General features: G+C 41.6%; 37 protein-coding genes (1 of these 37 running past the window's edge). 20 read left to right on the top strand and 17 right to left on the bottom strand.

What is annotated here, in order from left to right; translation table 11 throughout:
• Positions 1-195: 195 nt before the first annotated feature.
• Entirely contained in the window at positions 196-2,268 is a 2,073-nt protein-coding gene (locus F0475_RS07930; protein ID WP_155716215.1) for a TonB-dependent receptor, read from the bottom strand.
• 221 nt (positions 2,269-2,489) lie between these two features.
• On the opposite strand from F0475_RS07930, the gene xpt reads away from it, so the two are divergent.
• From xpt to F0475_RS07905, 5 genes are all read left to right on the top strand, one after another.
• Complete coding sequence (gene xpt, locus F0475_RS07925) at positions 2,490-3,062, top strand: xanthine phosphoribosyltransferase (protein ID WP_155716214.1); 573 nt, start codon at positions 2,490-2,492, stop codon at positions 3,060-3,062.
• Between the two features lie 127 nt (positions 3,063-3,189).
• Complete coding sequence (locus F0475_RS07920; protein ID WP_155716213.1) at positions 3,190-4,533, top strand: nucleobase:cation symporter-2 family protein; 1,344 nt, start codon at positions 3,190-3,192, stop codon at positions 4,531-4,533.
• Positions 4,534-4,663: 130 nt separating this feature from the next.
• Positions 4,664-5,122 carry a hypothetical protein gene (locus F0475_RS07915; protein ID WP_155716212.1) on the top strand — a complete coding sequence of 153 codons (459 nt, stop codon included), beginning with the start codon at positions 4,664-4,666 and terminating at the stop codon, positions 5,120-5,122.
• Positions 5,123-5,164: 42 nt separating this feature from the next.
• On the top strand, positions 5,165-5,728 hold the full coding sequence (locus F0475_RS07910; RefSeq protein ID WP_155716211.1) for a DUF4251 domain-containing protein: 564 nt from the start codon (positions 5,165-5,167) through the stop codon (positions 5,726-5,728).
• Between the two features lie 419 nt (positions 5,729-6,147).
• Positions 6,148-6,657, top strand: coding sequence for a toxin-antitoxin system YwqK family antitoxin (locus F0475_RS07905; RefSeq protein WP_155716210.1), 510 nt, complete (start codon positions 6,148-6,150; stop codon positions 6,655-6,657).
• A 21-nt stretch (positions 6,658-6,678) separates the two neighbouring features.
• Here the strand turns inward: F0475_RS07905 and F0475_RS07900 are convergent, their stop codons facing one another.
• The 11 genes from F0475_RS07900 to F0475_RS07850 all read right to left on the bottom strand — a co-directional run bounded on the left by F0475_RS07900 (position 6,679) and on the right by F0475_RS07850 (position 18,329).
• Positions 6,679-7,377 carry a hypothetical protein gene (locus tag F0475_RS07900; protein WP_234422976.1) on the bottom strand — a complete coding sequence of 233 codons (699 nt, stop codon included), beginning with the start codon at positions 7,375-7,377 and terminating at the stop codon, positions 6,679-6,681.
• Position 7,378: 1 nt separating this feature from the next.
• Positions 7,379-8,860, bottom strand: coding sequence for an MBOAT family O-acyltransferase (locus F0475_RS07895; protein ID WP_155716209.1), 1,482 nt, complete (start codon positions 8,858-8,860; stop codon positions 7,379-7,381).
• A 37-nt stretch (positions 8,861-8,897) separates the two neighbouring features.
• Positions 8,898-9,650, bottom strand: coding sequence for an SGNH/GDSL hydrolase family protein (locus tag F0475_RS07890; protein WP_155716208.1), 753 nt, complete (start codon positions 9,648-9,650; stop codon positions 8,898-8,900).
• Between the two features lie 10 nt (positions 9,651-9,660).
• Complete coding sequence (locus tag F0475_RS07885) at positions 9,661-10,410, bottom strand: exodeoxyribonuclease III (protein ID WP_155716207.1); 750 nt, start codon at positions 10,408-10,410, stop codon at positions 9,661-9,663.
• 32 nt (positions 10,411-10,442) lie between these two features.
• The gene (locus F0475_RS07880) at positions 10,443-11,045 is read right to left on the bottom strand and encodes a DUF4840 domain-containing protein (protein WP_155716206.1); all 603 of its coding nucleotides are present in this window, start codon (positions 11,043-11,045) and stop codon (positions 10,443-10,445) included.
• 30 nt (positions 11,046-11,075) lie between these two features.
• Positions 11,076-11,669, bottom strand: coding sequence for a GTP cyclohydrolase I FolE (gene folE, locus F0475_RS07875; RefSeq protein ID WP_155716205.1), 594 nt, complete (start codon positions 11,667-11,669; stop codon positions 11,076-11,078).
• A gap of 171 nt (positions 11,670-11,840) precedes the next feature.
• Positions 11,841-12,530 carry an SPOR domain-containing protein gene (locus tag F0475_RS07870; protein ID WP_155716204.1) on the bottom strand — a complete coding sequence of 230 codons (690 nt, stop codon included), beginning with the start codon at positions 12,528-12,530 and terminating at the stop codon, positions 11,841-11,843.
• A gap of 75 nt (positions 12,531-12,605) precedes the next feature.
• Entirely contained in the window at positions 12,606-14,726 is a 2,121-nt protein-coding gene (locus F0475_RS07865; RefSeq protein ID WP_155716203.1) for a BT_3928 family protein, read from the bottom strand.
• Positions 14,719-15,267 carry a DUF1599 domain-containing protein gene (locus F0475_RS07860; protein WP_155716202.1) on the bottom strand — a complete coding sequence of 183 codons (549 nt, stop codon included), beginning with the start codon at positions 15,265-15,267 and terminating at the stop codon, positions 14,719-14,721. The genes F0475_RS07865 and F0475_RS07860 overlap by 8 nt, the downstream gene beginning before the upstream one ends.
• 758 nt (positions 15,268-16,025) lie before the next feature.
• On the bottom strand, positions 16,026-18,119 hold the full coding sequence (locus tag F0475_RS07855) for a hypothetical protein (RefSeq protein WP_155716201.1): 2,094 nt from the start codon (positions 18,117-18,119) through the stop codon (positions 16,026-16,028).
• A 45-nt stretch (positions 18,120-18,164) separates the two neighbouring features.
• Positions 18,165-18,329 (bottom strand): single-stranded DNA-binding protein, encoded by a 165-nt coding sequence (locus tag F0475_RS07850; RefSeq protein ID WP_155716200.1) that lies wholly within the window; start codon positions 18,327-18,329, stop codon positions 18,165-18,167.
• A 592-nt stretch (positions 18,330-18,921) separates the two neighbouring features.
• Between F0475_RS07850 and F0475_RS07845 the strand changes: the two genes are divergently transcribed.
• From F0475_RS07845 to lpxA, 5 genes are all read left to right on the top strand, one after another.
• Entirely contained in the window at positions 18,922-20,346 is a 1,425-nt protein-coding gene (locus tag F0475_RS07845; protein WP_155716199.1) for a CCA tRNA nucleotidyltransferase, read from the top strand.
• A gap of 277 nt (positions 20,347-20,623) precedes the next feature.
• On the top strand, positions 20,624-21,955 hold the full coding sequence (locus tag F0475_RS07840) for an efflux RND transporter periplasmic adaptor subunit (protein ID WP_155716198.1): 1,332 nt from the start codon (positions 20,624-20,626) through the stop codon (positions 21,953-21,955).
• A gap of 114 nt (positions 21,956-22,069) precedes the next feature.
• Complete coding sequence (locus F0475_RS07835; protein ID WP_155716197.1) at positions 22,070-25,333, top strand: efflux RND transporter permease subunit; 3,264 nt, start codon at positions 22,070-22,072, stop codon at positions 25,331-25,333.
• Between the two features lie 21 nt (positions 25,334-25,354).
• The gene (locus F0475_RS07830) at positions 25,355-26,734 is read left to right on the top strand and encodes an efflux transporter outer membrane subunit (protein WP_155716196.1); all 1,380 of its coding nucleotides are present in this window, start codon (positions 25,355-25,357) and stop codon (positions 26,732-26,734) included.
• Positions 26,735-26,765: 31 nt separating this feature from the next.
• A complete protein-coding gene (gene lpxA / locus F0475_RS07825) occupies positions 26,766-27,548 on the top strand; it encodes an acyl-ACP--UDP-N-acetylglucosamine O-acyltransferase (RefSeq protein WP_155716195.1) in 783 nt (260 codons plus the stop codon).
• A gap of 204 nt (positions 27,549-27,752) precedes the next feature.
• On the opposite strand, the gene F0475_RS07820 is transcribed toward lpxA, so the two are convergent.
• Positions 27,753-28,535: a radical SAM protein gene (locus tag F0475_RS07820; RefSeq protein WP_155716194.1), complete on the bottom strand. Its 783-nt coding sequence runs from the start codon at positions 28,533-28,535 to the stop codon at positions 27,753-27,755.
• Between the two features lie 184 nt (positions 28,536-28,719).
• On the opposite strand from F0475_RS07820, the gene F0475_RS07815 reads away from it, so the two are divergent.
• The 7 genes from F0475_RS07815 (at position 28,720) to F0475_RS07785 (ending at position 35,628) form a co-directional block, all read left to right on the top strand.
• Positions 28,720-29,598 (top strand): cell division protein FtsX, encoded by an 879-nt coding sequence (locus F0475_RS07815; protein WP_155716193.1) that lies wholly within the window; start codon positions 28,720-28,722, stop codon positions 29,596-29,598.
• Between the two features lie 37 nt (positions 29,599-29,635).
• The gene (locus F0475_RS07810) at positions 29,636-29,878 is read left to right on the top strand and encodes a DUF3098 domain-containing protein (protein WP_009434304.1); all 243 of its coding nucleotides are present in this window, start codon (positions 29,636-29,638) and stop codon (positions 29,876-29,878) included.
• The gene (locus F0475_RS07805; RefSeq protein ID WP_155716192.1) at positions 29,878-30,738 is read left to right on the top strand and encodes an undecaprenyl-diphosphate phosphatase; all 861 of its coding nucleotides are present in this window, start codon (positions 29,878-29,880) and stop codon (positions 30,736-30,738) included. Before F0475_RS07810 ends, F0475_RS07805 begins: the two co-directional genes overlap by 1 nt.
• A 26-nt stretch (positions 30,739-30,764) precedes the next feature.
• Positions 30,765-31,463: a tRNA pseudouridine(55) synthase TruB gene (gene truB, locus F0475_RS07800; RefSeq protein WP_155716191.1), complete on the top strand. Its 699-nt coding sequence runs from the start codon at positions 30,765-30,767 to the stop codon at positions 31,461-31,463.
• 20 nt (positions 31,464-31,483) lie between these two features.
• Positions 31,484-32,668, top strand: a complete 1,185-nt coding sequence (locus F0475_RS07795; RefSeq protein WP_155716190.1) for an S-adenosylmethionine:tRNA ribosyltransferase-isomerase — start codon at positions 31,484-31,486, stop codon at positions 32,666-32,668.
• 1 nt (position 32,669) lies between these two features.
• Positions 32,670-33,080, top strand: coding sequence for a 2-amino-4-hydroxy-6-hydroxymethyldihydropteridine diphosphokinase (folK, locus tag F0475_RS07790; protein ID WP_155716189.1), 411 nt, complete (start codon positions 32,670-32,672; stop codon positions 33,078-33,080).
• A gap of 112 nt (positions 33,081-33,192) precedes the next feature.
• A complete protein-coding gene (locus F0475_RS07785) occupies positions 33,193-35,628 on the top strand; it encodes a C10 family peptidase (RefSeq protein WP_155716188.1) in 2,436 nt (811 codons plus the stop codon).
• Between the two features lie 75 nt (positions 35,629-35,703).
• Here the strand turns inward: F0475_RS07785 and rpsO are convergent, their stop codons facing one another.
• Positions 35,704-35,979 (bottom strand): 30S ribosomal protein S15, encoded by a 276-nt coding sequence (rpsO, locus tag F0475_RS07780; RefSeq protein WP_155716187.1) that lies wholly within the window; start codon positions 35,977-35,979, stop codon positions 35,704-35,706.
• Between the two features lie 202 nt (positions 35,980-36,181).
• Between rpsO and typA the strand changes: the two genes are divergently transcribed.
• From typA to F0475_RS07765, 3 genes are all read left to right on the top strand, one after another.
• Entirely contained in the window at positions 36,182-37,984 is a 1,803-nt protein-coding gene (gene typA, locus F0475_RS07775; protein ID WP_155716186.1) for a translational GTPase TypA, read from the top strand.
• Between the two features lie 768 nt (positions 37,985-38,752).
• Complete coding sequence (locus F0475_RS07770) at positions 38,753-39,967, top strand: DUF1810 family protein (protein ID WP_155716185.1); 1,215 nt, start codon at positions 38,753-38,755, stop codon at positions 39,965-39,967.
• 105 nt (positions 39,968-40,072) lie between these two features.
• Positions 40,073-40,756, top strand: coding sequence for a porin family protein (locus F0475_RS07765; RefSeq protein ID WP_155716184.1), 684 nt, complete (start codon positions 40,073-40,075; stop codon positions 40,754-40,756).
• A gap of 204 nt (positions 40,757-40,960) precedes the next feature.
• On the opposite strand, the gene F0475_RS07760 is transcribed toward F0475_RS07765, so the two are convergent.
• From F0475_RS07760 to F0475_RS07750, 3 genes are all read right to left on the bottom strand, one after another.
• Positions 40,961-42,313: an MATE family efflux transporter gene (locus F0475_RS07760; protein ID WP_155716183.1), complete on the bottom strand. Its 1,353-nt coding sequence runs from the start codon at positions 42,311-42,313 to the stop codon at positions 40,961-40,963.
• Positions 42,314-42,433: 120 nt separating this feature from the next.
• Positions 42,434-42,919: an S-ribosylhomocysteine lyase gene (locus tag F0475_RS07755; protein WP_155716182.1), complete on the bottom strand. Its 486-nt coding sequence runs from the start codon at positions 42,917-42,919 to the stop codon at positions 42,434-42,436.
• A gap of 50 nt (positions 42,920-42,969) precedes the next feature.
• On the bottom strand, positions 42,970-43,593 hold the 3' portion of the coding sequence (locus tag F0475_RS07750) for a 5'-methylthioadenosine/adenosylhomocysteine nucleosidase (protein ID WP_155716181.1). Its footprint extends 75 nt past the window's final position; 624 of the gene's 699 nt are visible here — the last part of the coding sequence; the start codon falls outside the window, past its right edge — the gene reads right to left on this strand; it ends in the stop codon at positions 42,970-42,972.

Genomic DNA, 43,593 nt, shown 5'->3' with positions numbered 1-43,593 from the left:
GTGCCACGGGAGCATTTAAATAGATTGATTCAGGGTATCAATCGTTCTGTAATAAGACAACTCGATTATATTAATTGTGAAATTAATGTCTTTCAAAACTAGTGTATTAATTTGGTTCTCTCGCTCCCTGTGGTACGGCCTCACCCCCAGCCCCTCTCCTACAGAGAGGGGGGCGCCTAACGGGGTGAGGCTTTTTTATAGGTTGATACGGATGCCACCGATAACCCATGTGCTGGGTTGAGGGACATTTCCATAATCAAGGTAATGCGTTCCGAAGAGGTTGTTAGCCTCCAGATAGGCTGTCCAACTCTTATCATTCCAACTTAATCTAGCGTCCATTACGCCGTAACTTCTGTATTTGTGACGTTGATTATTTATGTCCAAATAGCTGCCCATACGGTGTTGGAAGCGATAGTTAAGACCGAGGTCAAGATTGCGCCAGAGGTTCATTTGGAGGTTACTTACTACCTTATTCTTTAAGTATTCGAGGGCATATTTGCTCACGATACCTGCTTGCTCAGTCTTATCCTGGTTGATGTAACTATAAGCAACACCGAACTTCTTAAAGAAACGTTGCGATGGGATGAGCTGCAGAAGATTAAAGTCAAGTGCCATCTCTGCCCCGAAATCGTTGATAGTTCCAAAGTTAACACTCTTCCAAAGCGGTGCTCCGTTGGCATCTAAAGTCCCATCATTGATCCAGTCGATGAGGTTCTTATGATGATTCCAATATAGACTCGCCTTGGCAGTAACACCCTTGGTTTCATATTTAACGCCAGTCTCTAATGCTGAAAGTTCCTCTGGTTTGAGGTGCTTATCAGCCTTATGTCCACCTACAGAATAGAACAACTCCGTTACAGAAGGCATACGAAGAGATGTGTTGTAAGAGGCATATAACTTCCATGCTTGTCCAATGCGATAACTTGCGTCGATGCCTGGGTAAACACGCATGTGCATATCAGCTTGTGTGTTCTTAACGGCTATTAAACCCGCAGATAACGTGAATCGGTCAAGGATGAGATTGTGTTCAAAGACGAACTGGATATTCGTTCTGTTTAGACCAACGGTGTAGTCTCTGTCCGTACCATGTATGTGCTTAGGCTTAGCAAGCGGTTCGCCAAGGTTACCACTGACGAGATCTTCATTGCGAATCTCGGCTCCTACGGCTGTTCGTCCTAGCTTCCAATCAAAGTAAGTATTGAGGTTTACACCATAGACATCTGTGCGGTGATAATTGAAAGGATACTTGTTTGCAGCGTTTCGGAACAGTTCGAAGCGATCCATGCTGCGGTTCCAATAGATGGCAGGACGGATGTGGAAACGCCCTTGAAGATTCTCTGCTTGTATGGCAGTAAAGGTTTTGAATGTGTGTTCGAACTGGTCATCATACTTCGTTGAGTAGAATGTGTTAGAGCCAAAGTCCTTGATACTCATACCTGCGTGCCACTGAACTCTAACGTCGTTATCCGTGTAATTACCTTGATAGAAAGCCTTACCTGTGCGATAATCAGCATTCAGTTTGCCTGCTTTGTTACGAAGATAACCATCACTGCGGGTATATGAACCAGATAGCTGATTGTTCCATTTCCCCTTTGATAAGTTCGCTCGCATACCAGCACTAAGATAGCCATAAGAGCCGCCTTCGACGTGTGCGGAGAGACTTGATAGTGGTGGAGTTTGGGTTACAATGTTTATAGCACCTAATAAAGAAGACGTACCATAAACTCGTGCAGCAGGTCCTTCAAGAATTTCTATGCGCTCGATTTCACTAATATCAACTGGGAAATCGAAGGCGTTATGACCTGTTTGTGCATCACAGATATTGATGCCGTTGAGAAGAATTGTGACTTGTTCGGAGTTGCCCCCACGTATGCTTACGTCTGTCAAAGCCCCTAGAGGACCCTTTTGTCGTACATCGACACCGACGGCATACTTCAATAAGTCATTCACACTCTGTACTGGCGCCGCTTGGATCTCCTCACGACTTAGTACAGTTACCATTCTCGCTTGCTGACTAACAGTCAGTGGTGCGCGTGTTCCTGTGACGCTTACTTCATCCATCATCACGCCTCGGTTGGTTACAACTGAGTCCATTTCAGCCTTTTCAGCATTAACGCTAATGCCTTTGGCAGTAGCATGCTGTAAGGTAGCAACACTCAGTACACCAATCAAAACCTCCTTACCAAGAACAGCAAAGAGCGAGTAGCCGTGATTAGAGAAGTGCTTAAACTTCAGGACACTGCGCTTTTCAAAAGTTGGTTTGTACATAATATAATTAATAAAAAACGCCAGTTGTAAGTTTGTTAACAGACTGGCAAACGGGTGCAAAAGTACTAAATCTTTTTGTAACGGCAATGTTTAATCGATGTGAATGTACTTTTCTGCAATAAAGAGAGATAAAAGTAAGGTTGTTATAGTGCTTATATTCCATCTTTTTAGTACTTTTGTAGGCAATTAATTCTCAGCACCGACAAACTATTAATTGCACAATGAAAGCATTACGTGATCGTATTTTAAAGGATGGTAAGTGTTATCCTGGAGGCATCCTAAAGGTAGACAAGTTTATTAATCATCAAATGGATCCTAATTTGATGAAGCGTATCTGTGTGGAATTCATACGTAGATACGCCTCAACGGAGATTAATAAAATCATCACAATAGAGGCTAGTGGCATTGCACCAGCTATCATGATGGGGTTCTTACTAGACCTTCCTGTTGTCTTCGCAAAGAAGAAGAAGCCTTCAACAATGACCGATATGCTGTCGACGACAGTGTTTTCTTTCACGAAGCAACGTGAGTATCATGTAGTAATATCCAAAGAATACCTAGGAGAAGGCGATAAGGTGTTGTTCGTAGATGACTTCCTTGCCTACGGAAATGCGGCTAAAGGTATCATAGACTTGTGTAAACAAGCAGGCGCGGAACTAGTTGGTATGGGTTTTATTATCGAGAAAGCATTCCAACATGGACGTGATGCAATAGAGCAAGCAGGCGTTCGCTGTGAGAGCTTAGCAATCATTGAATCGCTTGAGAATTGTGAGATTAAGATGAAAGAAGATTAAAAAAGGTGGGCATTATGTGTCCACCTTTCTTATTTATAATCTATTTCATCTATACAAAGATTCAATTAAGTGTGTTCTAAAGGACATATAACTCCACCTTATTATATTATAGTTTAAAAGTAAAAGAATGGAAAAGTCGAAAGAACTTATCTATGGTTTGAATGACAAACCACCCCTTCGTGAAACCTTATTTGCGGCTTTGCAGCATTTATTAGCCATCTTTGTGGCTATTATCACGCCTCCCCTCATTATCAGTTCGGCGTTGAAATTTGACTTAGAGACCACTGGCTTCCTTGTATCTATGTCTCTTTTTGTATCAGGATTAGCCACCTTTATCCAGTGTAAACGCTTTGGCGCATTGGGAGCAGGACTTCTTTGTATTCAAGGAACATCCTTCTCTTTCATCAGTCCGATAATTGGTGCAGGAATGTTAGGTATGGTTGGCGGAAAGATGAACGTTGAAATGGGTTTGAGTTACATCTTTGGAGCATGCCTTGTAGCGGCTTTTGTGGAGATGATAGTGAGTCGTTTACTCCCTTATACACGTAAGATCATCACACCATTAGTGTCTGGTATTGTTGTTTCCCTCATTGGTATGTGCCTCATTAAGGCTGGTATCAATTCGTGCGGAGGTGGTCAGTCGGCTATAGATGCTGGTACTTTCGGTTCCATGCAGAATCTAGGTTTAGCCTTCTTAGTACTTGTCAGCATTATATTCTTTAATCGTTCAAGCAACAGATTCCTACGAATGGCATCCATCGTGTTGGGCTTGTTGGTTGGATGTATTGCTGCTTACGCCCTTAACATGATTGACTTTTCACGCATAAGTGGTGCTGGAACGCTGAATATACCAACCCCCTTCAAGTATGGACTGCACTTTGATTTAGGTTCCATCATCGGTCTTGGACTTATCTACTTGGTTACTGCTGTTGAAGCCTTCGGCGATATTACAGCCAACTCATTGATATCTGGCGAGCCAGTTGAGGGTCCTGTATTCTTGAAGAGAGCACAGGGTGGAATCTTAGCAGATGGTTTTAATTCTTTCCTAGCCGCTGTCTTCAATAGTTTCCCTAACTCCATCTTTGCTCAAAACAATGGTATGATACAATTAACGGGCGTTGCCAGTCGTTATGTAGGGTATTTCATTGCAGCTGCCTTGGTGTTATTAGGACTCTTCCCAGTGGTTGGTCAGCTCTTTTCCCTTATCCCTGATGCCGTCTTAGGAGGTGCCACTCTCCTCATGTTCGGTACTGTTGCAGCAGCAGGAATCCGTATCATCGCTTCAACGAAGATAACTCGTAAGGCAGTGTTGGTTATGGCAATCAGCTTCGCAATGGGCTTGAGTGTAGAGTTAGTGCCCGGTATTCTCGATAAGATGCCAGACCTCATTAAGAGCATCTTCGCGAGTGGTATCACCACAGGAGGGCTTACAGCCATCCTCGCCAATGCGTTTATTCGTATTAAAGAGTAGGCATTTATTATTTTTTATCATCGTTTCGGTGCGTTTTCCTTATAAATGTTTATCTTTGCAGATAGAGTGTAGGAGAATGCAACGATAGCGTTTTCTTTCATAAAGAAAATAATATATTAAAGCTAAGCCAATGCAGAATAAGAAGCGTAAATTTACTAAGTCGCTCACGTTTAAGGTACTATGTGGACTGGTAGTTATCGTTCTTTTGGGGATAGGATATAATCTGATAGTCGATGACAAAGATAGTCCTTTAAGCGAAGAAGAGCAAGAGGAGGAACAGCAACGCACTGCCGATAAGGACACGATAGACATTGTCGGCGATTATCTGTGGCCTCATGCGAAGTCTTCAAAGGATGATTTAACAGCCAAGGACGACAAGGACAAGGATGCAGATGAGGCTAAGGACAAGACTGACAAGGCTGATAAAGCTAAGTCAAAGGAAAGCACATCCCATCAAGAAAGCAATGAGGCACCAATGGCTGCACCAGCTTCTCCTGCCCCAACAACGCCAGATCCAGAACCTTCCAGTAAGTCTTCTACACCTACGATAGAGAAGATGAACGCACCAAAGATCGAACGCATAGACTAAAGCAAAGGCTTGTTTTCATCAGAGAGAAAGAGAGGTACTATTATGAAACGATTATTTTTATGTTTATTTACAGCACTCCTTATGGTGGGATGTGCAACGACTTATTATGATTCTGATGGCAAGCCTGTATCTAAGGAGACGATGGCCCAACTGAAAGCTGCTGCTGTCAAGGCTCATTTAGGCGAGCATCGTTACCGCATCTTCATGGATAGAATGGAGCCAATGAGGGGTCCTTCAATCTATTTACAAGATGATTGGGGCATTGAAGTAAGCGGTGATTCGGTTGGTTTATTCCTCCCTTATGTGGGTAGGGTGTACCAGATTCCATACGGTCGGGGCGGTGGCTTGTCCCTTGTTTCGCCTCTTTCGAGTTACAAGGAAGAACCTATTAAGGGTGGTAGACGTATTTTTATGACCACTCGCAATGATTACGAAAGTTACCAGATAGTCTTGGAAGTGTTCGACAATGCGACAGCCTCCTTGCTTGTCAACCCTAGTGGGAAGGATGCAATACGCTTTACCGGTGTGATGGAACTCAATGACAGTTTTACAGTCAAGAATGGTAAGCCTGTGAAGAAACGCCAAGTATCATTCATGAACTTATAATATTTGGTGGAAAGAATATCCTCCTGTCTCTGCTCATTTACTATTTTGGTAAGGTGCAGATGACAGGATTTTTTTGTTTTAAAGATGTCTCTCTTTATGGGAAGAAGTTATCTTCTATGATTTTTCCTGTCAAATTGTAATACGCATAGAGGATAACTTATCATGTTGGATTGATATATATCAACTAAATGACAATATGCTAATTGTTGTGCATGAAACCCTTAATAATAGTATAGTTCGCTTTCTTTTCAAAGCTATTTAACGCTTATTTCTTCTCTTTTTGTTATTCTTTTTGCTCTTTACTAACAACTAAGAAGGCGGAAAAAATAAGTTGAAAATACCCTTTATAATATTTGGTTGTATCATAGTTTACTATTAATTTTGCTCATAGAAAACGAATAATTAAAGACCTAACAACAATGAAAAAGTTCTTTTTTGCAGCTTTTGTCTGCCTGATTTCAGCAACATCTTTCGCTCGTGAAGGTGTGACAACAACAGTAGTATCACGTGATACAATCTTCTACAATCAAGCATTACGATCAGTGAAAAGCTCTGAGAACGTTGCTTACTATCGTCTTCTTGCAAAAGAAAGCTATAAGGGTGTAGAGCGAGACATCTTCCAGGACTTCTATCCAGATGGTCAGAAGCGTTTAGAGGGTGGCTATTCTTTCCTCGACTTAGGCAATGATGCCAACACAGTTCTTGATGGTCATGTAACCGCTTATTACCCTAATGGCATGGAGAAGTGGCATTGCAATTACAAAGATGGTAAGCGTGAAGGCTATCTAACGCTGCATTTGCGTGATGGAAGTATCGGTGTTGTGGCTTATAGAGAAGGTAAGAGTCGTTTCGACTACATGACAATTACGCACCCTGATGGTCGAATGGAAAAGGTTGGATTGAAGCACTATTCAAGCCTTATCCAGTAAGAGTTATCAGTGAAGGTACAGCTACTTAAGACCTCCCCAAGCCCCTCCAAAGGAGGGGATGTGGGTTATTAAGATGTAATGGAGGTATGAAAAGAATGAGTAGCGAATTATAATTAGATTTAACAAGAGGCTCTCTTTGATGTAAAGAGAGCCTCTTGTCAACTGCAAAAGGGCGTCTCTTCGATATGAAGGAACGCCCTCTTCAAATGGAGTATCTTTTATCCTTCTGCATAGCCACTTGTTTGTTGCTAACGAGACGTGGTCTCTTTCTCTGTCTTTATACATAAAGTCATAAATTATTTCAGTCACTCTTTCCTTGCCTTCATGTGTAAGATCAGGAAGAGTGAAGAGCCTTCCTTTCGTTGTATAAATTATCTGAACGATGAACGGAACGAAGTGGTAATTATAATCGTTGACGCCTTCTATCTCATCAGCTGTTACTTCGATGTACTTACAACGGAGGCAATCATAAAAGCAGATGTGGTCTCCTTTGATGGAAAGATAGTCTTTCTTCCATAATTTCTGACATGTAATAAAGAGCTTGAAAAGCCAATATGAGATGGCAAGACCAGTCATCCACAATGCAAGAATAAGCATTAGAGGATGAGATGCATCTGTTCCTTTGTGTCCAAAGAAGAACCATATAAAAAACAAAACAGGGATGGGCGCAAGCAACGTGTCGATGAATAGCAATGGACTATACTTGTATTTGATAATCATATCAGAACTGCGTGTAAATGAAAGGTTGTATGCTATGTTGGCTAAAGTTGATGACTAATTGCAGAACAAAGGCGAAGATAGCGAGCTTCACCAGCCATGGTGAACGGATGAACTTCGTTTGTAACCATTCATAATCGGCCTCTTTAATGCTGTGAAGTTCCAAACTAATGAGTACAACTGCCGTCCAGAGCGGGTATTCTAATAGGAAAGTGTAAGCATCACTCAGCCTAGTTGTTTGAATGATATTCGTTATCAATGTCAGAGCTGAGTCCATATTAGGGGCACGAAAGAATATCCATGCGAGTGAAATATAGCCAAAGGTGATGCTCCAACAAGCAACTTTTATAGGCTTGGAATTGGGTATCTGCTTCAGACCATTGTTGTTGCAAAACTTATGAACGACAAGTCCTATACCGTGCATAACGCCCCATACGATGAACATCCACGATGCCCCATGCCATAAACCAGCAATAATCATGACAGAGAAGCTATTGAGGTAAGTGCGAACAGTACCCTTTCTGTTACCTCCAAGAGGGATATATAGGTAATCGCGAACCCATGTTGAAAGTGCAATATGCCATCTATGCCAGAACTCAGTGAGGTTAAGACTTTGGTAAGGGAAGTTGAAATTGTCCTTTAACTCATATCCCATCAGGGCAGCAACACCAATAGCTAGGTCGCTGTAACCCGAGAAGTCGCAGTAAATCTGCACCGAGAAACCCAACACACCCATAAGATCTCCAAAGCCATTCTGCACTGCTGGCGCATCAAACACTATGTTGTTATATTGCGCAAGATAGTCTGCTATGAGTGCTTTCTTTATCAATCCGCAGACAACCAACCACAATCCTTTATAGACAAGGGCACTCTTGATATTCCTTTTAGGGGTTTGAATCTGTGGTAATAATACTTCGGCGCGGGTGATAGGACCAGCAATGAGGAGAGGAAAGAACGTCAGATAGAATGTATAATCAAGTAGTTTCGCAGTCTTTGGATACCGCCCTTTATAAACATCCACCGTGTAGCTGATGGCTTGGAAAGTAAAGAAAGAGATACCAACAGGTAAGAGTAACTTCATAGGAGAGAAGTTACTGCGGAGCAGTTCATGGAATATTTCAAGGGTGAAGTTCGTGTATTTATAGTAGAGTAGGGGTATCAACTCTGTGAAAATGGTAATGGCTAGACCCATCTTACGCAACTTTCCATGTTTTAAACGCATCATAGAATGGGTTAGATACCATGATACAAAGGTGGTGAAAGGCAATAGCCACATCAAAGCACCATTTGCTTTGAAAGCGAAAAAGAGGCTAAAACAAATAACATAAACCTTTGTCCACTGCTGACGATAGTGTCTAAGGGGAATGTAAAGAGCAAAGAAAACGAGGAAACAAGCCATGAATGATAGCGTACACAACGACCAGTTCTTATCTTGTGAGGATAAGAAATCAAGGAACGTGGATGTTAGCTGCGATAGTTCTGTCATGCTTCTATAATTCTTTCGCTTACTTTCCTTTTATGTATTAAAAGCCTTCGAATGCTGGTTGTAACAAACTTGTGTTTGTTGCCTTGTGATGTGCTTTAGGGGAATTGAGCTGCAATGGATTGTCACATTCATTACTAGCAATAAATTTTGCAGCCGTATCCATCCAATAAGCAGCAGCCTCCCATGTAGGGTGATAATGGTCACTTCCTCGTTTTAGTTTTAAGTGTCTACTATCGAAGAAATGCCCTGCACCTACTCTTTCTTTGATGATGTCATTGATACCAGTATCTCCATTCCAATCCGAAGGACTGATCCAAACGAAAGGAATATCGCCTATCTTCTTAACCATCTCACTGACATATTGTGCCCTATTAGCGAGGTCGTTGATGAATAACTCATTACTTCCAAGACAGATAAGGATGTAGGTTGGCTTGTATTTATCGATGTAATGCTCCAGAGTATGCGTCGTTCCCCATCGTTCAGTGGATGAGCTATACCATATAACGGTGTATAGTTTGTGTCCATTCTCACCTGCGTAATCACCCAAGCGACGTGATAGTCCTTCCACCATAGAGTCTCCGATGAAGAGAATTGTTTGGTTGCGATGAATGGTCTTCGACTTCTTCTTGTGTTCTTTCAGTGGTTCTTTAGGAGATAGGAAGATACTTGTAAGTGTTATCTTCCTTATTGTGTAGCTGCCCAAAGTTATCTCTTTTGGTGAGAAAGCATAGGCTATGATGGCTGCAAGAACTACAGCCATCAATAACAATGATTTGATTTGGGCATACATAAGAGCTACTTTACTTTAAGTCAATCTCTATTGGGCAATGGTCGCTACCCATAGTTTCTGTATGAATCTTAGCATCTATCAATCGATCTCTCAAGCGTTCGGAGATAAGGAAGTAGTCGATACGCCACCCCGTATTCTTCTCCCTTGCGCGGAAACGATACGACCACCAAGAGTAGGTTACTTGCTCTGGATAAAGCGTGCGGAAGGTATCTATGAATCCATTATTCAATAGTTCGGTCATCTTCTCACGCTCTTCATCGGTGAAGCCTGCGTTTCGGCGATTTGTTTTAGGGTTCTTTAAGTCAATCTCCTGATGCGCAACATTCATATCACCGCACACTATGACAGGCTTAATCTCATCTAGTTTGTGTAGGTAGGATTGGAAGTCCTCCTCCCACTTCATGCGATATTCCAATCGACGAAGCTCATCTTGCGAGTTCGGTGTATAGACAGTTACGAGATAGAAATCGTCCATCTCTAGTGTAATAACACGTCCCTCATGGTCGTGCTCATCAATATTAATACCATAAGTAACGCTCAATGGCTTATGTTTCGTGAATATCGCAGTACCTGAATAACCCTTCTTATCAGCGTAATTCCAATATGATTCGTATCCAGGAAAGCTTAAATCAAGCTGACCAGCTTGCATCTTCGTCTCTTGCAAACAGAAGAAATCAGCGTTAAAGTCCTTGAATTGCTGCTCAAAGTCTTTGCCCACACAGGCACGAAGACCATTTACATTCCATGAAATCAGTTTCATATATCTTCCTTTCTATCGTCTTTAATGTATTATTAACTCTTTTGTTGTGATTCAAACTCAAATGTTATAGGCAAGTTGTAATCGGTGGATAGGGGAGTGAAACCACCTCTTCCATTATTCTTCTTCAAGTCTCTAATGGTGAAGTTAAAGTGCATCTCTTGTGTAGGCATTGCATAGAAACAAGAGAAAGGCAAGGAGCCTCCTGTACCAATAACCTCTACCTGTTGTCCATCCAAATTGATGGTGAAGCTGAGTTTAGCTGATGCACTGAAGAAAATTATTTGTTCCTGTGGCTTAAAACTCGTTATAATGACTTCTAGCTTACCATTCGTAGCATTCAAGAGAGCTTGATATAGCTTTGAAGATTGGTTCTTTACGCCAGCTGCAAGTTCGTCACCATTGATGTTCTTAACGCTAATCTTCTCCTTATTAGCTGTCCATGTTGCATTCTTTGAGCCCAAGTCACCATTGCTATTACTCAGCTTTACAGTACCAATGTAATTGCCATTGATGTTTTGATAGAGCTGTTCAACATTAATACTTGGTGTATCTTTCTCCTTAGAACATGCTGTAAAGAAGTTGATTGTAACGATTGACACGATTGCTAGTGTGGCTACTTTTAAAACCTTATTCATAACTTTTCTCCTTTTAAATATTAGTCGTTATTATATTCGTTTGGTCTCTCCACGCAGTAAGTTCATAAACTCGTTGCGGGTTTTACTTGATTCGAACACACCACTATAAGCACTTGTTGTGGTGATAGAGTTCTGTTTCTCTACACCACGCATCTGCATACACATGTGTTTCGCTTCGATGACTACCATCACACCTTGTGGCTTCAACGTGTCGTTGATACATTGCATAACTTGTTCGGTGAGGCGTTCCTGTACTTGAAGTCGATGAGAAAATATATCGACAACACGTGCAATCTTACTCAAACCTGTGATCTTTCCGTTGGGAATATACGCCACATGCGCCTTGCCATAGAATGGAAGTATATGGTGCTCACACATTGAGAAGAAGTCAATGTCCTTGACTATCACCATCTGGTTGTACTTCTCTTCAAAGAGAGCATCCGTTAATACCTTATGAGGATCTTGTGTATATCCACGTGTAAGAACCTGCATTGCCTTCGCAACTCGCATGGGTGTTTTCTCCAAACCCTCCCTTGCTGGATCCTCACCAAGGAGTGTTAGTATCTCTTTATAGTGTGCCGCAAGTTCGTCTAAACCATCACGGAATTGTGCTTCTGGGGTCATATTATGTTGTTTCTGATTATTGCTGTTTATGAGGTAGGCTTATACCCCTATTTAGGGTATTGCCCGATATGTTCGTTAGGGTAGAGAGCTTTATCCATATAAGGGCATAGCCTGTTACCCTAGTAAGGGTGTTGTTTGGGTGTATATATAATATATAAGGTGTGACTACATTTAGTTGTCAACAAATGATGACGTCTTCACACTAACCATCATGCGTACAACATTCGCCTGTGAAAAGCCTTCTTTACGCAACTTCAACATTACTTTTTTAGCAGTGTTATAGTCTGTGAAGTTGCCAACGAGGCACATCCAACGTGGCGGATAGAAGTGAACATAGATGGGCTGATTGGGGAATAACTCTTTAGCCGTTTGTCCTGCTTTGTCTGCAAGTTGGTGAGCTACACGCGTGTTACCACCACTATAAGCCTGAACACGGAATCCCCTAACCTTTTTAATGCCTTTCTTTACACGTTTGGTTACAATTTGTTTACCATCGTCTATATCATCGAAAGTTGGATCATGAGGTCTTCTTACTAAACGTTTCACTAGCTTCGTTCCAACTTGTCTAACGGGCTGTAAGGTGTTATTATCAGGTCGTGCAATCTCTGGTTTGTGGTCGTTCAGTTTAGGAACTGACAGTTGTTTTGTATCTGGAGTCTTAATCTTTGAGCCTATTGACTGGCGTGATTGTTCACGCTGACTCTCTACTCTCTTGCTTTCTTTATTAGCTTTCTTCGCTGTTTTCTTACCATTGACTAATGCGTCAATATCGGAACTCTGCGTTACAGTTACCGAACTTTGAGCATAAGTTGTTGTAATGGTTGTCAGTATGAGAACTATGATTGTAAGGAGTCTTTTCATGTCTTTTATTCTAATTGAAAAGTGATGAGAGGAGCACCAAACGTGACTCCCTCTCATCATTAATATTTGTATGGATTACTTCTTCCAAGCATCAATGATACCCTTGAAGTCAGCTGCCTTCAATGAAGCACCACCAATCAAGCCACCATCAATGTCAGGTTTAGCAAACAACTCTGGTGCGTTGCTAGCCTTACAGCTACCACCATAGAGGATAGAAGTGTCCTCTGCTACTTCCTTACCATACTTCTCTGCAACGATAGAACGGATGTAGGCTAACATCTCCTGAGCCTGGTCTGATGTAGCTGTCTTACCTGTACCGATAGCCCAGATTGGTTCGTAAGCCAAGATAATGCTCTTCCATTCCTCTGCTGAGAGGTTGAATACGGAACCTTCCAACTCTGCCTTTACTACCTCGTTTTGCTTCTCTGCCTCGCGCTCTTCGAGAGTTTCACCACAGCAGAAGATTACCTTCAAACCATTAGCAAGAGCTAATTGAACCTTCTCTTTGAGGATCTCTGCTGTTTCTCCATAGTACTGACGACGCTCAGAGTGACCAAGGATAACATATTGTGCACCTGTGCTCTTTACCATTGCAGCTGATACTTCACCTGTGTAAGCACCCTTCTCCTTGTCTGCACAGTTCTCTGCGCCAAGTCCAACAACGCTTGAATCTAACACCTGAGCAACACTTGCGAGGTGAATGAATGGGGTACAGATAACAACATCACAATTAGGTTTTTCTGCCTTGAGTGACTCGTTAATCTCTTTTGCTAGCTCGACACCTTCCTGCAAGGTCTCGTTCATCTTCCAGTTACCTGCTACGATTTTCTTTCTCATTTGTCTTTTACGTTTTAAAAGTTGATATAATTTATTTGATTGTTCCTTTTGTTTCACCCAATCTTCTTTCTGTTTGAGCCACTCTTCACGCTTCCTTACCCATCTTGTCCATGACCAAATGCGGTCGGCGGCAATAAGGAATGACAAGGGGAAGATGTAGCACACGATGATTAGCATAATCTTTGTCCACGTGTTATTAGCCGGTTCGCGCCCTATTTCAATGAGGGAGAGTGGGGCGTTGAGTTCGGCTTGTTTGGGCAAATCGTTATGACTCCATTTATTGATGATAGTACCTTTGTAGAGCAGTACCAAGCCCGGATTACTACGAATGATGGTTTTTAGTGTTGTGCCGTCAGTCGTATAGAAAGGATATTCCGCACCCGTAATGTCCCTCCAATGCTGTACAGCCTTATCTGTGCTAGCAGTCAATCCGTAGAATCCATAGCCATTCTCTTTTGCATATTCGTAGATAGCATCAATATCACCAAAGTTACTATCGTCAGCCATTTCCAATACAGGAGCTATGAGTAAGAAGGTATATCCTTTATGGGTCAAGATACTATCCGTAATATCGTTCCCTGTCTGTTCGTTCGTGATAGAGAAATCGTGTATGGGTGGTTCATACCCTTGCTCAAGTATCTCTTGGTGTGTATCTTTAAATACCCACGTAGAGTCGTTGTAAGGGTAATTATTCTCATTGAATTCCTTTGTTACACCATTCTTCTCACAGATAAAGGTTGTCTTATAGGTTGTTTGTTTAGCCCCCTTTGGAATCTCCATACCCTTTTTGATGTTCTGTCCGATATAATAAGGACGGAAGTCAAAGATAGGCAGATGATAAAGACTCAATAGTGACGCTATACAGATAAAGACAATCGTAAAATAGAAGGCTATCCACTGATTCGTCTTTGAAACGAAGCGCATCTGATGTAAAGGCAAGCGTGTGAGAATGATTGCTGCAACAAGCAAAACAATGTTCTTGATAAATGTCTGCGTGTTGGTTAGGTGTATGGCATCTCCGAAACAACCACAATCTTGTATCGGATTACTCACGGTCAACCACAATGTTACAGCTGTCATCACAGCCATGAAAAGCAAGGATATCTTACTGGCTAATCGACGGCGGATGGCCAAGAGGAGCATTACACCCAGCGTAAATTCTATGGCAGAAAGGGCTATCGACACCATTAGCTGTGCCCAATCGGGTACATAAGCCGATAATTGCACTGCCTCTAGGTATTCCGCAATCTTATATTGCGAACCTAGTGGGTCAATAGCCTTAACAAATCCAGAAAAGATAAATGTCAAGGCTAACAGCGCACGACTGAGGTTTACTAATAGTGTCTTTAATTTATTCATGTAGCTTGATAGCACCGAAAACGGCGTAATTCATTATATCCATATAATTGGCATCTATGCCTTCACTGACGAGTGTTTCTCCATTAAGATCTTCGATTTCCTTGATTCGTTCAATCTTAGTGAGAATAAGGTCTGTGTAACTACTCACACGCATATCTCGCCATGCCTCTCCATAGTCATGATTCTTCTTTACCATTAGTTCGTAGGCTTCGTTGGCATAGGTATCATAAAGACTGAGTGCCTCGTCGGGCGTGATGTCAACACTATCAACAAAGCCTTTGGATAGTTGAATCAGTCCAACAATACTATAATTGATCAATGCGATGAACTCGGGGCGTACTCCCTCTCCAACGAGATTCTCACCTGTAATCTCTAACGAGCGTATGCGTTTGGCTTTGATAAAAAGCTGATCTGTGAGGGAAGAGGGGCGTAAAATGCGCCATGAGGCACCATAATCATGGAGCTTCTTACTAAAGAGCTCTCTACATTCAGCCAGTATGTCTTTAAATTCTTGCTGTGTCTTTGTCAATTGACTTGCCATTGTTATGAATCGATTTGCCTGCAAAAATACTTAATTTCATTGTAATAAACGAATGAATTAACAACTAATACCATCCGTTTCGCTTGTTGGCGGGGGTTCATGGAAGTGTATTGTAACCTATCTGTGCAGAATTTCTAACCTGTGGGCAGTTGATGGAGATGCACGTTAGGTATTTTGTGCAATCCTATATGTAAACAAGAGTTAAGGCGAGGGGCGTAACTGTTAACATCGACGAAATGTACTTTTGTGGGGCACGAAAGTACATTTCGTGCCCCACAAGATGTACTCCCGTGCCTTACAAGTCCTACTTCCGTGATAAGCATAGATTCGGTTAAAAAATCTTCGCGAAGAATTTGGGAATTGTTCGCGAACAATTTTGATTTTCTTCGCGAAGAATCTTTGTGTTTCAAGGGATAGGCTTTTTGATATTTAAAGCATCCTTTTATTACTTGTTTTATACCCAACGAATGGGTCGTATTGTACCCAGCGAATAAGTCCTTGTCTACCCATTCGCTGGGTAGAAGTCTACCTATTCGCTGGGTACGATGATACCCATTCGCTGGGTAGGAAAGGACTTATTCGCTGGGTTTGAAATTGTGAGTTAAAGACGTAACAAGGAGATATTTGATAAGGCGTTATCATTTACAAAACCTATCTCTTTATTTGATTTACTTCAACAGAGTGGGTTATATAAAAAGCGGGAACGCCTGTTAAAGGTGTTCCCGCTCTGTGGGTGTATGTGTAAATGCAGTATAGTCTTATGGTGCTACTACTACTTTTACCCAACTATTCGTGTCATCGTAATTGGCTCTGTTATCATTAGCACTTTCTAAGAACGGCTTTACTTGTTCTAATTTTGCCTTTTGTGCAGCAGTCATTGTGACTGTAATGTTTGCTAAAAAGCCATTTGGACTCTGACTACCAGCATAAAACTTCGCCAAGTTTGGCATGTGACGTATGTCAAATGATGAAAATCTACAATGTGCAATACTTAATTCTACCAACTTTGTATTGTTCGATAAGTCGAGAGATGTAAATGGGATAAAGGTTGTTCGCAAATATGTTAAGTTTGGATTATGCGTTACATCCAATGCCGTCATCTCCTTTACATTATACAAGTCAAGCTTGGTGAGGTTTGGATTGTTTGATACATCCAATGAACCTACATGTGTATTTGACAGTTGGAGTTCTTGTAAGTTAGCACCAGCAGCAGATAATCCTTTGATTTCTTTCACTGCTGCACTTGCAAGGTTGACATTCTTTAGGTTTGTCATCTTGCTGAAGTCATAGCTTTCAATCTTTGAACCTGATGCCCAAAATCTCTGTAGTTTTGAGTTATCTGACAACCCTATGAAGCTTTGAAGACTACCATTAGAGAGACCATTAAAGTCGTTCAAGTTTGGTGAATTGGTGGTATTGATAGTCTGTATATTTGGACTATAATATGTCTGTAATGTTGATAATGCAGGCATATTGCTTGCATCAACCGACTGAAGGCTGTTGTTATTATACACTGCGAATAAGTTGAGCTTAGTGTTACCACCAGTTACAACTTCTGTCATTCCATCCAGATGGTGCGCTTGTAACTGTGTTATCTTATCCAATCCTGTCACATTAATCTTTGTGACCAATGGGCTACCACTAATTACTATTTGTCCAGTGAGCTGTGGATACTTGTTGAGATTAAGCTCTCCTGCAAGGTTCTTGTTACCTTGAAGGTTCAGTCCATTAATATTACGATAGTATTGTAGCTCATCAATTGATGTGAAGTTGTCTTTGTTATTTACTTCTAACATTCCCTTGTAAGAAAGAATCTTCTCCAAGTTGTCTGCCGCATAAATATCCAAGTGACCATCTGCGGTTGTAGTTAAGCCGCCTGATACTTTTGCAGCAACAGCCTCAATCAGACCCTGGTTTTTGAGTATGAAAGCCTTAGCCTTAGACGCATCAAGCGTCATCTCACCGAGATCGTAAACCTTGGCACGCTGAATGTTGATTTCTTGCTTAACCTTCTTCAAGATAGCTTTGCCATCCTGCATGATAAAGACAAGCGTTAAACCCTGTGAAAGCTTTTGTTCTGGGAGTGCTATGTAATATGCCTTGTTCTCCTCAAGAGTGCCAGACGCCGCTTTGAGGTTTACTACTGGAGATGCTGCACTGAATTGGTTTTGGGCAGTACTAATCTTTCCATCATTAGCAAAAGTGATGGTTGACTTTAAATTACCAGCAAGGTTCTCCTGCCCAATAGAAAGTAACTTTACCTGCTTTACGTTTGAAGTTCCTTTGATGGTAAAGCGGAGCAAACCACCAACATTGTATGCAACGAATGGTTTTCCACGCTTTGGAATGATACCAACAGATACATTCGCCTTTGGATCAAATGTGCCTGCAATAGCATTTTGTTCCTTTGGAAAGTTGTATTCGTATATTGCTTGGGTGTTACTGTTTGCTGAAATCTTTGCATCCTGCTGAAAAGGATACATCATGAAGTATGATGCGTTATTGACATTAGGTGCTTGTCCCCAGAAACGCACATCACTTCCTGAGGTTGGGGTGGTGAAGGGATAATTCTTGGCAGTAGGTGATTTAAAGCCAATACCAATCTTATCGTTTGCTTGCCAAGTAACAGTTGCGCCGTCTGAGCCTAATACTGTGCGAGTCTTTATTTGATTAGATTGAGATGCAGTCTCTTCTGTTGAAGGCTTTTCCAATCCAGTGGATGTGAAAGACATCTCTACTAGTTGTTCATCTGTTGTGTCGCCATCTCCAAAATCATCCTTGGAACAAGACACAAGACTTAAAGCAAGACCCATACATAAGGCATAAGTCTTTAATAGATTTGTATACTTCATATTGCTGTTATTCGTTTTTCGATATTCGTTTAATCCTATTTCCCCTTAGAATGGACTATCATCATCAGTTCCATCTTCGACGTGTGGACTTAAATCAGTTCCCTCTGTGAAACCTTCATGATTTGCACCATGTGCACTATTCATTAACAAGTTACCCTCTATTTCCATGAATATTATTGTTGTTGAGGGCTTTTCGTATACTCTCTTCATTTGTCTTGTTCTTTATATTAATTTGTCTTGTATAACGCTTTCTGCCTCTTGTCGTCACCGACTTGATTGTTTTTACGGCAATCATCCATCCTCTCTAATGTTATAGAGTCCCTTTATTAAGAAGGAAAGAATGGGCAATGCAAATGAATACAAACTCAGTTGTTATTGCTATGCGGCCTCGTTCGTTTTTATAGTGTTGAATAAAATCTATTTCCCTTTTACTCTTTTGTGGGTTGCAAAGGTACTGCTAATTCTGTAATTAGTACTAAAGCGAATAAGAAAAAACCCCTTTTAATAAGGATAATTAACTAAAAGTAGTATCGGTATATAAAATCCTCTATTATTTACCTAAGTATTTGTGTTAAACTAACATACGCTCCTCTTATTTAAAAGAAAGCCTTTGCTCTAATGCAATTAAGCCTCTCTTCAGATATAGCTAAGTCTTCCTTTAAATATTGCTCGTTCTTCCTTCAAATACAACTCAGCTTGAGGATGTGCTCAGCTCACCTTATTTTACATGATACTTAATTTGTATGACTTAACAAATTTACGTATCTTTGCATTGCTATTCATACAAAGATAACATTTAATTATGCGAGATCTTTCAGATGCCGAATTGGCACAATTATTAGATAAAGATATATTTCATCATATTTCCAATGCCGCCGATAAACTCGGACTGGAGTGTTACGTAGTGGGCGGTTATGTGCGTGATTTGTTTTTAGAACGCCCTTCCAATGATATAGATGTTGTTGTTGTGGGGAGTGGTATACAAGTAGCTAGCGAATTGAAAGCCGTTCTTGGTAAGAAAGCTCACCTCTCGGTATTCCGCAACTTTGGTACTGCTCAAGTGAAATATAAGCACACGGAGGTTGAATTTGTAGGTGCTCGACGAGAGAGTTACAGCCATGATAGTAGGAAACCAGTGGTAGAAGATGGAACACTAGAGGATGATCAGAATCGTAGGGACTTTACAATCAATGCCCTAGCAGTGTGCTTGAATAAGGCTCGCTTTGGGGAGTTAGTCGATCCATTCGGTGGTGTTGACGACCTATGGGATGGTATTATTCGCACGCCTTTAGACCCTGATGTAACCTTCTCTGACGATCCATTGCGTATGATGCGATGCGTTCGTTTTGCTACACAATTAAATTTCTTTATTGATGATGAGACCTTCGAGGCATTGGAACGCAATGCCGAAAGAATAAAGATTATTAGTGGGGAACGCATAGAAGAGGAGTTGAACAAAATTATGATGACGCCAACACCGAGCAAGGGTTTTATTGATTTGTATCGTTGTGGGCTCTTGCAAATCATCTTGCCAGAGCTAGTTGCTTTGGATGTCGTGGAGACTAGGAACGGACGAGCACATAAGAATAATTTTTATCATACCTTAGAAGTGTTGGATAATATCTGCAAGCATACGGATAACTTATGGTTACGTTGGGCAGCATTATTGCATGATGTGGGTAAAGCAAAGTGTAAACGGTGGGATGCTGTAGCGGGTTGGACCTTCCATAATCACAACTATGTTGGTGCAAAGATGGTACCTGAAATCTTCCGAAGGTTGAAGTTACCGATGGATAGTAAGATGAAGTATGTGCAAAAGCAAGTAGACTTACACATGCGTCCGATTGTTATTGCCGATGAAGAAGTGACCGACTCGGCCGTGAGACGACTGATGAATGATGCTGGCGAAGACATTGATGATTTGATGACTCTGTGTGAGGCGGATATAACGAGTAAGAATGTTGCCCGTAAACAACGCTTTCTTGATAACTTCCGAATCGTTCGTGAGAAACTAAAAGACTTGAAGGAGCGTGACTACAAACGCTTGTTGCAACCCTGCATAGATGGTAATGAGATCATGGATATGTTCCATCTAAAACCTAGTAGAGAGGTGGGCGTTTTGAAGCAGACGCTGAAAGATGCCGTACTTGATAATAAAGTGGCAAATGAACGAGAGCCTTTAATGGAACTTTTGCGCAATAAGGCAAGTGAATTGGGGCTGATTTAAGAATGAAGAAGATAACATCCATTGTTAAAGGAGGTTATAGATAAGAGTCATAAATGGTATGTTATAGGTAATAATTGTTAAATGCTATTTGCAAAATAAGTATCTTTAATGATTAATGAGTAGTTTTGCATACTGAAAAACTCAAGTATTATACTTCGGTTTTTAGTATGCATTACTTTTATGAAGAGATTAGTTTGATACGAGAAGTATGTACATCTCTTATGCGAAAGAGGTGAATGGCAAGATAAAAAGAATGAATATAATATATAAAATAGGTATGAAAATGAATAAAATCTTATTGTTCGTAGCTGCAACTGTGGCGTTATTGACCAGTTGTGGAGGCGGTCAGCAGGGGCTTCCTACAAGTGATGAGTATCCTGTAATTACGATTGGTGCATCTAATGCACAGCTAAAGACTACTTATCCAGCTACGCTTAAGGGTGTTCAGGATGTAGAGGTTCGCCCAAAGGTGAGCGGCTTTATCACGAAACTATATGTGCATGAGGGTGAGTATGTGCATGCTGGGCAGGTGCTCTTCGTTGTGGATAACTCCACTTATCAGGCTGCTGTCCGTCAGGCAGAAGCTCAGGTTAACTCCGCACAGAGTGCTGTGGCACAGTCAGAAGCTGGTGTTGTTCAGGCTAACGCAAGTCTTAATTCGGCTAATGCACAGGCTGCTACCGCTCGTTTGACTTACTCAAACAGTAAGAACCTATATAATAATAAGGTGATAGGCGACTATGAGTTGCAGTCAGCAAAGAATAGTTTTGAAACGGCACAAGCTGCTGTTCGCCAAGCACAAAGTGGTGTCGCTTCTGCGCAAGCTGCTGTTCGTCAAGCGCAAGCAGGTGTTCGTCAAGCGCAAGCAATGCTATCAACTGCAAAGGATAACCTTGGCTTCTGTTATGTAAAGAGTCCTGCTTCTGGTTACATCGGTAGTCTTCCTTTCAAAGAGGGAGCCTTGGTAAGTGCCTCTTCTGCACAGCCAGTAACAACCGTTAGCAACACTTCTACAATAGAAGTTTACTTCTCTATGACTGAGGCTGACGTGTTGAAACTGAGCCGTGCAGGAGATGGTTTGAGTAATGCCATTAAGAAGTTCCCAGGTGTAAGTTTGTTGCTTGCAGATGGTTCAACCTATAATCATGAGGGAGCCATTGTCAAGACTAGTGGTATCATTGACCCAGCAACAGGAACAATCAGCGTTATTGCACGTTTTCCTAATCCCGAACATTTGTTGAAGAGTGGTGGTAGTGGGCAGATTGTTATTGCTAAGAACAATAATCACGCATTGTTGATTCCACAAGAAGCAACCACTCAGGTGCAGGATAAGGTATTTGTCTATAAGGTGGATGCTAATAATAAGGTACATTACAGCGAGATAACCATTAACCCACAGAATGATGGTATCAATTACATTGTTACTAGTGGATTAAAGATGGGTGACCGCATTGTTAGCAAGGGAATCTCAAGTTTGGAAGATGGTGCAAAGATAAAGGCATTGACTCCAGCAGAGTATGAAGAAGCCATTAAGAAAGCTGAGAAGTTGGGTGAGAATCAGAGCTCTGCTTCAGGTTTCTTAAAGACTATGAAGGGAGAAAGTAAGTAATTAGAAGTTAGGAATTAGGAGTTATGAGTGGAGACAGAGGGGCTGTTCTCTGTGAGAAGTAAGTTTTCTTAGGCTATTTTTCACCCATCTCCATGATTCAAAAGAATAATCGTTATGACATTTACGAATTTCATTAAACGACCGGTTTTATCAACGGTTATATCCATCTTCTTTGTACTTTTGGGTATAATCGGTTTGATGTCACTGCCTATCGAGCAGTATCCAGATATCGCACCACCTACGATCTCCATTCAAACCTCCTATCAAGGAGCTGATGCGCAGACCGTATTGAATTCAGTTATTACACCATTGGAAGAGAGTATCAATGGTGTAGAGAATATGACTTATATTGAGTCGACTGCAACTAACGCTGGTATGGCGATGCTCACAGTCTACTTTAAGCAAGGTACTGACCCAAACATGGCGGCAGTCAATGTGCAGAACCGCGTGTCACAAGCACAGGCTTTGTTACCTGCTGAAGTTACCCGTGTGGGTGTGACTGTATCGAAACGTCAGAGTTCGAATGTGGTCATGTACTCCTTGACAACAGATGATGGACGATATGATGATGAGTTCTTGACGAACTATAACAACATCAATATCGTTCCAATGTTGAAGCGTATTAATGGTGTAGGTGACGTCCATATACCTGGTATGAAGACTTACTCAATGCGTATTTGGCTCCAGCCAGATAAGATGAAGCAGTATGGTCTTGTTCCTTCTGATATCTCTGGTGCTCTTGCAGAACAGAATATTGAGGCAGCACCAGGTTCCTTTGGTGAGCAAAGTAAGCTCAAGTTTGAGTACACTATGCGCTATAAGGGACGTTTGAAGACGCCAGAAGAATATGGAAATATCATTATCTCAAGCAATACAAATGGGCAGACACTTCACTTGCGTGATGTGGCAAAGGTTGAGTTAGGTGGTTTGATGTATTCAGTAGCTATGCGTAACAATGGTCAACCAGCTGTATTAGGTATGGTTAACCAGGTGGCAGGTTCAAATGCTACACAGATTGCCGATGATGTAAAAGCAGCCTTGGCTGATGCACAGAAACAGATGCCTCCAGGGATGAAAGTGACGATAGAACAGGATGTAACAGAGTTCCTTTTTGCATCTATAGAGGAAGTTATTCGTACACTGGTTATCACACTTGTGTTGGTATTCTTCGTTGTGTATGTCTTCTTGCAAGACTTCCGTTCGACTGTAATTCCTATGATTGCTGTGCCAGTGGCATTGATTGGTACATTCTTCTTCCTATGGGTGTTTGGATTCTCCATCAACCTTTTGACCTTGTCAGCATTGTTATTAGCGATTGCCATTGTGGTCGATGATGCCATTGTGGTGGTTGAGGCTGTCCATGCAAAGCTCGACTTAGGTTATAAGAGTGCGATGACTGCAGCCATTGATGCAATGAATGAGATTTCTGGAGCTATCATCTCTATTACTTTGGTGATGTCAGCAGTGTTCGTGCCAGTATCATTTATTGGTGGAACATCAGGTACTTTCTATCGTGAGTTCGGTGTGACAATGGCGGTATCAATCGTTATCTCTGCTCTGAATGCTTTGACCTTGTCACCTGCACTATGTGCTATTTTCTTGAAGCCACATGACAATGATGAGGAACATAAGAAGCTTTCACGCATTGATAGATTCCACATGGCATTCAATACACAGTATGATAAGATCAATGCTAAGTATCAGAAAAAAGTTGAGAAGATTATCAACCATCGTTGGATAGCAGGCTCTGCTGTTGTTGTAGGTTTCGTGGCTCTCGTTCTTACAATGACGTTTACTAAGACAGGACTTGTGCCAGATGAAGATACTGGAACTTTGTTTGCCATGATTAGTTTACCTCCTGGGACATCACAAGTAGAAACCCAGAAAGTGACCGATCAGGTGGATAAGATGTTGGCAAGTAACCCTTACATTGAACGTCGTGAGCAGATAGTTGGTTACAACTTCTTGGCTGGACAGGGTTCTAACCAGTCAACCTTTATTGTTAAGTTGAAGCCTTTTGCTGAGCGTGAATATGGTATGTTTGATCGTATTAAATCAGTATTCACGGGTGCTGGTATTGCTGGATTGTTCATTGACCCAACTTCTTCTAATATGATTTTGGGCATGATTTACAAGCAAACAGCCAGTATTAAGGGTGCGCAGGTAATAGCCTTTGCACCGCCAATGATTCCTGGTTATGGTATGTCGAATGGTCTTTCCTTCTCTTTACAGGATAAGACAGGTGGCGACTTGAATAAATTCTTTAAGGTTGCACAGGATTACCTCGCTGCTTTGAACAAGCGTCCGGAGTTTAGCCGAGCACTTACCACTTACAACCCGAACTATCCTCAATACATGGTGGATGTAGATGTTGCGAAAGCAAAGCAGGCAGGAACATCACCAGCAGCTATTCTTTCTGTATTGCAGGGATACTATGGTGGTATGTATGCTTCCAACTTCAATGCATACGGTAAGCTCTTCCGTGTGATGATACAAGGAACAGCAGAGAGCCGCATGGACGAGTCGAGCATGAATAACATCTATGTTCGAACAGCAGCAGGTATGGCTCCAGTAAGTGAGTTCTGTACGTTGAAGCGTGTTTATGGACCGTCAAATATCACTCGTTTCAACCTCTTTACCTCTATTGCTGTTAATGCGACACCAGCAAATGGGGTCTCTTCTGGAGAGGCTATTAAGGCAGCAGAGGAAGTGGCAAAACAAGTGTTACCACAGGGATATGGCTATGAGTTCTCTGGCTTGACACGTTCAGAGCAAGAGTCTTCTAACTCAACAGCGATGATCTTCGTCCTTTGTATCGTGTTTGTCTACTTGATTCTTAGTGCACAATATGAGAGTTATATCCTCCCATTAGCCGTTATCTTGTCTATACCATTTGGTCTTGCAGGAGCGTTCATATTCACGATGATCTTCGGGCATAGCAACGATATCTACATGCAAATATCCTTGATTATGTTGATTGGATTGTTGGCAAAGAACGCCATCCTTATCGTTGAGTTTGCTCTTGAGCGTCGTCGAACAGGTATGGCAATCAAGTATGCAGCCATCTTAGGTGCTGGCGCACGTCTTCGTCCTATCTTGATGACGTCTTTAGCGATGATCATTGGATTGTTACCATTGATGTTTGCAAGTGGTGTAGGTCATAATGGTAACCAGACATTGGGTGCTGCTGCCGTTGGAGGTATGTTGATTGGTACACTCTGTCAGGTGTTTGTAGTACCAGCTCTATTCGCTGGCTTCCAGTACTTACAAGAGCGTATTAAGCCACTAGAGTTTGAAGATGAGGCTAATCATGATGTCATAAAGGAACTTGAGCAATTTGCGAAAGGACCTGCACATGATTATAAGGTAGAAGAGTAGTATTACATTAAAAGAACAATAATGAAGAATAAGAATATAATCATCATAGCCCTTGCAGCCCTGTCATTGACAGGCTGTAAGAGTCTCTATGGCAATTACGAGCGTCCCGATGTGAAGACGAATGGGATTGTGAGAGACCCTGTTGATGACAAGGGAACGCTTGAGGGGGCTAATGATTTTGGTAATCTCCCATGGCGCAGTGTCTTCACTGACCCACATTTGCAGTCTCTTATCGAAAGAGCTCTTACAAATAATCCCGACCTGCTTAATGCTGCATTGAACATAGATATTGCCGAGCAGCAGGTTAAGACATCGAATCTCTCTTTCTTACCATCTGTGGTTTTCGCACCGACGGGTACGATTTCTCACTTTGGTTCGCACACGCCTTCCACCCAGTCTTACACACTCCCAGTCTCTGCAAGTTGGGATGTTGATCTCTTTGGAAAGCTCCGTTCGGAGAAGAAAGCTGCACAAATGCTCCTTCTTCAGTCAAAGGATTATAAGGTAGCAGTGCAGACCAGTCTGATTTGTAACGTAGCTAATCTCTATTACACATTGTTAATGCTCGATCGTCAGAAGCAGATAGTAGATGATATGTCAGGGCTGACAAAGAATACTTGGGACATGATGAAACTCCAGATGGAATATGGTCGTGCTCGTTCAACGAGTGTTCAGAGTGCCGAAGCTGCTTACTATAGTGTACAGACACAGGGCGCAGACATCCGTCGTCAGATACGTGAGACAGAGAACGCTCTTAGTCTTCTTCTTGGAGAACCAGCGCAAGGTATTGCTCGCGGTAGCCTAGCCAATCAGAGCTTACCAGCGAATTTCGCAGGTGGTATTGGTGTACAACTTCTAAGCAATCGTGCCGACGTGCATGCAAATGAAATGGCGTTGGCTCAATGTTTCTATAATATTCAGCAGGCACGCAGTCGTTTCTATCCCGCATTGAACATTTCACCTACTGGCGCGTGGACTAATAGCAATGGTATGGTTAACCCTGGTAAGTTGCTCTTGAGTGTAGTCGGTAGTTTGACACAGCCCATCTTCATGCGCGGACAATTAAAAGCAGGTTTGCGTGTTGCAGAAGATAAGTATAAGCAAGCATATAACACATGGCAGAATAGTATTCTCAAGGCTGGTTCAGAAGTGAGCAACGCTCTTGTTGCTTATAATTCAGCTGGTGAGAAAGAGAAGTTGCAGCAACAACAAATAGATGTTCTGAAGCAGAATGTAGAGCACACACAGATGCTCTATGCACAAAGCTCAAGCACCTATCTTGAAGTTATCACTGCTCAGCAGAGCTTACTTAACGCAGAAATATCACAAGTGAAAGAGCAGTTTACGAAACTACAATCTATCGTCAATCTGTATAATGCACTTGGTGGTGGTTCTAAGTAAATCGTTTGTTTAATTCTTAGTATTCAAGAGTATGAGTAGCGTAATTAGTCCAAAAGCCGAGGTTTCTCCGAAAGCAAAGATTGGAGACGGCTGTAAGATATTCCCATTTGTGTATATAGAAGATGATGTTGTCATCGGTGATAACTGCGTTATCTTCCCCTTTGTTAGTATCTTAAATGGTACTCGAATGGGAAGTGGAAACAAGATTCACCAAGGTTCGGTGCTTGCTGCTTTACCACAGGATTTCAATTTCGTGGGTGAGAAAAGCGAACTGGTGATGGGTGATAACAACATTGTTCGAGAGAATGTGGTTATCAATCGTGCCACACACCGTGGTTGCAAAACCATTATCGGCTCGAATAACTTCCTCATGGAAGGTGCCCATATTAGCCATGACACCGTCGTTGGTGACAAGTGTGTCTTTGGCTATGGTGCGAAGATTGCAGGTGATTGTAAGATTGGAACGGGAGCTATTATCTCTTCAAACGTTGTAGAGAAAGCGAACACGCGTGTCGGCGAGTATGCTGTGGTACAAGCAGGTACTACCTTCTCGAAGGACGTTCCTCCTTATATTATCGCTGGTGGTGCACCAATTGAATATCATGGTGTTAACACAACTATCGGTAAGCGAGCTGGTGTTGATGAGAAGATTCTCAAACACATTGCCAACGCTTATCGTCTGTTGTTCCATGGGCAGACATCAGTTTTTGATGCTTGCATTCAGATAGAACAACAAGTGCCCGCTTCGCACGAGATTCGTAATGTCATCGACTTCGTGCGAGCAACGGAAGAAGGAATCATTAGTAAAATCTAATTTTATTTTCAATAGTTTTTTGAGGAGAGGGAAGACTAGCCGTGAGGTTAGTCTTTCTGTTTTATATTCCTTCTTATGTCTATTTCTAAAAGCTTAAGAGTTTTTCTCAAAAAGCTTAGGAACTTTTCCCGAAAAGCTTAAGAGCTTTTGGGAAATAAGGGCTTACATATATAATCTATGGATATGGATTGTTTTATAAAATATCTAGTAGGATGCTGTGCAAGGAATGCCCATGGCAATTACTTTGTCACGAATGCTATTTAGTTCTTCGGGAGAAGCCTTGAGAAGATGCTGGTCAGGGGTTTCTCGATCAATGGTGTAAATCATTACCTCACGTGGAGCAATCTCTTTCACAACCTTGAGCCATGGAGTAACGAAAGAATCAGAAGTGTTGTCAACATCGACCCCTTCGTCAGTCGTTCCTTTTAGAAACATTGTTTGAATGATCGCCTGTCCGTTAAAAGCCTTGATGTCAGCAATGATACGATTCACATCGTAGGATGGTTGCGTCGGTCGATCCACCTTTTTTATATATTTCATATCAATCGTGTCTAGCTTCAAAATGTTGTTATCCACCTTTGATAATGCTTCATGAACCTTTGGACGATGAATGAATGTAGAATTACTGAGGACAGAAATCTTTGCTTGGGGGCAATACTTATCACGTAGACGGATAGTGTCATCAATAATCTCAGCGAAATGAGGATGCGAAGTTGGTTCTCCGTTACCAGCGAAAGTTAGTACGTCAGGATGGATGTTATCCTTAATCATCTCTTTGAGTTTGTTCTCCAATGCCGTAGCAACAAGTTCACGGGCAGGGTGGGGCGTCTTCGTTCGATGATCTTCGTTAAATCCACATTCGCAATAAATGCAATCGAAGGTGCATATTTTACCATCGGCTGGCATAAGATTAATACCAAGAGAAACGCCCAAACGACGGCTATGTACGGGACCAAAGATAGGTGAAGGATAAATAATCGTACTCATTATACTTTTTGTTTTAATGTTTGAAAAGGAGGTGCGAGTGCAAAGATAAGATAAATAAATGGTATCGTTAAGAGGCATAAAGATAAATAAAAGGAGAAGTCTAAATAAACTATAATTTCTTTTGCTGTTCTTTTATTTTGCTGTATCTTTGCAGCAATTTCGGTGAATTATACCCTTTTCAGAAATGGCAAAAAAAAGAAATAAAGCCCGCAACCGTCATAGTTTGCAGGTTATTACGCTATGTATTAGCACGGCGATGGTGCTGATGCTCATCGGTATGGTTGTACTGACAGGCTTCACCAGTCGTAACCTTAGTTCTTATGTAAAGGAGAATCTGACCATTACGATGATTCTTCAACCTGATATGAGTACGGAAGAGAGTGCCGCACTTTGTCAGCGTGTACGCTCGTTACATTATATCAATAGTTTGAATTTTGTAAGTAAGGAAGAAGCCCTAAAAGAGGGAACTCGTGAATTGGGGGCTAATCCTGCGGAGTTTGCTGGTGAGAATCCATTTACGGGTGAGATAGAGTTGCAACTGAAAGCGAACTATGCAAACAATGATTCTATTAAGACGATAGCCCAGGAATTACGTACTTATCGGGGGGTGAGTGATATTACTTATCCTCAAAACCTGGTAGAGAGTGTGAACAACACTTTGGCTAAGATTAGTCTTGTTTTGTTGGTTATTGCAGTTCTGTTGACGATTGTTTCGTTCTCTTTGATTAATAATACAATCAGATTGAGTATTTACGCACGTCGTTTTTCTATTCATACAATGAAACTGGTTGGTGCTTCTTGGAGCTTTATTCGTGCCCCCTTCCTTCGTAGAGCGGTGCTAGAAGGACTGGCTTCAGCATTAATGGCAATTGTAGCTTTGGGTATTGGGATGTGCTTCTTATATGATTATGAACCTGATATTACAAAGGTCTTATCGTTAGAAGCCTTACTCATTACAGCAGTTGTGATGGTGGCTTTTGGTGTATTAATTGCAACATTCTGCTCATGGTTGTCGGTAAATAAGTTCCTGCGAATGAAGGCTGGTGATTTGTACAAGATATAATCACCTCCTTTCACTCCTCATAATTCCTCAAATAAATATGGATAAAAGAAATTTAGCCTTTGGTAAGGTCAACTTTATCATGTTGGCAATTGGACTTGCTATTGTTATCATTGGATTCATTCTTTTGAGTGGCGGTAGTTCAACAGAAACTGCATTTGATCCAAGTATTTTCAGTGCACGTCACATTAAGGTGGCACCAGTAGTGACTTTCATCGGATTTATTTCTATCATCGGCGCAATCATCTATAAGCCGAAGGATACTAGTGATAAGGAGGTATAATGACACTTATACAAACTATCATTATCTCCATTGTAGAAGGATTAACAGAGTTTCTTCCTGTTTCTTCTACAGGTCACATGATTATCACTCAACATCTCTTGGGCGTTTCACAAGGTAGTCCCTTTGTACATGCCTTTACATTCATTATTCAGTTTGGCGCAATCCTTTCTGTTGTATGTCTGTATTGGAAACGCTTCTTCCACATTGACCGTACACCTATTCCAGCTGATGTAGAGAATCCGTTTTTGCGTTTTATTCATCCATTAAGATTCTATTGGTTGCTCTTTGTTGGAGTTTTGCCAGCTGTAGTGATAGGTTTAGCTGCAAAGAAGAGTGGTTTACTCGACTGGTTGCTCGATTCTATTTGGGCTGTAGCAATTATGTTGGTTGTTGGTGGAATCTTCATGCTTTTTTGTGACAAGATATTCAATAAAGGTAAAGAAGAAAATAAGGTGAACGAAAAACGTGCCTTCAATATTGGTTTGTGGCAGTGTTTATCTGTGATTCCAGGAACGAGCCGTTCTATGGCAACGATTGTTGGAGGTATGGCAAACGGACTCACACGTAAGCGTGCAGCAGAATACTCTTTCTTCTTGGCAGTACCAACAATGGCTGGTGCTACACTGTTAGATCTTTTAGATATACTGAAAGAAGATGCCACATGGGTGAATACTCATGATTTGATAATGCTCGCTGTTGGCTGTGTTGTATCCTTTGTAGTTGCATTGTTAGCCATGAAGTGGTTTGTCAGCTTCCTTACTAAGTATGGCTTTAAAGTCTTTGGCTGGTATAGAATCATCATTGGTATTATAATTATCGTGATGTTGCTCTCTGGCATGTCATTGAACATGGTTGATTAATCCACCTTTATTATATAGCAATCCTTATGAACTTCAAAGAAGGAGTAATCATCCCGATTGATAAACCCTACGGCATAACAAGTTTCAAAGCGTTGGCACATGTACGTTATCTCTGTACACAAGCTAATGATGGAAAAGTGAAGATTGGTCATGCGGGAACGTTAGATCCCTTGGCAACGGGTGTACTAATCCTTGCTACGGGAAAGATGACAAAGCAAATAGAAAAATTGCAGGCGCACACGAAGGAATATGTTGCTACATTACAATTGGGAGCTACAACACCTAGTTATGATATGGAGCATGAGGTGAACGAGAATTTTCCTGTAGAGCATATCACACGTGAATTGATAGATAAGACTTTACCACAATTCGTGGGTGATATAGAACAGATCCCTCCAACCTATAGTGCTGTGAAGGTGGATGGAAAACGTGCTTTTGACTATCGTCGTAGTGGAAAAGAGGTTGTCTTGAAGGCTAAAAATATCCATATAGATGAGATAGAAGTCTTGAACTTTGATACAGCTAAGATGCAATTGACAATTCGGGTTGGATGTGGTAAGGGGACTTACATTCGTGCGTTGGCTCGCGATTTGGGACGAGCAATGAATAGTGGGGCTTATCTTACAGCATTGAGACGAACAAGAGTTGGTGACGTAAAAGTCGAAGATTGTGTTAATTATGACCAGTTTGAGACATGGCTCCAACAACAAATAATAGATAAATAAAACTCTCCCAAAATATTAATATGAAGCTTTCACAATTCAAATTCAATTTACCTAAAGAGCAGGTTGCCCTATATCCTCATTCTTCTAAGCGTGTATTGACACGTTCTGATGGTAGTACGCAGACTTTCACGATCACTCGCCGAGATGAAAGCCGGTTAATGGTTGTACATCGTAAGTCTGGTAAGATTGATATGTTCAAGGGTGAAGTGAATGGTGATCCAACAGAGGATGATTATATCCGCTTCAAAGATGTGCTCAATTACTTCGATGAGGGTGATGCCTTTATATTCAATGATACAAAGGTGTTCCCTGCTCGCTTGTATGGTACTAAGGAGAAGACAGATGCAAAGATAGAGGTGTTCTTGCTTAGAGAACTTAATCAAGAGATGCGCCTATGGGATGTGTTGGTTGAACCTGCACGTAAGATTCGTATTGGTAATAAACTCTTCTTTGATGAATCAGGAACAATGGTTGCAGAGGTAATTGACAATACTACCTCACGTGGTCGTACACTTCGTTTCCTATATGATTGTCCTCACGAGGAGTTTAAACGAGAGTTATTTGCTCTAGGTGAAGCACCATTGCCACGTTACATCATTGATAATCGTCCAAAGGAAGAAGGAGAAGAATTCGCTCATGCAACGAAAGAAGATATGGAGAACTTCCAGTCTGTCTTTGCAAAGAATGAGGGAGCAGTATCTGCGCCAGGTACTAATATTCACTTCTCTGAACACATGATGAAGATGATGGAGATTCGTGGAATAAAGAAATCGTTTATCACTTTGCATTGTGGTTTGGGTAACTTCCATGATATAGAGGTGGAGGATCTGACTAAACATAAGATGGATTCTGAAGAGATGCACATCAATGCCGAGGCTTGTGAGATTGCTAACAATGCAAAGAAAGCAGGACATCATTTATGTGCTGTTGGTGCGAGTGTTGTAAAGGCAACAGAGACAGCTGTTGGTACTGATGGTATGTTGAAGGAATATGATGGTTGGACTAATGAGTTCATCTTCCCGCCTTATAACTTCGGTTTCGCAGATTCTATGTTGGTTAACTTCTATCAACCTTATTCAACATTGTTGATGGAGACTGCGGCTTTCGGTGGCTATGACCTTGTGATGGAAGCATACGACATGGCAGTGAAGAATGGTTATATGTTTGGTTGCTTCGGTGATTCATTGTTGATTCTCAACGATTAATATGCACATAGTTTATTTATCCCTCGGCACAAATCTTGGAAACAGAAAGGCTATTATGCACGAGGCGATTAAACGAATAGGAGAAAAGATTGGCACAGTATTGCGCCAATCTTCTTTTCACGAGACAGAGCCTTGGGGATTTGAAAGTCCTAATCTCTTTCTCAATGCCTGTGTATGTGTCTCCACATCGCTTGCTCCTCGACGGTTATTAGAAACTACTCAAGCCATAGAAATAGAGATGGGACGAGTAAAGAAGTCTATCAATGCACAATATACAGACCGAATCATAGATATTGATATTCTGCTTTATGACAACCTAAATATCAACGAACCAAACCTTGTTATCCCTCATCCTTTGATGGAAGAACGCGATTTTGTGATGTTACCTTTAAAGGAAATATGGGACGACTGAATCGTCTACATACAACAATATAAACTAAATCTATTTGTTTGAGAACTCTCAAACACAATAATCTTGATATAAAATATAACAAACCAATATACTTGACTAATAATATAAACAAATGAAAAGAACAATCTTACTGATGTTAACTGTGTGTGCAAATATTTCATTAGCTAACGCAGATCCTATAACCAAAGCACAGGCTTTGAGTATTGCCTCAAAATATATCAATAAACCAATACTCTCTGGCAATTCTCCTAAGACTCGCTCGTCACAAGCTAATGAGCAACCAGCTTATTACATTTTTACTAATCCAAGCGACAAGAAATTCGTTATTATCTCTGGAGAAAGTAAACTCAACGAGCTCGTGGGTTATGGAGATAAGATGACAGAAAACCCCAACGACCAGCCTCCATACTTCAAAATGTTCTTAAAGGAATATGAACGTGTTGTAAAAGAAGTGCGTTCTAAAGCTACAGCTACTACCCCACAGCGTCCTATCAAACGAAAAGTAGAACCCTTGCTTACTTGTAAGTGGAGCCAGTATGACCCTTTCAATAAGTACACTCCACTAAGTAATGAACAGCATACACCTACGGGCTGTGTTGCAACAGCCACAGCACAGGTGATGTTCTACAACAAATGGCCTAAGAATCGACCACAAGATTATATAGCGTCAACGGGTGATGATGCTAAGAAAAGCGCTACTTATTGGTGGGATGAAATGAAGAACACGACTAACGAGATGAGAACGGAACATTCTCGACAAGCCGTTGGCGTATTGATGTCTGACATCGGTAAGGCTGTCAATATGAGATACTATTATAGAGGTAGTGACTCAAACTTACAATATGCTTGCAATGCACTTCGCGACAAGTTCGACTATACGGTACGTTATCTTGACAAAAACTTCCTTCCTGCCAATGACTTCCTCAATGAGGTGATGCAAGAAATCTCAGACGGATACCCTGTCTTGGTAGTAGGTGGACCTCATGCCTTTGTTTATGATGGCTATGATGAGCAGGGACTCATTCACACCAACTGGGGCTGGGGAGGTGAAAACGACGGATACTTCGACATCAACATAGTTACCCTTAATGTTTCAGGCTTTGCCCTCAATAGTGGAACATTCTGGGACGACATCTCAGTTGTCTTTGCCCATCCTAATGACGGTAAGGCTACACCTTTTAAGGATATAGAGCGCGGATTAGATGCAAGAACCACCACATCGCTCACTATTGACAAGACAGAGGCAAGCCGTTCTGAAAGTTTTAGTGCAAAGATTGAGAAGTTAGGCTCGTATAGTTCGGTGAAAGGTGAACTTGGTGTATTCACTGGCAAGGTTGCACTTGCCCTCTATAATGACAAGAACAAAAAAGTAAAAATCTTCAACTCAACTGCAAGCGACCAGACTTGGGCATCTATCTTTACTTCCATGTCCTTTGATGTTGCTGATATTAACTTTAAGGGTATTGCTGACGGAAACTACCGTTTAGTACCAGTATTCTCTGAGATGCTCGATACCAAAACAAAGGAACACGGTGACTGGAAACCTATCACTCACGCCAATGAAATAGAAGTAAGACTCACTGCAGATGCTGTTCACATCAATACAAATAACCCTAAGGATGTTGTTGTGATTGAGAAAAGCCCAAGTGTACTCTCCCCTTTCTATGAAGATGCTGGAAATGCGGCCTTTAGTTTTACGATGTACAATCCAGGTAGAGAGGAAGTACGTGGCGACTTGGTGATGACACTCACTAATCAAGAGACTAAAGAGGTCTTTAATGGCTATCTACTTACGCCTAACGTTGTTGCACAACGACTTGGTCGATCAACCTTTATCATCAAAATGCTTACGCTTTATTATAGCCCGGGTAAGGTTGGAAAATTGCCCAAAGGTAAATATGACGTAACGCTATCGATAAAGGTTAATAGAAATGGTACGGACGTCAATGTACCTATTAAGATGAAAGAACCTTTCAAGATTGAAGTATTGCCTAAGCCGGACAATGGAAATATTCTGTTTACTTTTATTGATTATTATGCGGATGGTGAATACGCTAATTACAGTACTTTCCAACTTAATAAGGTAAAGAATATCAGTCTGCAAGTACATTCTAAAGTATCTGGCTATCAGATTAGGAATGGCTACCGTGGACCTATCCATTATCGCCTACTCGATTTGACAAGTAACAAGTGGATTGAATTGGGAACAGTACGTAATGTTTATCTTCCTTGTGATGCAGACAACAATGCTGCCCAAACACGTATCACCTTTGCTTCTTCTCAATTAGAGCCTAATCATTCATACGAGATACACATGGAGGTTGAAAGGGATGGGAAACGAGAAGACATTTGGAATCCAAATGTGTTACGCAATGTATTTAATACGGTAGATGAGTTGAAACCTACAGGCATTGGTTTGCTTAAGGAATACAAGAAGTCTGTAAAGAATATATTTACTTTGCAAGGTATTCGTTTATCAAAGACTTGGGACGAACTCCCTGTAGGCATCTATATTATAGATGGTAAGAAAGTGATAAAGACAAGATAACAGAAAAAAGGTAAGAAAGGAAAGCTTAAATAGCTTTGACTTTCTTACCTTTTATATTTTACTTAGCTGTAAGTCTTACTTACGGAGACCTAAAGCCTTTACGATAGCACGATAGCGCTCAATGTCACGATCATAAAGATAGTTGAGTAAAGCACGACGTTTACCAACAAGATGAGTTAGTGAACGAGTAGTAACATAGTCCTTACGATTCTTCTTTACGTGTTCTGTCAAGTGCTTGATTCGATAAGAGAAAAGTGCAATCTGGCTCTCTGCAGAACCTGTATCTGAACTTTTCTGAGCCTTACCAAACTGTGAGAAAATCTCTTCTTTCTTTGCTTTTTCTAAATACATAGTTTTGTTTGATTAATTAATTGTGCAATTACATTCTTCTATTGCCGACCTGCCTTAATCACAACAGACCACAACATCAAATGCATCGGAATATCCGAAAACGCGGTGCAAAGATACAACTTTTTCTCTGAACGACAAGCGTTTTCCATTTTTTATTAGTACTTTTGCACCGTAATTCAGCGTAAGTTTTTAAGGTAAATACATGCAAGATATTCGTAACATCGCAGTTATTGCGCACGTTGACCATGGTAAAACGACCTTGGTTGACAAGATGATGCTCGCTGGTAAGCTTTTCCGTGATGGACAAGACAACAGTGGAGAAGTTCTCGACTCTAATGACTTGGAGCGTGAACGAGGGATAACGATTCTGAGTAAGAATGTAAGTATCAATTGGAAAGGAGTAAAGATTAATATTCTTGACACCCCTGGTCACTCTGATTTTGGTGGTGAGGTAGAGCGTGTATTGAACATGGCAGATGGTTGTCTATTGCTCGTAGATGCTTTTGAGGGTCCTATGCCACAAACTCGCTTTGTGTTGCAAAAGGCTTTGCAATTAGGTTTGAAACCTGTTGTTGTTATTAATAAGGTAGACAAACCTAACTGTCGTCCAGAGGAAGTATATGAGATGGTATTTGATCTTATGTGTGACCTGAATGCTACAGAGGAGCAGTTGAACTTCCCAGTCGTTTATGGTTCTGCCAAGAATGGTTGGATGAGTGAGGACTGGAAGAAACCAACTGATAATATTGAATATTTGCTAGATCTTATTCTTGAAGCAATCCCTGCACCTAAGCAGCTCGAAGGAACCCCACAGATGTTGATTACATCTTTGGATTACTCAAGCTATACTGGACGTATTGCAGTGGGTCGTGTACATCGTGGTACATTGAAGGATGGTCAGAACATCACAATCTGCCATCGTGATGGAACACAAGAGCGCACAAAGATTAAGGAGCTTCATACTTTCGAAGGTATGGGGCATAAGAAGACAGATCATGTCGATTCAGGTGATATCTGTGCTGTAATTGGTTTGGAGAAGTTCGAGATTGGTGATACAATCGCAGATTTTGAAAACCCTGAACCATTACCACCTATTGCGGTAGATGAGCCTACTATGAGTATGCTCTTCACCATTAATGACTCTCCTTTCTTTGGTAAAGAAGGTAAGTTCTGTACTTCTCGCCACATTAGTGACCGTTTGAACAAAGAGTTGGAGAAGAACCTTGCATTGCGTGTTCGCCCTATGGAGGGTTCAATGGATAAGTGGATTGTCAGTGGTCGTGGTGTTCTTCACCTCTCAGTTCTTGTTGAGACAATGCGTCGTGAGGGCTATGAGCTTCAAGTCGGACAGCCACAAGTTATCTACAAGGAGATTGATGGTCAGAAATGTGAGCCTATTGAGGAATTGACAATCAATGTTCCAACAGACTTCTCAAGTAAGATGATTGATATGGTAACACGTCGCAAAGGCGATTTGTTGGGTATGGATGCAGAGGGAGATCGTGTTAACATCACCTTTGAAATCCCATCACGTGGTATCATCGGCTTACGTACTAACGTCCTTACTGCTAGTCAGGGTGAGGCTATTATGGCGCATCGTTTTAAGAATTATCAGCCCTTCAAGGGAGAGATAGTACGCCGTACCAATGGTTCAATGATTGCTCTTGAGACTGGGACAGCCTACGCTTATGCTATTGATAAGCTCCAGGATCGTGGTAAGTTCTTCATTGATGCAGGTGAGGAAGTATATGGTGGACAGGTAGTAGGCGAGCACGTTCATGATAATGACCTCGTTATCAACGTTACAAAGGCAAAGCAGTTGACTAACGTTCGTGCTTCTGGTTCTGATGAGAAGGCTCGTGTTATACCAAAGACAGAGATGAGTCTTGAGGAATGTCTTGAGTATATCAAAGGTAACGAGTATGTTGAGGTAACGCCAAAGAATATTCGTATGCGTAAGATAACGCTTGATCATTTGGAGCGTAAGCGCGAGAACAAGGATTAAATCTTATTTCAATCATAAGACGAGGGGGCGACTATCCAGTGGGGTAGCCGCCTCTTTTTGCATTGTTCGGTGTAATGGATATTTGGTAAACAGATACCTCTAAACCTCTCGACCCCCTTTTGTTTATTACCTTTGTAGCATTTGGTATCCCCTTTCCTCTTATATCTTGCATCTCCTTCTCCTATATCTTACATCTTTCTCTCTTATATCTTGCGTCTTTTTCTCCTATACCTTGCATTAAAAACTCTGGTAAGAAATCTTTGTCTCATCATGATGAAATCAGTGTCTCATCACGATGAAACTTGTGTCTCATCATGATGAAACTAATGTCTCATCGTGATGAAACAAAGAATACACATATATGTAAAAGACGCAAGTCTAGTAGGTAATTAAAAGAAGGTATAGGAGAAATGAAATGCAAACAGGTACTCTAACAAGCGCTAACGCCTAATCCTCGATTCGTATAGTACTACTTCCTTGAACCTTAGTCAATACTTCTAAATAAATAAAGTCCTTGAAGATAGAGGTATCTCACAATCTCTTTAATTCTTCAAGAAACGTCTATTACGCCTCTATTCCATTGTTTATATGCAAGGAATAAGCACTAGTCTTTACGATGAATAAAGTATTGACTAAAACCTTAGCTTACTTGCTTTATTAACAGATTATACTTATTTTTGTAACCGAGTTCATGGCTCTCTCCAATGGTACTAGTTAGTTATTTCGAGAGTAGGGCAGTATGAGATTCAAATAATAAAAGGTTAGTCTATGTTAGGAGCAATAGTTGGAGACATCATAGGGTCAGCCTATGAGTTTAAGAATACGAAGCGGAAAGAGTTCCATTTGTTTACCCCGAAGAGTAAATTCACAGATGATACGGTGATGACGTTGGCTGTGTCTCGATGGCTGTGTGACGATAAGGAGCACCGCAAAGAAACACTGGTTCAACACATGCAAGAGCTTGGCAGGCGTTATCCAACGGCTGGTTATGCTGGTAGTTTTATGCGTTGGTTGTATAATCCAGAGCCTCAACCTTATAATAGCTATGGGAATGGCTCGGCTATGAGGGTGAGCCCCGTTGCGTTCTATGCGCATAGTTTACAGGAAGCATTAGGGCTTGCGAAGATATCAGCAGAGGTGACACACAATCATCCCGAAGGCATAAAAGGAGCACAAGCAATCGCTTCCTCCATTTATCTTGCACGTCATGGAGCAACGAAGAGGGAGATTAAGAGCTATGTAGAGGAGAACTTTCATTATGATTTAAGTCAGCAATTGGATGATATCCGACCTACTTATTCCTATGATATGTCTTGTCAGCATACTGTCCCACAGGCTCTTTTAGCATTCCTTGAGGGTGCCAACTTTGAAGGTGTGATACGTTCGGCGGTATCTATAGGAGGCGATTCTGATACGATAGCAGCAATGGCTGGTGGTATAGCCCAAGCCTTTTATGTGATTCCGAAGAAGCTTTCAAGTTATTGCTATGCCCTTCTGACTCCCGAATTGCGTGGTGTTCTTAATGATTTTGAAGACTTGTTGGGCTGTCGAGAGTCTGATCCTTTTAATATTGAACGTTTCATAGAAGCACAGAATACGAGCAATACTTATCGCCAAGCATTGGCAGAAATGCAGCAAGGACACAAGCAGACGCATTGGATATGGTTTATTTTCCCACAGCTAAAAGGCTTCGGTCACAGTGCGTATTCACAGTATTATGGGTTGGCTGATACCGATGAAGCACACACTTATCTAGCTTATCCACTATTGAACGAACGCTTACGCACAATCATTAAAGCAGTCTTGTTGCATGGCAATATGGATGTGAAAAGGGTAATGGGGAGTAGTATTGATGCCGTCAAACTCAAATCTTCTATGACGCTGTTTGACGTAGTTTGTCCTAATGATATCTTTGAAGAAGTCCTGAAAACGTTCTATGGTGGGGAGCGAGATAGCCTAACCTTGAATAAAATAGGTTTATAGGATAAGCGGATTTAAGTCTGATGAGCAAGCAGGGAGAGTATAATAAATAGCGAATAATATCGTTTTCTATGATGTAATCTTTAACTTAATAACATTCAAAACCCAATGAAACGGATAATTACATTAGCTTTCTTGAGTGCCATCTCGTTAGCTTCTTTTGCGCAGAGTAAGATTGGAAGATGGTCTGTGATACCTCATGTTGGTGTGTCGATAGCCTCTCTAACTCATCAATCAGGCGGTATAGAGGTTGGTGATAATCAATCTCAAGAGGTGAAGCCACAAGCTCGCCCAGGTTTTACAGGCGGTGTCGATGTGATGTATCAGGTGTCTGATAATGTTGGATTATCTATCGGTCTAAGTTACGTCCAAGCTGGTTGTAAGTACAAGGACGTTGATGATAATGGTGTGATATGGCACGATCATTACGCTCGAACGGACTATATCTCGGTTCCTCTTGTGGCTCATTCTTACATTGCGCCAGGACTTTCAATCAACGTAGGTGTCGCTCCTTCTTTCTTAATCTATGGTAAGTATCATGCTGGAATGCTTAGTTATGACCTTGATGCAGATGGGCATAGAACGAATGTGCAAGAGGGTGTGATAGACATAGATACTAAGAAAGGACTACGCAATTTCACCCTTTCAATCCCCGTTGGTATCAGTTATGAGTATGAGAATGTGGTGTTAGATGCTCGTTATAATGTGGGTGTACTTAATGCTTATAAATATGGACTAACCGCCCGCAATAAAGTCTTTGAGGTCTCTGTAGGGTATAAGTTTGATTTGTAAGAACAGCTCTATTACCTTCTTCTAGTCTAACGGAAGTTTGCTGTGAAAGTCTGGCTTGTTTTGATGGAACGCCCTCTTTAATGCGAAGAAGGCGTTTCTTCATGTCAAAGAAACGCCTTCCTTAAATGGAGAAGAGGCTCTCTTAATTTGCACCCATACGTTTTTCCTTCCTTTGGAGATGTTGGGAATGGATTCAAAGACAGCTTATTTTCCCCGTTGTTTCAGTCTACGTAGAAGCCAGAAGTAAGCAGGGATAAGGAATAAATCAGCCATTATCCATGCGACAGGGTCGGCATAACAGACACCTAACCATGCGAAGGTTGGTACTAACCAAAGGCTAACACCACAACGGGCAATCATCTCCATGACACCACTCATCATACTTAAATTGCTATATCCGAGCCCCTGAATACTATAACGGAGGATGACCAGCACACCTAATGACGGATAGAACCAGTTGGCAATACGCATGAGTTGAGCTGCATTAGCGATGACCTCTTGCTCACCACTATTGACAAAGAGCATCATCATCTCGTCTGCAAAAGGATAGATAATCGCTACTGTCAATACGAAGTAAGCCATCATAATCCACATAGAGTCGCGCACTCCCGTCTTTACTCGGTCTAGTCTCTTAGCTCCAATGTTCTGTCCACAATAGGTTGCCATGGCTACCCCGATATTTTCCAGCACACAGGTGAAGAGATATTTAATGCGTATTGCCGCCGTAAACGATGCTACGTAAATCGTACCCAGAGCGTTGTTCGCACTCTGAAGCATGATGATACCAATAGAAGTGATGGAGAATTGCAATCCCATTGGTATGCCATTGTTTAGTAGAATACTAATTTTCTTGTTATCAAAAGAGCGTTCCTCGCCCTTGGGAACAAGGATCGTTAGCTTCTTTTTAATATACCACCAACACAAAACAGAAGCAACTGCTTGACTCAAGAAAGTGGCGAGACCTGCTCCTTCTACGCCCATTCTCAATAAGAGAATAAGCACGATATCAAGCAAGATATTGAGGAATGACGATGCAATTAAGAAGTAGAAAGGTTGCTTTGAGTTCCCCAGTGCACGTATCTGACCTGATAGTAAGTTGTAAGCAATGGTAAATGGAATCGTACAGAACTGTAGGAAGAGGAAGACGTAAGCGTCATGGAACACATCCTCCGGCGTGTTGACGAGGTGAAGAATCTTACCACAAAAAATGCACGAAAGCAATGTGATGACAATAGCCAATACAACGGCAATACGGATGGAATTGCTTACGTAGCATCGCATCTTGTGATAATCGCCTGCTCCGAAAGCCTGTGCTATAGGGATGGCGAAGCCTGCGCACGAACCATTACAGAACCCCATGATAAGGAACATAATGCTGCTTGAGGCTCCAACAGCCGCTAATGCGTTCACTCCTATCCATCGCCCGACGATGGCGGCATCGATGATTAGATACATCTGCTGCAATAGGTAGCCGAGAATAAGGGGTATGGCAAACTTGATGATGGCGCGAGATGGTGCGCCTTGGGTCATACTTTCTGTATGAATTGATTGTGGCATGGTGTGGTTATGTTAGTGGTTGACGAGTTAACGGGTAGACGAGTTGACGAGTTAATAGGTCGTGTCGCTATCATTACAAGCAACTTGTCAACTTGTCAACCCGTCTACTCGTCCACTTGTCTACTCTTTCTCCGGATACAGAAGATGAGCTTCTGTGATGTTATCCAGTACCTCTGTGAGGAATTTACGTGATTCCCACTTAGCCATGGGGAGGTCATGTAGTAGATAGTTACCGCAGTCGCGTGGTGCAGCACCAGATATCTCGCCCTCGTAATCAGCGACGAATTGGAAGGTGCGACGCATGAGTTCTACAATATCCTTCGACTCCAAGTCGCCTTGAAGGATAAGGTAATTACCCGTAAGGCAGCCCATTGGTCCCCAATACACAACTCGGTCTTTCCATTCCGGGTCGTTACGAAGATAGGTAGCAGCCAAATGCTCAATCGTATGGATAGCCCCCACGTGTAGCACTGGCTCACGGTTTGGCTCCTTCATACGTATGTCGAAGGTCGTAACAACCTCGTTGCCAACCTCGTCTTTACGGCTTACGTAGATGCCACGTAGCAATCGCTCGTGGTCAATAGTGAATGATGGAATCTTGTTCATAGTTGCTTTCTTTTTGTTGTTATATTGCTGTGTAACGAGGTACTCACTCCTTATATGATACTAATAAAGTGCTTTGTCACCTCAAAGCTACCATTAGCTATCCTATTCCAGAAGTCGAAGTACTGGCTAGCCTTGTTATCCTTCAATGGAATATCACTGATGACGCGGAAGGATATAAAAGGTTTCTTGTAGACGTGGCAGACCTGTGCAATGGAGCAACTCTCCATGTCAACAGCCGTTGCCGATGGGAACTTATCCAGGATCTGTTGCATCTTTTCCCGTGAGTTAACGAACCATTCGCCACTAACAGTTAGCCCTGCTTTGACATGAATATCCTTACAATCGTTACGTGTATTTAGTGAGAGAGCCTTCTCAATGAGCTCTGTTGGTGCCTTAAAACGGGCTGGCATTCCAATAATCTGACCATATTGCACCTCGTCACCACAATATGCGTCATGGTAAGTACACTCGCTTGCTACCACCACATCAGTTACCTCCAAAGAGGTGTCGGCACCGCCTGCACAACCACTTGATATTACTAAGTCGGGGTTGTAATGATTAATCATCTCCACAGCACCAATAGCCGAGTTAACCTTACCAATACCGCATTGTTGCAGGATAACCTCCTTATCCTCTAGCGTTCCAGTAACGAAGTCTTTATGATGATAACGCTC

Source organism: Prevotella vespertina (assembly GCF_009728485.1).
In the GTDB taxonomy this organism is placed as follows: Bacteria; Bacteroidota; Bacteroidia; order Bacteroidales; family Bacteroidaceae; genus Prevotella; species Prevotella vespertina.
This window is presented reverse-complemented; position numbering and strand designations above follow the sequence as displayed.

Bases quoted from the DNA above. Each gene is read 5' to 3' on its own strand.
- F0475_RS07930 (WP_155716215.1), bottom strand. From the start codon at position 2,268: ATGTACAAACCAACTTTTGAAAAGCGCAGTGTCCTGAAGTTTAAGCAC.
- xpt (WP_155716214.1), top strand. From the start codon at position 2,490: ATGAAAGCATTACGTGATCGTATTTTAAAGGATGGTAAGTGTTATCCT.
- F0475_RS07920 (WP_155716213.1), top strand. From the start codon at position 3,190: ATGGAAAAGTCGAAAGAACTTATCTATGGTTTGAATGACAAACCACCC.
- F0475_RS07915 (WP_155716212.1), top strand. From the start codon at position 4,664: ATGCAGAATAAGAAGCGTAAATTTACTAAGTCGCTCACGTTTAAGGTA.
- F0475_RS07910 (WP_155716211.1), top strand. From the start codon at position 5,165: ATGAAACGATTATTTTTATGTTTATTTACAGCACTCCTTATGGTGGGA.
- F0475_RS07905 (WP_155716210.1), top strand. From the start codon at position 6,148: ATGAAAAAGTTCTTTTTTGCAGCTTTTGTCTGCCTGATTTCAGCAACA.
- F0475_RS07900 (WP_234422976.1), bottom strand. From the start codon at position 7,377: ATGATTATCAAATACAAGTATAGTCCATTGCTATTCATCGACACGTTG.
- F0475_RS07895 (WP_155716209.1), bottom strand. From the start codon at position 8,860: ATGACAGAACTATCGCAGCTAACATCCACGTTCCTTGATTTCTTATCC.
- F0475_RS07890 (WP_155716208.1), bottom strand. From the start codon at position 9,650: ATGTATGCCCAAATCAAATCATTGTTATTGATGGCTGTAGTTCTTGCA.
- F0475_RS07885 (WP_155716207.1), bottom strand. From the start codon at position 10,410: ATGAAACTGATTTCATGGAATGTAAATGGTCTTCGTGCCTGTGTGGGC.
- F0475_RS07880 (WP_155716206.1), bottom strand. From the start codon at position 11,045: ATGAATAAGGTTTTAAAAGTAGCCACACTAGCAATCGTGTCAATCGTT.
- folE (WP_155716205.1), bottom strand. From the start codon at position 11,669: ATGACCCCAGAAGCACAATTCCGTGATGGTTTAGACGAACTTGCGGCA.
- F0475_RS07870 (WP_155716204.1), bottom strand. From the start codon at position 12,530: ATGAAAAGACTCCTTACAATCATAGTTCTCATACTGACAACCATTACA.
- F0475_RS07865 (WP_155716203.1), bottom strand. From the start codon at position 14,726: ATGAATAAATTAAAGACACTATTAGTAAACCTCAGTCGTGCGCTGTTA.
- F0475_RS07860 (WP_155716202.1), bottom strand. From the start codon at position 15,267: ATGGCAAGTCAATTGACAAAGACACAGCAAGAATTTAAAGACATACTG.
- F0475_RS07855 (WP_155716201.1), bottom strand. From the start codon at position 18,119: ATGAAGTATACAAATCTATTAAAGACTTATGCCTTATGTATGGGTCTT.
- F0475_RS07850 (WP_155716200.1), bottom strand. From the start codon at position 18,329: ATGAAGAGAGTATACGAAAAGCCCTCAACAACAATAATATTCATGGAA.
- F0475_RS07845 (WP_155716199.1), top strand. From the start codon at position 18,922: ATGCGAGATCTTTCAGATGCCGAATTGGCACAATTATTAGATAAAGAT.
- F0475_RS07840 (WP_155716198.1), top strand. From the start codon at position 20,624: ATGAAAATGAATAAAATCTTATTGTTCGTAGCTGCAACTGTGGCGTTA.
- F0475_RS07835 (WP_155716197.1), top strand. From the start codon at position 22,070: ATGACATTTACGAATTTCATTAAACGACCGGTTTTATCAACGGTTATA.
- F0475_RS07830 (WP_155716196.1), top strand. From the start codon at position 25,355: ATGAAGAATAAGAATATAATCATCATAGCCCTTGCAGCCCTGTCATTG.
- lpxA (WP_155716195.1), top strand. From the start codon at position 26,766: ATGAGTAGCGTAATTAGTCCAAAAGCCGAGGTTTCTCCGAAAGCAAAG.
- F0475_RS07820 (WP_155716194.1), bottom strand. From the start codon at position 28,535: ATGAGTACGATTATTTATCCTTCACCTATCTTTGGTCCCGTACATAGC.
- F0475_RS07815 (WP_155716193.1), top strand. From the start codon at position 28,720: ATGGCAAAAAAAAGAAATAAAGCCCGCAACCGTCATAGTTTGCAGGTT.
- F0475_RS07810 (WP_009434304.1), top strand. From the start codon at position 29,636: ATGGATAAAAGAAATTTAGCCTTTGGTAAGGTCAACTTTATCATGTTG.
- F0475_RS07805 (WP_155716192.1), top strand. From the start codon at position 29,878: ATGACACTTATACAAACTATCATTATCTCCATTGTAGAAGGATTAACA.
- truB (WP_155716191.1), top strand. From the start codon at position 30,765: ATGAACTTCAAAGAAGGAGTAATCATCCCGATTGATAAACCCTACGGC.
- F0475_RS07795 (WP_155716190.1), top strand. From the start codon at position 31,484: ATGAAGCTTTCACAATTCAAATTCAATTTACCTAAAGAGCAGGTTGCC.
- folK (WP_155716189.1), top strand. From the start codon at position 32,670: ATGCACATAGTTTATTTATCCCTCGGCACAAATCTTGGAAACAGAAAG.
- F0475_RS07785 (WP_155716188.1), top strand. From the start codon at position 33,193: ATGAAAAGAACAATCTTACTGATGTTAACTGTGTGTGCAAATATTTCA.
- rpsO (WP_155716187.1), bottom strand. From the start codon at position 35,979: ATGTATTTAGAAAAAGCAAAGAAAGAAGAGATTTTCTCACAGTTTGGT.
- typA (WP_155716186.1), top strand. From the start codon at position 36,182: ATGCAAGATATTCGTAACATCGCAGTTATTGCGCACGTTGACCATGGT.
- F0475_RS07770 (WP_155716185.1), top strand. From the start codon at position 38,753: ATGTTAGGAGCAATAGTTGGAGACATCATAGGGTCAGCCTATGAGTTT.
- F0475_RS07765 (WP_155716184.1), top strand. From the start codon at position 40,073: ATGAAACGGATAATTACATTAGCTTTCTTGAGTGCCATCTCGTTAGCT.
- F0475_RS07760 (WP_155716183.1), bottom strand. From the start codon at position 42,313: ATGCCACAATCAATTCATACAGAAAGTATGACCCAAGGCGCACCATCT.
- F0475_RS07755 (WP_155716182.1), bottom strand. From the start codon at position 42,919: ATGAACAAGATTCCATCATTCACTATTGACCACGAGCGATTGCTACGT.